The organism is Streptomyces antnestii, from assembly GCF_004005495.1.
Taxonomy (GTDB): domain Bacteria; phylum Actinomycetota; class Actinomycetes; order Streptomycetales; family Streptomycetaceae; genus Streptomyces; species Streptomyces antnestii.
This window is the reverse complement of the sequence record NZ_RZYA01000028.1, coordinates 1-57,671: the sequence shown is the minus strand read 5'-3', so window position 1 is coordinate 57,671 and position 57,671 is coordinate 1. Positions and strand designations below refer to the sequence as shown.

Annotated in this window: 48 protein-coding genes and 3 pseudogenes (1 of these 51 running past the window's edge); 25 read left to right on the top strand and 26 right to left on the bottom strand. The window is 67.8% G+C overall.

The window, feature by feature from the left end:
* Together EOT10_RS36975 and EOT10_RS36970 are read right to left on the bottom strand one after the other, a co-directional pair.
* Nucleotides 1–217, bottom strand: the 5' portion of a protein-coding gene (locus EOT10_RS36975) for an SAM-dependent methyltransferase (protein ID WP_127832781.1). It extends 521 nt beyond the left edge of the window; the window shows 217 of its 738 coding nt (coding positions 1–217); the start codon lies at nt 215–217; its stop codon lies off the left edge, out of view.
* Between the two features lie 535 nt (nt 218–752).
* Nucleotides 753–1,718 (bottom strand): protein NO VEIN domain-containing protein, encoded by a 966-nt coding sequence (locus EOT10_RS36970; RefSeq protein ID WP_223281420.1) that lies wholly within the window; start codon nt 1,716–1,718, stop codon nt 753–755.
* A 334-nt stretch (nt 1,719–2,052) separates the two neighbouring features.
* Between EOT10_RS36970 and EOT10_RS36965 the strand changes: the two genes are divergently transcribed.
* Nucleotides 2,053–3,939 carry a DNA/RNA helicase domain-containing protein gene (locus EOT10_RS36965; RefSeq protein ID WP_127832780.1) on the top strand — a complete coding sequence of 629 codons (1,887 nt, stop codon included), beginning with the start codon at nt 2,053–2,055 and terminating at the stop codon, nt 3,937–3,939.
* 69 nt (nt 3,940–4,008) lie between these two features.
* Here the strand turns inward: EOT10_RS36965 and EOT10_RS36960 are convergent, their stop codons facing one another.
* Both EOT10_RS36960 and EOT10_RS36955 read right to left on the bottom strand, forming a co-directional pair.
* A complete protein-coding gene (locus EOT10_RS36960; protein WP_127832779.1) occupies nt 4,009–5,046 on the bottom strand; it encodes a hypothetical protein in 1,038 nt (345 codons plus the stop codon).
* A 720-nt stretch (nt 5,047–5,766) separates the two neighbouring features.
* Nucleotides 5,767–6,141 (bottom strand): hypothetical protein, encoded by a 375-nt coding sequence (locus tag EOT10_RS36955; protein ID WP_127832778.1) that lies wholly within the window; start codon nt 6,139–6,141, stop codon nt 5,767–5,769.
* Between the two features lie 415 nt (nt 6,142–6,556).
* Here EOT10_RS36955 and EOT10_RS36950 point away from each other — a divergent pair, with 415 nt between their 5' ends.
* The 4 genes from EOT10_RS36950 (at nt 6,557) to EOT10_RS36935 (ending at nt 11,149) form a co-directional block, all read left to right on the top strand.
* Nucleotides 6,557–6,799, top strand: coding sequence for a hypothetical protein (locus EOT10_RS36950; RefSeq protein ID WP_127832777.1), 243 nt, complete (start codon nt 6,557–6,559; stop codon nt 6,797–6,799).
* 158 nt (nt 6,800–6,957) lie between these two features.
* Nucleotides 6,958–7,710, top strand: coding sequence for a DUF8608 domain-containing protein (locus EOT10_RS36945; protein ID WP_127832776.1), 753 nt, complete (start codon nt 6,958–6,960; stop codon nt 7,708–7,710).
* A gap of 174 nt (nt 7,711–7,884) precedes the next feature.
* Nucleotides 7,885–10,410 carry a DEAD/DEAH box helicase gene (locus EOT10_RS36940; protein ID WP_127832775.1) on the top strand — a complete coding sequence of 842 codons (2,526 nt, stop codon included), beginning with the start codon at nt 7,885–7,887 and terminating at the stop codon, nt 10,408–10,410.
* A gap of 130 nt (nt 10,411–10,540) precedes the next feature.
* A complete protein-coding gene (locus tag EOT10_RS36935) occupies nt 10,541–11,149 on the top strand; it encodes a hypothetical protein (RefSeq protein WP_127832774.1) in 609 nt (202 codons plus the stop codon).
* A 515-nt stretch (nt 11,150–11,664) separates the two neighbouring features.
* Here the strand turns inward: EOT10_RS36935 and EOT10_RS43290 are convergent.
* From EOT10_RS43290 to EOT10_RS36915, 4 genes and pseudogenes are all read right to left on the bottom strand, one after another.
* Nucleotides 11,665–11,845: pseudogene (locus EOT10_RS43290) on the bottom strand (transposase); the annotation flags it as partial.
* Nucleotides 11,846–12,117: 272 nt separating this feature from the next.
* A complete protein-coding gene (locus EOT10_RS36925) occupies nt 12,118–12,648 on the bottom strand; it encodes a M67 family metallopeptidase (RefSeq protein ID WP_223281419.1) in 531 nt (176 codons plus the stop codon).
* A complete protein-coding gene (locus tag EOT10_RS36920; RefSeq protein ID WP_127832773.1) occupies nt 12,645–14,111 on the bottom strand; it encodes a ThiF family adenylyltransferase in 1,467 nt (488 codons plus the stop codon). Before EOT10_RS36920 ends, EOT10_RS36925 begins: the two co-directional genes overlap by 4 nt.
* Nucleotides 14,108–15,112, bottom strand: coding sequence for a nucleotidyltransferase domain-containing protein (locus tag EOT10_RS36915; protein WP_127832772.1), 1,005 nt, complete (start codon nt 15,110–15,112; stop codon nt 14,108–14,110). Before EOT10_RS36915 ends, EOT10_RS36920 begins: the two co-directional genes overlap by 4 nt.
* A 521-nt stretch (nt 15,113–15,633) precedes the next feature.
* Between EOT10_RS36915 and EOT10_RS36910 the strand changes: the two genes are divergently transcribed.
* Nucleotides 15,634–16,743 (top strand): hypothetical protein, encoded by a 1,110-nt coding sequence (locus EOT10_RS36910; protein WP_127832771.1) that lies wholly within the window; start codon nt 15,634–15,636, stop codon nt 16,741–16,743.
* 64 nt (nt 16,744–16,807) lie between these two features.
* Here the strand turns inward: EOT10_RS36910 and EOT10_RS36905 are convergent, their stop codons facing one another.
* The 6 genes from EOT10_RS36905 to EOT10_RS36875 form a co-directional block, all read right to left on the bottom strand.
* Nucleotides 16,808–17,896, bottom strand: a complete 1,089-nt coding sequence (locus EOT10_RS36905; protein WP_223281418.1) for a hypothetical protein — start codon at nt 17,894–17,896, stop codon at nt 16,808–16,810.
* A gap of 354 nt (nt 17,897–18,250) precedes the next feature.
* Complete coding sequence (locus EOT10_RS36900) at nt 18,251–18,484, bottom strand: hypothetical protein (protein ID WP_127832770.1); 234 nt, start codon at nt 18,482–18,484, stop codon at nt 18,251–18,253.
* A 127-nt stretch (nt 18,485–18,611) separates the two neighbouring features.
* Nucleotides 18,612–20,294, bottom strand: coding sequence for a hypothetical protein (locus EOT10_RS36895; RefSeq protein ID WP_127832769.1), 1,683 nt, complete (start codon nt 20,292–20,294; stop codon nt 18,612–18,614).
* A 728-nt stretch (nt 20,295–21,022) separates the two neighbouring features.
* Nucleotides 21,023–24,001: a DUF499 family protein gene (locus EOT10_RS36885; RefSeq protein ID WP_127832767.1), complete on the bottom strand. Its 2,979-nt coding sequence runs from the start codon at nt 23,999–24,001 to the stop codon at nt 21,023–21,025.
* 2 nt (nt 24,002–24,003) lie between these two features.
* A complete protein-coding gene (locus tag EOT10_RS36880; protein ID WP_127832766.1) occupies nt 24,004–26,793 on the bottom strand; it encodes a DUF1156 domain-containing protein in 2,790 nt (929 codons plus the stop codon).
* On the bottom strand, nt 26,790–30,011 hold the full coding sequence (locus tag EOT10_RS36875; RefSeq protein WP_127832765.1) for a helicase-related protein: 3,222 nt from the start codon (nt 30,009–30,011) through the stop codon (nt 26,790–26,792). Before EOT10_RS36875 ends, EOT10_RS36880 begins: the two co-directional genes overlap by 4 nt.
* A gap of 1,182 nt (nt 30,012–31,193) precedes the next feature.
* On the opposite strand from EOT10_RS36875, the pseudogene EOT10_RS42330 reads away from it, so the two are divergent.
* Nucleotides 31,194–31,427, top strand: a pseudogene (locus EOT10_RS42330) (protein kinase domain-containing protein); the annotation flags it as partial.
* 73 nt (nt 31,428–31,500) lie between these two features.
* Nucleotides 31,501–31,833 carry a hypothetical protein gene (locus tag EOT10_RS42325; RefSeq protein WP_223281430.1) on the top strand — a complete coding sequence of 111 codons (333 nt, stop codon included), beginning with the start codon at nt 31,501–31,503 and terminating at the stop codon, nt 31,831–31,833.
* Nucleotides 31,834–32,377: 544 nt separating this feature from the next.
* On the opposite strand, the gene EOT10_RS36865 is transcribed toward EOT10_RS42325, so the two are convergent.
* From EOT10_RS36865 to EOT10_RS42720, 4 genes are all read right to left on the bottom strand, one after another.
* Nucleotides 32,378–33,220, bottom strand: coding sequence for a hypothetical protein (locus EOT10_RS36865; RefSeq protein WP_189492571.1), 843 nt, complete (start codon nt 33,218–33,220; stop codon nt 32,378–32,380).
* Nucleotides 33,217–34,029 carry a sigma-70 RNA polymerase sigma factor region 4 domain-containing protein gene (locus EOT10_RS36860; protein ID WP_223281417.1) on the bottom strand — a complete coding sequence of 271 codons (813 nt, stop codon included), beginning with the start codon at nt 34,027–34,029 and terminating at the stop codon, nt 33,217–33,219. The genes EOT10_RS36865 and EOT10_RS36860 overlap by 4 nt, the downstream gene beginning before the upstream one ends.
* Nucleotides 34,030–34,097: 68 nt before the next feature.
* The gene (locus EOT10_RS36855) at nt 34,098–34,316 is read right to left on the bottom strand and encodes a hypothetical protein (protein ID WP_127832763.1); all 219 of its coding nucleotides are present in this window, start codon (nt 34,314–34,316) and stop codon (nt 34,098–34,100) included.
* 676 nt (nt 34,317–34,992) lie between these two features.
* Entirely contained in the window at nt 34,993–35,127 is a 135-nt protein-coding gene (locus tag EOT10_RS42720) for a hypothetical protein (RefSeq protein WP_262985466.1), read from the bottom strand.
* 127 nt (nt 35,128–35,254) lie between these two features.
* Here EOT10_RS42720 and EOT10_RS36850 point away from each other — a divergent pair, with 127 nt between their 5' ends.
* From EOT10_RS36850 to EOT10_RS36840, 3 genes are all read left to right on the top strand, one after another.
* On the top strand, nt 35,255–35,497 hold the full coding sequence (locus tag EOT10_RS36850; RefSeq protein WP_127832762.1) for a hypothetical protein: 243 nt from the start codon (nt 35,255–35,257) through the stop codon (nt 35,495–35,497).
* 602 nt (nt 35,498–36,099) lie between these two features.
* Nucleotides 36,100–38,037: an SEL1-like repeat protein gene (locus tag EOT10_RS36845; RefSeq protein WP_127832761.1), complete on the top strand. Its 1,938-nt coding sequence runs from the start codon at nt 36,100–36,102 to the stop codon at nt 38,035–38,037.
* A gap of 338 nt (nt 38,038–38,375) precedes the next feature.
* The gene (locus EOT10_RS36840; RefSeq protein WP_127832760.1) at nt 38,376–38,909 is read left to right on the top strand and encodes an NUDIX hydrolase; all 534 of its coding nucleotides are present in this window, start codon (nt 38,376–38,378) and stop codon (nt 38,907–38,909) included.
* On the opposite strand, the gene EOT10_RS36835 is transcribed toward EOT10_RS36840, so the two are convergent.
* Nucleotides 38,887–40,227 (bottom strand): NsdA family TPR-like regulatory protein, encoded by a 1,341-nt coding sequence (locus EOT10_RS36835; protein WP_127832759.1) that lies wholly within the window; start codon nt 40,225–40,227, stop codon nt 38,887–38,889. The genes EOT10_RS36840 and EOT10_RS36835 overlap by 23 nt on opposite strands.
* Nucleotides 40,228–40,353: 126 nt before the next feature.
* Between EOT10_RS36835 and EOT10_RS36830 the strand changes: the two genes are divergently transcribed.
* The 9 genes and pseudogenes from EOT10_RS36830 to EOT10_RS42940 form a co-directional block, all read left to right on the top strand.
* Nucleotides 40,354–40,584 carry a hypothetical protein gene (locus EOT10_RS36830; protein WP_127832758.1) on the top strand — a complete coding sequence of 77 codons (231 nt, stop codon included), beginning with the start codon at nt 40,354–40,356 and terminating at the stop codon, nt 40,582–40,584.
* Nucleotides 40,585–40,971: 387 nt separating this feature from the next.
* A complete protein-coding gene (locus EOT10_RS36825; RefSeq protein ID WP_127832757.1) occupies nt 40,972–41,172 on the top strand; it encodes a DUF5999 family protein in 201 nt (66 codons plus the stop codon).
* Nucleotides 41,169–41,834 carry a hypothetical protein gene (locus tag EOT10_RS36820; RefSeq protein ID WP_223281416.1) on the top strand — a complete coding sequence of 222 codons (666 nt, stop codon included), beginning with the start codon at nt 41,169–41,171 and terminating at the stop codon, nt 41,832–41,834. Before EOT10_RS36825 ends, EOT10_RS36820 begins: the two co-directional genes overlap by 4 nt.
* 110 nt (nt 41,835–41,944) lie before the next feature.
* Nucleotides 41,945–42,967 carry a thymidylate synthase gene (locus EOT10_RS36815; protein WP_127832756.1) on the top strand — a complete coding sequence of 341 codons (1,023 nt, stop codon included), beginning with the start codon at nt 41,945–41,947 and terminating at the stop codon, nt 42,965–42,967.
* Nucleotides 42,964–43,518 carry a nucleoside-diphosphate kinase gene (locus EOT10_RS36810; protein WP_223281415.1) on the top strand — a complete coding sequence of 185 codons (555 nt, stop codon included), beginning with the start codon at nt 42,964–42,966 and terminating at the stop codon, nt 43,516–43,518. Before EOT10_RS36815 ends, EOT10_RS36810 begins: the two co-directional genes overlap by 4 nt.
* Nucleotides 43,519–43,540: 22 nt before the next feature.
* Nucleotides 43,541–44,719 (top strand): radical SAM protein, encoded by a 1,179-nt coding sequence (locus tag EOT10_RS36805; protein WP_127832754.1) that lies wholly within the window; start codon nt 43,541–43,543, stop codon nt 44,717–44,719.
* Nucleotides 44,716–45,321: a 3'-5' exonuclease gene (locus EOT10_RS36800; RefSeq protein WP_127832753.1), complete on the top strand. Its 606-nt coding sequence runs from the start codon at nt 44,716–44,718 to the stop codon at nt 45,319–45,321. The genes EOT10_RS36805 and EOT10_RS36800 overlap by 4 nt, the downstream gene beginning before the upstream one ends.
* Entirely contained in the window at nt 45,318–45,926 is a 609-nt protein-coding gene (locus EOT10_RS36795) for an AAA family ATPase (RefSeq protein ID WP_223281414.1), read from the top strand. The genes EOT10_RS36800 and EOT10_RS36795 overlap by 4 nt, the downstream gene beginning before the upstream one ends.
* A pseudogene (locus EOT10_RS42940) lies at nt 45,923–46,111 on the top strand (aldo/keto reductase); the annotation flags it as partial. The gene EOT10_RS36795 and the pseudogene EOT10_RS42940, both read left to right, overlap by 4 nt.
* Before the next feature lie 132 nt (nt 46,112–46,243).
* Here EOT10_RS42940 and EOT10_RS42315 read toward each other — a convergent pair.
* The 4 genes from EOT10_RS42315 to EOT10_RS36775 all read right to left on the bottom strand — a co-directional run bounded on the left by EOT10_RS42315 (nt 46,244) and on the right by EOT10_RS36775 (nt 48,835).
* Nucleotides 46,244–46,501, bottom strand: coding sequence for a hypothetical protein (locus EOT10_RS42315; protein ID WP_223281429.1), 258 nt, complete (start codon nt 46,499–46,501; stop codon nt 46,244–46,246).
* A 686-nt stretch (nt 46,502–47,187) separates the two neighbouring features.
* Nucleotides 47,188–48,054, bottom strand: a complete 867-nt coding sequence (locus tag EOT10_RS36785) for a helix-turn-helix domain-containing protein (protein ID WP_127832751.1) — start codon at nt 48,052–48,054, stop codon at nt 47,188–47,190.
* A 21-nt stretch (nt 48,055–48,075) separates the two neighbouring features.
* A complete protein-coding gene (locus EOT10_RS36780) occupies nt 48,076–48,603 on the bottom strand; it encodes a DUF6879 family protein (protein WP_127832750.1) in 528 nt (175 codons plus the stop codon).
* Nucleotides 48,575–48,835, bottom strand: coding sequence for a hypothetical protein (locus tag EOT10_RS36775; protein ID WP_127832749.1), 261 nt, complete (start codon nt 48,833–48,835; stop codon nt 48,575–48,577). The genes EOT10_RS36780 and EOT10_RS36775 overlap by 29 nt, the downstream gene beginning before the upstream one ends.
* Nucleotides 48,836–49,049: 214 nt before the next feature.
* Here EOT10_RS36775 and EOT10_RS36770 point away from each other — a divergent pair, with 214 nt between their 5' ends.
* Nucleotides 49,050–49,394, top strand: a complete 345-nt coding sequence (locus EOT10_RS36770) for a DUF6415 family natural product biosynthesis protein (protein ID WP_127832748.1) — start codon at nt 49,050–49,052, stop codon at nt 49,392–49,394.
* Nucleotides 49,395–50,063: 669 nt separating this feature from the next.
* On the opposite strand, the gene EOT10_RS36765 is transcribed toward EOT10_RS36770, so the two are convergent.
* Nucleotides 50,064–50,957, bottom strand: coding sequence for a LysR family transcriptional regulator (locus tag EOT10_RS36765; RefSeq protein ID WP_127832747.1), 894 nt, complete (start codon nt 50,955–50,957; stop codon nt 50,064–50,066).
* A 92-nt stretch (nt 50,958–51,049) separates the two neighbouring features.
* Here EOT10_RS36765 and EOT10_RS36760 point away from each other — a divergent pair, with 92 nt between their 5' ends.
* Complete coding sequence (locus EOT10_RS36760; RefSeq protein WP_189492568.1) at nt 51,050–52,138, top strand: alcohol dehydrogenase catalytic domain-containing protein; 1,089 nt, start codon at nt 51,050–51,052, stop codon at nt 52,136–52,138.
* A 128-nt stretch (nt 52,139–52,266) separates the two neighbouring features.
* Nucleotides 52,267–52,458 (top strand): hypothetical protein, encoded by a 192-nt coding sequence (locus EOT10_RS36755; RefSeq protein ID WP_223281413.1) that lies wholly within the window; start codon nt 52,267–52,269, stop codon nt 52,456–52,458.
* Here EOT10_RS36755 and EOT10_RS36750 read toward each other — a convergent pair.
* On the bottom strand, nt 52,448–52,696 hold the full coding sequence (locus EOT10_RS36750; protein ID WP_127832746.1) for a type II toxin-antitoxin system RelE family toxin: 249 nt from the start codon (nt 52,694–52,696) through the stop codon (nt 52,448–52,450). The two genes, EOT10_RS36755 and EOT10_RS36750, sit on opposite strands and share 11 nt — an antisense overlap.
* Entirely contained in the window at nt 52,693–52,962 is a 270-nt protein-coding gene (locus tag EOT10_RS36745; protein ID WP_127832745.1) for a type II toxin-antitoxin system Phd/YefM family antitoxin, read from the bottom strand. The genes EOT10_RS36750 and EOT10_RS36745 overlap by 4 nt, the downstream gene beginning before the upstream one ends.
* A 410-nt stretch (nt 52,963–53,372) precedes the next feature.
* On the opposite strand from EOT10_RS36745, the gene EOT10_RS36735 reads away from it, so the two are divergent.
* Together EOT10_RS36735 and EOT10_RS36730 are read left to right on the top strand one after the other, a co-directional pair.
* Nucleotides 53,373–55,631, top strand: a complete 2,259-nt coding sequence (locus tag EOT10_RS36735) for a type IV secretory system conjugative DNA transfer family protein (protein WP_127832744.1) — start codon at nt 53,373–53,375, stop codon at nt 55,629–55,631.
* 151 nt (nt 55,632–55,782) lie between these two features.
* Nucleotides 55,783–57,396 carry a DUF2637 domain-containing protein gene (locus EOT10_RS36730; protein ID WP_127832743.1) on the top strand — a complete coding sequence of 538 codons (1,614 nt, stop codon included), beginning with the start codon at nt 55,783–55,785 and terminating at the stop codon, nt 57,394–57,396.
* Nucleotides 57,397–57,671: the final 275 nt, after the last annotated feature.

Below are 57,671 nucleotides of genomic sequence, written 5' to 3'. Positions count from 1 at the left end.
AGGCGTCCTCGGAGATGTCGACGCCCTCGGCGTGCAGCTGCGGGCGCGTGGCCAGAGCGCGCAGGAGCCATTCCCCACCGCCGCAACCAAGGTCGAGCACACGCTCGTCGCCACGCGGGACGCCGCGTTCCAGAAGCCGGCGCACCGAGTCGTCGTCGAGCGGAGACTTTATCGGGTGATCAGCATGGGCGATCCTGGAGATCTGTTCACGATTCACCGGCGCAGCTTGTCAGCGCCAGAGGCCGCTCGCACCTCGTTTTCGGTCGCGGGCTGAAGTCCTCCGGGGCAACCGTCGATCCACAGGTCTTGACAATTACTCCGCGGCGGCCAGTGGGGGCGTGTCTGCCGTTAGCGGGGATCTTGGTCTGTGGAGGATTCGCGGATCAGCAAGACGGCGAGGCTGGCGAGTTGGTCGCCGGTGCCAGCCGCAGGACGTCGGCGGTCTTCTCGGGTTGGGAAAGGGAGATCAACGGGCGCCGCTCCGACTATGAGTTAGGAGCTGCGTCGCAAGGCGGCTCTCCGCCCGTGCTGATTGCGCAACGGGCCATGACGGGCAGCGAATCACCGCCCGTCATGGCCCGTTCCAGCCGCGCTGCGCGGCATCGCCCATCTCCCGTTGCATCCGCCGCAGGCACCTGTTGCCGCTGGGCACCCCGTCCGATCAGGCGTCTGGGGCAGCCTGGCGACGCGTGCAGGTGACCGGTCGTCAAGCCCGTTGGCTTCTCTTGCCGGGACCAGGTCCTGCGGGGGGGTCAGCTGGTGGTGTAGGGGAGCCGGTATTCGTACTTGCGGGGCCTGAGGTCCTCCTCGGCCGGCTCCCAGTCCGTGAAGAGCGTGACCTTGTTGCCGCTGGCGGTATAGGGGTCGGTGCGGGTGTCGACCTTGATGTCGCTGACGACGTAGAGGTCGACGGTGTTGTCCTTGTCCCTGGCATGCAAGACCTCATTGATCGTCAGCTCCACGCTCGTCGCGGCCCCCGTGGTGCCTTTGACCTCGACATGGAGTTCCTCCGTGCCGCGGGTGCAGCGCAGGTCGTAGGGCTTGCCCAGCCTCTCGACCGTCCAGCCGTCCTTCTCGTAGTGGGCAACCGCGTGGTTCTCTGCGTGCAGTTCGATGGCTTTGCGCTTCTTGGGGTCGGAGATGTAGCCGGCGCCGCGGCGGCGCCGCTGGGGCTTCTTCTTGCCCTCCACCTGTTCCGCCGTGAAGCCCGGTGACTTGTCCAGGGGCACGTCTTCGGGCTCGTCGGGGTCGAAGGGGATCCCGGCCAGCTCCAGCAGGCGCTGGGCGGGCATCTGGACGAGCTTGCCCATGCCCCGGTCGGTACCTGAGCGGCGGATGGCGTCGCTGCCGGCTTCGGTGAGCGGTCCCTTGGGGCCCAGGGGGATGTTCTCGAGCCGGGCGAGGGGCTCGATGCCGAAGCGCTGGGGGTACTTCAGGCGCCGCTCGGCCTCTTCGTCGGGCCAGTGCCAGGACCGGCCCTCGTAGAAGCCGCCGCGGACCTGGAAGAGGTAGAGCGTTGCGGTGTCCTGGAGCCAGTTCTCGAGCTGGACTCGCGGCGAGGCTCCGGTGGCCAGGAGCGCGAACTGCGGGTGGGCGTCCCTGTATTCGGGCTTCTCCTCGGGGAAGCCCCAGGACAGTGTCTCGATGCCGTGGACGAGGTTGCGCTGGGCCTCAGTGCTCTGACCGACATGGACCATGACGAACGTCGAACTCTTCATGCAGGGCATCATAAGCATGCGCTTATCGAGCTGTCGATAGGGATTTTGTTTAGTAGTCTGTGCGGGTCAGGTTCCAGCAGATGACGACAACTCACAGCCTAGAGACGGCCACTGACAATCCCGGCAGCTCCGCCGTCCGGAGCACGTCACGGCCAGGGACCAGTCCAGTCCGGCTGGGGGTGCGGGGTGGCTGTGGGGTGTCGTAGAACCCGGGGGAAAGCACGTGTCCGACCAGACTGCGACAGCATCCGAGCCCGACAACCTCACCGCCCCCTCCCCACGCCCCGTGCCAGGCGCAGCGGCCGCGGGGGTGGCGTGTGCGGCGGCTGGCCGGGTGGGTGAGATCGCAGCCCGTGTCGGTGATCCTTCGTTCCTTAAGGCGTGCGCGGCCCGGTATACGGCGGCCGGGTTCGGGGTGCCGGGTGAGGCCGAGGTGCGCAGCTGGCGCAACAGTTGGCCGCATCTCCTGGAGGCTTTGGGGCGGGCGGGGCTGTCGGACCTTCAGGTGTACTTGGAGTACGGGACGCCGGGTGGCAGCCGGCGGCTGGACGCTCTGCTGATCGGGGCCGGGCCGGACGGGGTGCTGGGCCTGGTGGTGATCGAGCTCAAACAGTGGCAGACCTGCCGTGTCCTGGACGCGGAGCGGGTCATGCGCAGCGACGGGGTAGTGACGGCCCACCCGGTGTTCCAGGTCGCCGCCTACCGGAGCTTCTTCACGCACTGGCGGCCCGCGGGGGCGCCGGAGCTGGATGTGCGGGCGGTGGTGGTGCTGCACAATGCGAGTGCTGAGGAGGCGGCTGTTCTGCGTCCTGATGCTCCCGTGGCCGCCGATATCCCGGTCCTGAGCGGTGCTGACCTGTCCGCCCCGGCAAAGGACCTGGTCGGCCTCTTGCGCAGCGACGGCCTGGCCGCGCCGGACGCCGCGGAGGTGGCCGCTTTCGAGGGCATCCGTTGGGAGCCCTCCAGCCGCCTGCTCGACCATGTCGGCTCGGACCTGGAGGGCACCAGCTCCTTCGCCCTGGTGGGTGACCAGCAGGACGCGTTCGTGCGGATCCGCGCCGCGGCGGTCCGCCACCTGCCGGCCCGCGGCGAAGTCATGGTGCGTAAGGGGGACGGTGCGGTCATCACAGTGAGCGGCGGCCCTGGTAGCGGCAAGACCGCGCTCGCCGTGCGGCTGCTCGGCCGCCTCATGCGTGACCACCCCGCGACGCGTCCCCGCTTCGTCACACCGTCCGGGACCCTGCGCACCCACCTCCTGGACGCCGTGCGCGGCCACAGCGCCGCCCGCGAACTGTTCCCCTCGATCGGCGCCCTGCGCAGCACCGCGCAGCAGACCGGCGCGCTCGTCATCGACGAGGCGCAGCGCATCAAACGCGGTGGCGCCGATGGACTGCCGTCGGAACTGGTCGCAGTGGTGAAACACGTTCCGCTGGCTGTCATCTTCCTCGACGAGCGCCAGGTCATCCGCCCCGACGAAGGCACCAGCGTCGACGAGATCCACGCGGCCGCCCGGCGTCTTGGACGGGCGCACCACCACCTGGAACTCACCGGATCGTTCCGCTGCGCCGGCTCGGCGGCCTACACCGCCTGGGTCGATGCCCTCCTATACGGCGAGCCGGTTCCCTGGACGGGGCGTGCCGGCTACGACCTCAGCCTGGACGATGACCCCTTCCAGATGCAGGAGTGGATAGACCAGGCCACCGCTGCCGGTCATACCGCCCGTACCACCGCCGGGTTCTGCTGGCCCTGGCCCCGCAACCGCCCCCGCACTCCCACGCTCCCCCTCGACATCCGAATCGACGTCCCCTCCCCCACCGGCAAAACCCGTGTCTGGGAAACGGCGTGGAACGCCCGCGAAACCCTCACCGACAGCGACGGCAACCCCCTCGCTCCACGCAGCCAGCTCTGGGCCACCCACACCGGCGGCCACCAGCAGATCGGCTGCATCTACACCGCCCAAGGCCTCGAATACCACCACTCCGGCGTCATCATCGGCCCCGACCTCACCTGGAACAACGACCACTGGGAAGCCCACCCCGACCACAGCCACGACAAGGACCTGCGCGACCTGCCCCCAGAGCAATACCTCCGCTACGCCCTCAACATCTACCGCGTCCTGCTCACCCGCGGCACCCACACCACCCGCATCCACACCACCGACCCCGCCACCCAGCACTTCCTCGACCAGCTCATCAATCCGGCACCCACGCCCAGCAACTGACCAGCGGTCGTGAAAAGCACCGGCCAAAAGTCCGGCGCTTCTTCGAGAACAGGGCCGCCCCGTCACCCGCTACCGCTTGTCAGAGCCGGCGGGTGACTGGGCGCGTGCGGCAGGCGGTGTTGTCCCGGTCAGCGCCTCGAGGTCGAGGATGCCCTGCCACAACCCGTCAGCCGTGGCAGGGAGCAGGGTCACCGTCTCGGTCCAGCCGTCGTAGCGCTGCCCACTGTCGAGAACCGGTCGCCAGCCCTGCGAGCGCCATTCGGCCAGGACTTGCTTCTCCAGCAGTTCAGCGTCGCGTCCCGTCCTGCAGGGGAGCACGTCATGCCGTGCCCAGCCTCGGCGTTCGTGTTTCTCGATCCGGCCGGTGTTGAGATTGCAGATACCGACTTTGGCGGCCTGCAGTCGCTCGTGCGTCATGAGATAGAGCAAGGCGGCCTTGCCGCGCTGGAAGCCGTACTCCGCGCACTCCGAGCAGCCGGTGCCGCGGCTGGTGACGCTGCCGAGGGTGGGGTAGACGGTGCTCTGGCAGTTCTGGCACCGGCACTTCCATGGCACGCGCACCCCCGGGTAGGCGGCCTGCGGGAGCAAGCCCGCCTGGCTGACCATGATGTCGTGCGCGGTCAGGGCGTCGATGACCACGCCGGCGCACCACTTGCACGCCTGCGCTCCGCGTCGTATCCATCCCAGCCGTGGGTAAATGATCCGGTCCGTTGGCCCTGGGCAGTCCGTGGCCAGACAGCGCGAGCGCCAGCGCTCATTCACGCCGGGGTAGCTCTCCAAAGGCTGCGCTCCAGCCGCAAACATCTCCGCTATGGCCTGCCGTTCGGGCACCTTGACCCGGCCGCCGCAGTGCTTGCACCCGCCTTGGCCGCCAAGTACCACATTCGCGTAGGCCGGTGTGATGTCGTCGGCTCCGCAAGCCAGGCACTCGCAACGCCACGGTTGCCAAGCGTCCGTATAACGCTCCAGCGGTTTCACCCCGCGCTCGGTCATCTGCTGGGCTGCGCGTTCCGGTCGGATAGCGCGACGCGCGCAGTACTTGCAGGCGGAGATGCGGCTGTTGCGTGCATCGCTCAGGCGCGGCTGGATGTCGGCGGGATCGCCCATCCATAGTCCTGGGCACAAAACGTTCAGGCAGCGGCAGCGCCAGGGCGCGTCAACTCCGGGGAAGAGCTCCAGGGGCTCGACGCCCGCGGCTCGCATCACCTTCACGGCCTCGTCGTGCAACGTCCGCCTGGTCGCCGCCGACTTCCGCCGGCCACACGGATTGCAGCCACCGGACCCGGGCCGCATGACGTTCCGGTAGATCGGCGTGACGAACGTCCCGCACTCCATGCAGACGCTCAGCCACCTCTCGCCCACACCAGGCCAGACAGAGACAGGCCACACTCCCTTCCCGATCATCGCTGCCTTGGCCTCGGCAGGGTCGAGATATCGCGGCACCAGCACTCCCCCATCAGGTCAGACACCCACTGCCCACGAGCATCGCCTACCCACGCCAACCAAACGGTCAGGACGACGGAACTGGCTCCTGACGGCGGCGCACTCCTGCAAGTCAGCCGAACCCGATGGCACGCTCCACAGCAAGAACACGATCACAGCAGGGGCTCGCAGCAGGGTCGGAACAAGGCGTAGCCGGGTGTAGAGGGAAGGTGAAGGACTGGTGCGCTCCAGCACGGACGACGGCGCTGAGGAATGAACGGCACCGCACGAGGGCACCCACCCGCCTCGTAGCACCCTCGACGCTCAACGGACGACCACCAGATGCGAAAAAGCGCCGGACCGAAGTCCGGCGCTGATTCAGAAGCAGGGTTACGCCACTACGGGCTACTGCTTGTCGTGGCGGTTGCCGAGAAGGACGTGGATCACGGGCAGGATCCCGATCCCCAGCGCCAGGGTCCAGATGCCCTGCCAGGGCATCGGCAGGTCCACAGACACCTTCATCAAGACGACGGGGCCGACCACCGAGCCGAGGATTCCCAGAACGCGGGTCGACGCGTTGATCATCTGTCCGGTGTTGCGGCCCGGGACACGCATCCCGGCCTTCAACTTCGCCTTGGTGACCTCGATGGTCACCTGGGCTTCGCTGCTGGGCACTTCTTTCTGGCCGACGGGAGTCGTCCAGATCTGCGCTTCGGCCTGCGGCGACGGCTGCTCGCCACCATTGTCGGGAAGGGGGGTCTGTGCGGTGCTGTCGATCATCAGGGCTGGGTCCTCCATGCGTTGTGCCGATCGAACCCCGCACCGTGGTCGGCGCGCGACTCAGCTCGATCAGTCACTCCCAGCCAGCTGCTCGCCCCTACGTGTCGTAGAGGACCGAGTAACGGGCTTTCCAAGAGCTCCCGTTGAACCGCTGGCATAGGGGACTTGGCATGTTGAACCCTTCTGATCGACTGCACTCACGGCGGTTGCCGCACCCCCAGACTACACGGCAGCAGACCTGATGGACACCAGACTCTCACCAGATTGGTGAACCATCCTCGCCCGCCGGGCCGGAGTGCACCCTTCCGGAGATACCTGAGCACCAATATGGTGGCTTTCAGGTGCAGAGATGTCATGATGGAGGGCAAGGGAGCCATGCAGGCACTCTTGCCCGAACCGAAGGAGGCTGAGAGACATGGCCCGAGAAGCGGACAAGCTTCACGCCGTACGTACGGAGAACGAACGCTTCACCGTCACGCTCATCCCCATGGCCGCCCAGGCGGTCACCACACTCATGAGGATCACCGGACTGTCCAAGACCGACACCATCAACCGGGCCGTACAGATCTACGCCTTCCTCGCCCAGCAGATGGCCGACGGAAAAGAGGTCCTCCTGCGCGACGAGAACGGCAACACCGAACGCGTCCACATCGTCTGAACCACCAGCCCACCGCTCCAGACCGGCCGGACCTGACGACGGCACCCTCCGACACCCCACAGTCCTGTCGTGCACCCGCAACTTGTTGAACCACCAGACCGCATCAGGAGCAGCTGTGGACACAGAAGCCTTGAAAGCCATCGCGCGAGGCTGGACCGATGGCGCCTGGCCCACGATCCCCTGTCCCTCCTGCGCTCGCGGAGAACTCGGCCTCCCCGACGACCAGCACGCCCTTCGCCCAGGCGGAGAGCTGGAAAAGCAGGGACTGGCGCAAGCACGACCACTGGGAACCCGACTGGATCCATGGCCAGTTCCATGGAGCGCTGGTCTGCGGCCGCACGCAGTGCCATGAGTACGTCGCGATCACAGGTGACTGGAGACTGGTCGAACAGCTAGATGACGAGAACCGCTGGGACGGTGGCAGCTACGAGCCGCTCTTCACCCCACGCTTCTTCCTCCCCGCCCTCAGGCTCCTCACTGCCGCACCCCGCCTTGAGATCCCTGCTCCGATCGAGGAACGACTGCTGGCAGCCTCCACCGTCCTGTGGGCGGAGCCGAGTTCGGCGGGCAACCGGGTACGAGCAGCAGCCGAAGCACTCCTGGACGACCAAAACGTCCCCCGGACCACGACGACGGCCAAAGGCAGAACACAGCGGCTCACGGCCCACAGCCGAATCGTGGAGTTCCGCGCCGCCGGCCACCCGGAGGAAGCCGACCTGCTCGAAGCGGTGAAGTGGATAGGCAACGACGCCAGCCACGAGGACTCCCTGTCCGTCGCTGATGTCCTCGACGGGGTCGAGCTCCTGGAGCACGCCCTGCGGATGCTGTACGACACACGGCCCGCTCTGCTGAAGGAACGCGCCACCCGCATCAACCAACAACGCGGAACCCGGCCCCCCGCAGCTCTCTGATCTCTGACGAGCTGGGCATCACCAGCGCCCGCATCCTCACCACGGGCCATCGGGAGTATCGCGTCAGCGTCGACCTCACCGACAAGACAAGCCTGGCCGACGCCCTGCAGCTCGCCGAACTCGCCTACAACGCCACCTGAACCAGACACCCCGAGACCGACAGGAAGAGCCCGCGTGGACCTACGACCCCACCAGCGAGAAGCCGTCGACGCGGTCCTCCGCGCCCTCGAGCTGCCCGCGCAATCGCTCGTGCCCGAGCGAGGGCTGCGGACCCAGGTCGTCATGGCGACCGGATCCGGGAAGACTCTGGTCGCGGTGCGCAGCGCGCAGGAGCTCCGTGCGGGTCGTGTGCTGGTGCTCGTTCCCTCGCTGGACCTGCTGGCCCAGACCGAGGCCGCGTGGCGCGAGGGAGGCCGCACGAGCCCGATGATCGGGGTGTCATCTCTGCGAGGTGAGGAGGTGTCCTTCCCTAACACCACGGACGTGGACCAGCTGGTGGAGTGGACCCGGCCCTTCGACAAGGTCACCGTGTTCGCCACGTACGCCTCCCTGGGCCTGGGCATACTGGAGCGCGCGCACGCCGCCGGCCTCCCCGGCTGGGACCTCATCGTCGTCGACGAAGCCCACCGCACCTCCGGGCGGATCGGGAAGCCGTGGGCAGTCGTCCACGACAACCAGAAAATCCCCTCCCTGCGCCGCCTCTACATGACAGCCACACCCCGGCTATGGCAACTCGCAGACGAGGGCGGAGGCCAGGACCAGGAGCAGGGCGCGCCGGGTGAGCTGGTGGCCTCGATGGACGACGATCCAAACGGTCCGTTCGGCAGCCGCTGCTACACACTGACGCTCTCGGCAGCGATCGACCGGGGCATCTGTTCCCCCTACCAGGTCGTATGCGTGGACGTCACCGACACACAACTCCAGGCCGCGCAGCTGCTCGGCGCCGAGGCCCGGTCCGAGCAGGTGCGCGGGGCCCGGCTCGCCGCGCTCCAGACGGCGCTGGTGAAGGCGTCGGCGGAGGAGGCCTTCCGGCGCACACTCGTCTTCCACCATGTCGTGAAGGAGGCCGAGGCATTCGCAGCCGGCCTCCCGGACGTCGCCGCGCGGCTCCAGGCCGCCGACCCGCAGCTGTATCCGCGCACGATCTGGGCCAACTGGCTGTGCGGCGAGCACAAGCCCGTGCACCGCCACCGTGTGCTGGACGAATTCGCCGACGGTATCGCCACCGACGGCACCGTCGTGGAGAAGAGCTACCTCGGGTCCGTGAAGGTCCTCGGCGAAGGCGTGGATACATCCCGGTGTGACTCCGTGTACTTCGCGGACGTGCGTGGCTCCATGCCCGACCTCGTCCAGGCCGTCGGCCGGGCACTGCGCCTGCAACCTGGCGAAGGCAAGGTGGCGTCGCTCGTCGTACCGGTCCTGCTCGGGCCCGGCGAGACGGCGGACAACATGCTGACCAGCCGGGCGTTCTGCGGGCTGGCCAAGCTTTTGGAAGCACTCCGAGCACACGATGCCCGCATCGTGGAAGCCCTCGCGGAGCAGCAGGCCCCCAGCCGCTACAAGCCCGCAGCCATGGACGAGAGCGGAAAGAGCACGACCGGGAGCGGTGACGGCCCCAAAGGCGTCAGCGGCCCCGCCAGGGCCCTGCTGAAGTTCTCCACGCCCCGCGACCCGGCCGCGCTTGCCGCGTTCATCAACCTGCGCGTCCTCAATCCCGAGCACGAGCACTGGCGGCGCGGCATCGAAGCAGCTGTCATCTACGCCCGCGAACACGGCGACCTGCGCGTGCCGTTCACGTACCGCGTCCCGGCCAGGCAGGACGCGGCGGCGGAAGGATGGCCGGCCTCACTCGCGAACTTCCCACTGGGCCAATGGACCGCCGACGCCCGCCGGTTCTACGCCCGCGGCAACCTGGACCAAGACCGCGCCATGCAGCTGGAGAACCTCGGCATGATCTGGTCACACTTCGACGTCGCTTGGGAAGAAGGCCTCACGGCCGCCCGTGGATGGGCTGCCGAGCACGGGCATCTCCTGGCCCCGCTCGACGCCACCCACCAGGGCTACAGGGTCGGGATCTGGCTGAAGAACCAGCGAGCCGCCGCCCGCAAGGCAGCGCAGAGCGAGCAACGACGGGCCCAGGGACTGCCAGTGGAGTCGTCGGCCGGCGCCCTGTCGCAAGAGCGACGCGAACAACTGGAAGAGATCGACCCATCGTGGTGCCCCACCTGGCCCGTGGAATGGCAGCGCGCCTTCCACCTCACCCGCCAGCACCTGGAGACCGGCGGCGAGCTGCCGACCCAGCCGGACACCGTCATGCACCAAGGCGAGGACCTCTGGCGGTGGGTTCGGGCACAGCGGCTCGGATGGGACCGGCTCACCACCGTGCAGCAGTGGATGTGCGAACAGGTCATCGGGATCACCCCGGCGTCCGAGGACGAGAAGCCGCCGCCGCGCCGCACGCAGGCCGACAAGTGGGCCATGCACTGCGAGGCCGCCCGCCGGTTCTACGAACGCGAAGGGCACCTTCGAGTGCCGCGCAAGCACGTCGAACGGATCGTCGTCGGCGATGGGAACGGCGAGGACCAGGAGGAGCGGGAACTCCGTCTCGGGGCATGGATCGCAAACCAACGTAGCAGGGCCGCGACGCTCTCGCCGGAGCGGCGAGACCAGCTGTCCGCAATCGGGATGCGATGGGCGTAACGCCCTGTCAACTCGGTGTGCATAAGTCTGTTTTTCAAGCCCAGAGGGTGAAATCCCTGTCCCTGTGGAACCGGAAGGTCGCCTGCCACGTTCCATCGTGAAACGGAGTGGTGACCGGAGGGAACCGATCTTGGAAACCTTGCTCACCGCACTGCCACCCGCAGCAATCGTGGCAGGTGTCGCGCTCTTCATCTCTGTGCGGCTGGCACGCAGCCAGCGCCGTGAACGGAGACTCGAGCGCGCGCACATGATCCTTAGCAGTCTGTCTACCAAGGCTGCCGTTGACGACCGGCATCTGCTTGGCACTTACCACTGGCGGAACCGGTCCTTCAAGAAGGGAAAGGTACGAGACGATGTGATGCGCGCCTACTTCTCGATGCTATGGCTCTTCAGCGACATCCAGAAGGAACGTACATCCCTGTTGGCCACAAACAAGAACAAACGCGATGAAGCAGTCGAGCACCTGGACAGGGGAATCATGACCGTAGTCCTGGAGTACGTCTGCACTTTCAATGTGATCAAGAAGAAGCTGCTCGAATCCGACCCAGACGAAAAACTGTTCGAAGGTTGCTACGGGGATCACTTCTCGGATCTTTGCGCCGCACTCGCCGAGGAGGTGAAAGACGACACGACCAAGCGGATGCTGCTGAAGGTGCATGTGAACGACACCGAGCAGTGCCTGTGCAGTTGTCACTCCGTAAGCCCGAAGAAGACCTCTCGGCTGACTACCGCGGCTTGAAGGCGTAACACCTTCCGTTGATAGATATCACACCTATATACCTATAAAGAAAATTTCCACTCCGTTTCCTCCTCTCCCCACACCGGGGAGAGGAGGTTTTAACGTGTCATGCCAGCGATCCGAGTCCGGCTCGATGGACGCAGTGAGGTCGAGATTGAGGGGCAACGGGCGCGGGGGCGACCGAAGCGGGACGCCGGGAAGGAAGCGACCCGAAGGACCATCCCCGCAGGCGCAGGGGCGACCACCCCCTGTTGCTGGTAGATCTTGTAGCCGTACGGACCATCCCCGCGGACACCGGGCCAACGACTCGCGCGGTGCCAACGCCCGTACAGACACAGGACCATCCTCGCAGGCACGGGCACCCGAACGTCGAAGTCGACGACAGCGCGTACGAGGGACCATCTCCGCAGGCGCGGGGACGACTGCCTGCGCGTGGCCATGAACAACCGGGAGAACGGACCACCCCCGCGGACGCGGGGGCGACTTGCCCGGTGACGGGGTGATCGTGGGGGCAGGCGGACCATCCCCGCGGGCGCGGGGCCGACCTCGGTCAGCACGGTCTTGGAGCGGGTTCCGTTGCGGAAGTTGCCGCCCGTTCTTTCCCGTTGGCTCATGCCGGTCATAGCCGAGGTGATCGGTGACCTCGCCCTCCAGAGCCGACTCCGGAAACCGTTTCGTAAGCTGCTGCAGCAGACCCTTACCAGGTTTCGCAGGTACGCGCCGGGGCGCAGCTGCCGATCTGGGCTCTTTGCGCGGGCTGTTCTGCCGAGGCTTCCCTCGGTCTGGCTGGGGCGGCTTGTCAGGGGTCTGTCTTCTCAGCCGCTGATCACGCTTGTGCCCGGACCGGCAACCGTGGCCCGCTGTTGGTCGGCACGGCGGGCGGTGACGTTGCTTTCCTTGAGGAGAAGAGGCGTTGGGACGCATACCTGACTGCTGTGCTTGCCCCTCATCAAGCCTGAGGCAGGGCGTCACACCGAGCCGTCACGGCGAACCGCGCCATCGGGTAGTGGTCCCAGCGCCTCGAGTCTCGATCGTGGCGGAAGGACTGTTGCCGCCTTGCTTGTGACCCGCCCCAATCGCTGGAGTCGTGTGATCAGCCCGAAGAATGGCTGCTGCGCGCCGGGAGCGTGCACGACGAGTGCGATCGGGCCGTCATGCTCCCGGGCAGTTGCCTGCATAGCGGCGACGTCTGTTGGGCTCGGTCCGGACGGTGCGGGATGGCTGTGCCACTCGCCGACGTAGCCGGTTGGATCATCATCTGCTCGCGGGGCCAGGAACTCTGCGAGGAGACGGTTCGCTCTGACGTCGTCGCGCACGTACCTGTGGGCGGACGCTCCGGGTCCGTCGACAACGAGGGCATGTGTGACAACAACGTCGGTGTCTTCCCTGTAGCCGAGGAGGATGCCACCCGTTTCCCGCGGCAGATGCTGGGCGGTCTCGGAGGCGATGACCTCATATGCCTCCTGGCGCAGCTCGATCCTTGTTGCCGACCGGGTCACTGCTGATTCCGTTCTGCTGAGGAGTGGAGGTGGCGCGTCTCCCCAGCGGGATGGAGGGAGCGGTTCACGAGGAGGCCGACGGCGTGGCGGACGGTTGCCGCCGCCGCCTCGACCACCGCGTGGGGCGGCGTTGGGGATATCGGACTTCCGCAGCCTGCTTCGAACAGTGGTGGTGCCGTGGTGTCGGCTCTGGTCGTCGAGGGCGGCAGTGGTGCGGCGTCGTTGAGCGGTGGCAGTACGTCGATGCGATAGGTCCTGCCGTCGTTTTGAAGCACTGCAGAAAGGACCTGTGTGCCCAGTGACTGGGCGCTTACGTGTAGGAGCGCGGTGGTGGCGAAGTCGGCGGTGGCGTTCACGACGAGGTCGTGGTTCCGCAGATGGTCAACGGCGTCGGAGCCCGTCGTAAGTGCGCGATTGATGGTGCCGATGCCGTCGGCCAGCGCCTCGTTGTTCCTGACGAGGTGCTGCTTGACCGCTTCGACTTTCGGTAGTCCGACCGCGTCGGGTCCCACGAGGTGGCGTACGAGGTTTCCTGGCACGACGACATCGTCGTCGATGAGAGTGAGGTGGCGGACACCTGAGCGCACAAGCATGTCGGCGATGAACGAGCCCAAAGCGCCGGCGCCGACGAGCGCGACCTTGGATCCACGCAGCTCGGGAGCGAGGACGCCTGCGCGAGCGGACCGGGCGGCTTCGGTGTCCGCCGCTGAGCGCAGGCGTGTGACAACCGTGCCGCCATCCTTCTTGGGCGCTACGTCCAGCACGATCGCGCCCCCGTGGGGGCCGCGTCGGTAGGTCAGCACGACGATCGCGACCGTCTGCTGTCGAATTCTGCGGCCCAGGTCCGCTTTCGAGTCGATCCGGGTGGAGATGTCCGCCCAGGTTCTCGGCGGCACGTCCACCTCGCCGAGGTCGGCTACGTATCCGAAGCGGTCCTTGCTGTGCTTGAGCGCTTTGCTGGGGCGGGTGCCGTGCTTGATCCGCATCGTTTTGTTGCTGGACGGGCTGAAGCGGACAGGGCGGTTGAGGTACTGGGCGAGGTCGTCGTAGAGGTAGAGGCGCCGGTCCGTGGACGGCTGGAAGTACCGGTCGAGGTCGAGGTCAGGCCGATCGTCCGTCCAGCCGGTGTCCGCGCGCTCGAACCATGCGGTGACGTGCTCGAGGAACGCCGGTGCCTCCGTCCACCACAACCCGTCGTGATCGTCCTCGGCGACCAGGCACAGAGCGCCGTCCGGGTCGCGGTGCCAGGACCAGGGCACCGCGTCGTGATCGACCGGCGTCACCGTCGGCGGCCGAAACGGGAAGCGGGTCGGCAGGTCGATCACGACGCGGGTCGTGCCCGCCGTGTGCGGGATCGACCCTTCCCATCCTGCTTCCCCCTCGCTGAACCCGGCGCGGATCAGGCCTTCCTCGAAGTGCTGCCGGAAGTAGGCGACATACTCGTGGAAGTCGTCAGAGGTCACCCGAAGGTCCTCTTGCCGGCTGGCACGACGCGGGTGCCGGGCGAGATCACGGATGCCTTCTTGCTGCCGTCCTCGTTGAAGCCGGGCGGCATCGGGAAGACCGTGTCTCCATCGCCGTTCTTTCCCAGCAGTTTCCGGAATGCCAGCGCGGCCTTGCCCGCGTCCTCCTCGTCGAGCGCAGCCTCTGCCGACACCGCGGCATCGGCGAACCGCGTACGCGCGGTGTCCAGCTCATCGTCGGTCGCACGGATGCGGATGGTGTGTCCGGGCAGCGTCGGATCGGTCACCGCGATGTTGTAGGCCACGAAGTCGCTTACGATCGCGCTGACTTCCCGGAGGGCGGAGACGTAGTACTCCGCCTGGTCGTCGCCCGAGACTGCGCCCGAGGCAAACGCCTGATGTGCGGCCATCTCGATGAAGAAGCCGCCGGGCTTCTTCTTGCCGAGCAGGGCACGACGGGTCTGACGCAGCAGCTTGACGGTCGGCACGTAGTACTCGTCGTGGTCCGCATTCATCGTGCTCGACAGTGCCGTCAGCCCGTCAGGGTTGGTGCGCACCCACTCGTTCCCGTCGCCCTTCTGCGGGATCTCCCACGTCCCGTCACTGTAGGGACGGGCGGGCACCGCGTCGACGTAGAGGTCGTACTCCGGGAAGGAGACCTGCAGGCTCCGGTCCTGGCGCTTGGTACGCCGGTGCCCATCGGCATCGGTGCCGAACTCCGCATGCAGGACCTTGAAGAATCTGTCGAGGATATCCTTCGACGTGACGTCCCTGGGGACCTCGGTGAGGCGCACGAACACGTCGACGTCCTTGATCCTGCGGATGGACACGTTGCGCTTGTAGGAGCCGATCAACACCGGGCTGACACCGTACTCGACGAGCTTCGAGTCGGCCTCGAGGGCATCGCGGACGAGGCGATGAGCCTCGGGCGCGTTGGTCTTGTCGTCGCCGGGCTCTATGGAGCTCAGCGCCTCCTTGAACTGCTGCTTCAGGTGAGCCATCGGGCCCTCCGATCCAAGAGATATGACTGCATTGGCAGCGCTGGGCCTGACTCACACCACCGACAGAGCCAGGCAGTCCGGGAGAGGATCGACAACCTCACTGGAGGCCGTCAAGAACAGGAACGCGTCGGACAGCTCGCCGTTCACCATGCGTTGTGCCTCCTCAGGCGCATCGTCCAGCCCGGGTGCACACCGCGGCCGCGGGCTCCTCGGCGGGAGACCGGCGGTCACAAACAGGCATTTCCGGCTGCTCAACCACAACAGTAGGGCGCACCACTGACAATTCCCCTGCACCGCCGGGGCAGTTGGTCATCATGGCGCGATCCGCGAGCAGCAGGGCAGCGCATTCGCGCAGGTGACGCACCGGTTCGGCGGGCGTACACGGGCCGAGGCGTCGGGCGCGCGGCCTGCCGCGGTGCCGGGGGTGGCGTGCCCCCGGTTTCTGGCGCAGGATCGTCGCGATCGGGGGCCTGGGCGAAGGGGCGGGGCGCATGCGGTGGCTGGGGCAGTTGAGACGGTTGGTGTTTTCTCGGGAGGGCGGCGGCACACTGCTGATGGCGGCCTGCACGGCCGTCGCGCTCGGTGTCGTGCCGAACATCCTGGAGCAATGGACGCGTCGGCCGTGGGTGTTCGACGTGGTCTTCGCCACGGCCCTGCTCCTGGTCCTGACGGGGTGGGTGCTGCAGCGTCCGCGCGGGCTCGGCGTGGTGGTCAGCCTGTATCCAGCAGACCGTACGCAGGCGTCCCGCGTACTGACGCTGAAGAACGCGTCGCGCCGTGCGCACGGCGCGACGCTGGTCGTCGACCGCGCGCTCCTGTGGCCCGGAGAGATCTCGGTACAGGGCCGCCCGGAGATCGTCGACTTCGTCGCCCGGCTCGTCGACGCGCAGATCGAGGAACTGCGGGCCGCCGGGGCCGCGGAGCCGGAGGTCGCGCTCTACGTCCTCGCTCACCTGCAGGACGCGTTTCTCCTCGGGCGGCGCCTGGCCGACGACGTCCAGACGTCGCTGATCGTGATGCATCTGTCGCAGCAGACCGGGCGAGCGGTGGTTCCCGGAGTTGTGCTCGGCAGCTCGCTGCGCGACCCGCTCGGCGCGCAGCAGCGCGCCCGGGTCCGCCAGCTTCTACCGGCCGACCGCGCGGAGGACCCCACGCTCGTGGAGATCCCCGAAGCGCCCGGGCAGCAGCGTCACCGGATAGCAGTGATCGTGCGGCTGGCATCGGCCGCCTCCATGGTCGACGACGCCCGCCACGTGGCGGCGACCGGACAGGTCTCCTACGGGCCGGAGTACCACACCGGCTACCGCGTTCCCGATCCGGGCCCCTCCGGTGGACAGGGCCCGTGCGGCGCCTACCTCGTCATCGACACCGGCGACGCCTACCTGCCCGACGACCCGGGCCTCAACGCCGCGGTGACCACTTACATCTGGGAGCACTGGCAGACCGCACGGCGGCAGTGGGCGCAGCACCTCGGCGGCACGACCGCGGTGGAGGGGCTGCTGTTCTTCCACGGCCCGCTGCCGGTCGCCCTCGCACTGGGCTGGCTGGCGGCCCGCGACCGCCTCACGCCGGTCCACCATGACCTGCGCCTGGCCCAGGGCGCGCCGCCCCCTGCAACGGCAGGATCCTGACGGCGTCCCGGGAGATCCCGGGCCACCCGCTCCCGCAGGATTCCACGGCGACTTCCGGTGCTGCTCACGCGTTGACGACGAAGGCCTCCGCACCGGACGACCACAACTGGGGCCCCTGGGCCACAGCAATGTCCGCGCCGGTCACCATCCGAAAGGCGGCGCCGACCAAAAACGTAGGGGCCAGGCGGAGACTGCCGGTGAGAGCCACTGCGGTGGCGCCCGGCTCCATCCGGGACGGTGCCGCTTCCAGGTCTGCCTGCAGTTGCTCCCAGGTCGCCGGGGCAAGCGGGCGGCGCTTGGTGTACTCCGAGTCGCTCTCGAAGCGGTCCACCCAGTCCACCGCGTAGTCCGCGTCCTTCGCCATCGGGTCGGGCTTCAAGGTGGCCACGGACAGCACCGCTCGTGACGAGCCCGCGGCGAGCCGCATCGCCCCGATCGCCTCGCGGATGTCCGCCAGGGACAACCGGCGCTGCCCGTCGGCGACCTGGCGGGCGACCCAGTCCGCTCCGGCGTGCATGGCCTCCTCGTCGAACCGCAGCCCCGCGGCAAACATCATCATTTGCAGGTGTTCGTGCAGGTGCCGCACGTCCCGCGCCAGGTCGAAGCACAGCACCTTCAGCAGCTCCAGCAGCCGCTCCTGGCTCAGCCCGGATCCTTCGGCCCAACGGGCCCGCGCCTGGCCCGTCTTGGAGCGCGGGCCCTGCCGGCCCGCCTTCGGGACGAGGAGCTGGGTGCGGGAATCGCGAAGGGAGATCAAGGGATCGCCCGCGTCCGGTGAACGGTTGCTGAGCAGCGCGAGGTCGACCGGGGTTTCGTCCTGGGTCAGCTGCTCCCACGCCTGCGCCAGTTTCCGCAGGATCGACGGCCCGCCCTGGTCGCTGAGCTTGAGCAGATACTCCTCGTTGACCGGCGTGCTGCTGTCCGCCGCGTACTTGACCTGTGTATAGGTGTGCGGAGGCTGTTTGCGGTACAAGACGACATCGTCGACGTTGCCCACGCCGTCGACCTCAACGCCGACCGCCACGACCGGGTTCGCCCCGTTCAGTGCCGCATCCCTTACCGCTGTGACGCAGCCCTGCCAGGCGATCAACCACTGGTAACGGTCACCCGCGATACGGACACCCGTCGAGCTCGGAGCAGGCAGGTCAGGCACCGGACTTGATCTCCTTCGGGATCGACCGCGGCACAGCGGAGCACGACTCCCCAGTAGACCACCGCACACGCTCTTCACCATCCCAGGGCCATCACGCCCCAACGCTCCTATGGGCAGGCAACGTTGATCACGATGGAGCCCGTTCCGCGCCGCAACCCAGGCGCCGACGCCGGCCGCAACCATGATGACGGTGACGACCGCCGGAGGGTGTCCCCAGATGCGGAGGGGCCGCCGCGGCGATCATCATCGCGATCAGCGCGCCCCACTGCAGGTGGCCGTACGGCACCTTGATGCCCCTGATGCGCACGGGAGTTGACCGTACCCCTCTTCCCGCCAGTATCGCCGCCGGTGTGGTCAGGAGGCGCCCTGGCCGCGTCCGCGGGGAGGACGTCGGCGACGATCGCGCCACCATGCGAGGCGGTGCGCGGACTCCTGGGGGAAGACCGACTGGATGACGATCACGACGAAGGCGAGCACGAGGCAGCCGAAGGCGACGGCGGCCAGGCCCCAGGGGGCGTCGGCCAGTGCGAGCACCAGGCCGGTGAGGCCGGGAAGCAGCACCGCGAGTAGCGGTCGTGCGGAGTGCATCGTGACGTCCTTCCGATGGGGATGCCGGGGCGGTGCACGAGAGTGCGGGGCCGGCTGAGGTCGCGAGCATGGCACGGAAGGGGGCTGCTTTCGCGAGAAGAGGGGGTGGCTGTGGTATCGGTGGGTGTCACACCTCCCAGAGGCGGAACCCGAAGCGGTCGACCGTGTTCCGCCACGTCCGCTCCATCGCCTGTTCCAGGGCAAGGCCGCGCTGCCGGTGGGACTCGGTGGCCAGCCACTGCACGACGTCGGGCAAACGACGGCCCGAGGCCAGTTCGGCGGCTACGGACCGGCCGGGCCATCGCCAGGTGGCGCGCGTGATGCTGAAGGGCTTGCCTTTGCCCTTCTTCGTGTGGGCGCGGGTCACACGCATGAAGGCCGTCGCGTCACCGTCACAGCGGGCCTGCTTCATCCTCTCCACCCAGCCGCTGTCCGCTCCCCCGAACACGGCCCATTCGATGTAGGCGTCCATGCTCCTGAGCGTCGACTCTCTGGCACAGGACATGAGGCGGTGCTCTTCCTGGGAGGTGAGAAGGCCGAAACGGCGGGCCTTCGCAACCGGCAGGCGCAGCCCGACGTCAGGGTCGTCGAACTCATCGGGGTCGTGTGCGGTCCTGTGGTTCCAGTCGATCAGGAGGGCCTCGATGAAGCCGGTGATCTGCTCAGGGCGCAGGGAGGCGGCCGCAGTCGCCGCCGCTTCGAAGCCTGGTACGGGACGGCCGACGGGCACGTCCGCGCACGAGAGGAGCGGCCAGAAGACCAGCCCCCTCCGGGCGCGGCACGGAAAGGCCAGGAGTCGTCCTTCGGCGGCCCATGCTTGGTAGGGCTCACCGGCCGCGCCAGCGGGGGTGAAGTGCGCCCGCCAATCGGTGGGGATGCGTAGCAGCCAGTTGGGGTCGCGCGCGGCCACCGCGTCGATCCGGCCCGATCCGGGGTCGGTTCGTTCGACCAGCCACTGCTCGAAGTAGTCCATCTGTAACTGGTGTTCGGCGCGCCAGACCGCGGAGCCTCCCCGGCCTGTCCAGTCATAGCCAGGCATCGCGTAGCGGCGTCGGGTGGGCGCTGTCAGCTCTCGACGCAGCCAGCCTTGATACTCACGACCCCACCGTGCGTCCTGGCTGGCCAGTACGTCTTCCCACTTCTTGGCCCGTCGGCCAGTCAGGTACCCGCGGGCGAGGGCTTCCGCCGTCCGGAAGCGCTCTTGCGAGTGCCAGGCGACGTCCGATTCGAGCAGAGCGGCCACCCGCAGGATGTGCGTCTCCTCGAAGTTGCGCCGGCGGGTGGCCTTGAGGATCTGCTCGGCCCTGGTCAGCACCTCCAGTTCGGGTCTTGTGCTCGACGCGGCGACCGCCAGGCGCCACAGACCCAGGGCAGCGCCGTGGCGCAGCACGGGCATCAGGCCGTTAAGGAAGTCGTCCGTGAAGGGCTGGGCCACCGCAATGGCGGTGGTCACCGCGTCGGTGAGCAGGCGGGCCTGGTAGTCGCGGTGGGCCCGCTGATACTGGCCCGGCAGACGCAGCGACATGGCCCGGGCCCGCTCCAGCAGCGCAGCAGGGGCCCGCACTCGCACGGGCACGTCCTCCCGTGGGGCGCCGCGCCACAGGGGCGGTGGCGGGTAGCGCAGCACGGTGGAGATGTGGGTGAGCCTGTCTTCCGGATAGCGCTGTTGCTCCTGCCGCTGGACGTGCTCGGCCAACAGTTGGCGGATAGTCGCATCACGCGATGTCTCCCTGCGGGACGTGAGCGTCTTCAAGGCGTCGACGGCACAGGGAGCAAGGCGGATGTTGGTCTCTGTGTTGTTGCCGGGCACGCCCGCCAGTCTGACCATGAGTACGGCTTGCCACAAGCAGCCAACACGGCCTGCACGCAATTCAGTTCGCCCTCATCCCGCCGATCCCCACTCCGTACGGACGCGGCGACGGGACTGACGTGACTCAGATTCCGCATACGGGCAACTGGGATAGGAAAGGCAGGGGTCGACCGCTTCCGAACATCAGAATCTGCAGATGTTCGTGCAGGTGCCGCACGTCCCGCGCCAGGTCGAAGCGCAGCACCTTCAGCAGCCGCTCCTCGCCCAGGGATTGGCCGGGCCTGCCGGCCGGCGGTACGGGTGGCTGTGGGGGCCTGGAACCCGGGGGAATGAACGTGTCCGACCAGACGGCGACAGCATCCGAGCCCGACAGCCTCACCGTCCCCACCCCCACGCCCCGCACCGGGCACATCGGAGGCCGGCCGGGTGGGTGAGATCGCAGCCCGTGTCAGTGACCCCTCGTTCCTCCAGGCCTGCGCGGCCCGGTACATGGCGGCCGGGTTCGGGGTGCCGAGTGAGAGCGAGGTGCGCAGCTGGCGCAACAGCTGGCCGCCTCTGCTTGCGGCTTCGCCGCGGGCGGGACTGCCGCCGCGGCCCTGCAGCGCCTGCCCTCCCCCGGCGAAGCCGCGGTGCGCAAGGGGGACGGGTTGCGTACGCGAAGCGAACCGGCGTGCCGTTCCGGGTGCTGTGGCCTGAGGGCGCCAGTCGCTGACCGACGGGACGTGTGGTTAGAAGTCGTCGTCCTCGACCCTGACGCGTGCTCCTGCCTGTTGTGCCTTCTGCTCAATGGCCCCTTGTGCGCCCTCCGCGGTGATGAGCGTGACGCTAAGGCTCATGAGTTGGTGGTTGGCGCTGGGGGCATCTAGGACCTTGCTCAGTTCCTTGAGGAGTTGCCAGACCTGCTCACGCGTTTCCGGTGCTGTGATGCTGCGATTGGTGAGTTCGATGATGTACCGCTTGAACGAGGCGGGCTCCAAGCTGATCGGGGCAGCGTCTTCGGTACTGGCCTCGCGGGCCCTTCCTGTGTTGGCGGCCCGGTATTCCTGGTCGTCGATGCCGAACAGCTCACTAGGTTCTCTGCCGTCGGCTGGCTCGCTTGACTGCTTTGGGATCGGGATCGTCGTGGTGCTTTTGGACGCGCCAGTGGCGGCGGACACGGCCTCAGCTGTCTTGACCGCGCGGCGAAGGTTCTGGCTGATGGAGCCGATCGAGATTTGTTCCGGAGAGGCGATGGCGAGCTTGTCACCGTCGGAGTCCGCCAGTTCCCAGCCGTTTCGGAGCAGAGCGTAGATTGCGTGGCGTATCTCGTCGGTCGCGGTGACCAGGGGGAACAAGGGGTTCTTGTAGAAGGATTGGACGACTTCGCGGGGGGTGAGGGTGCGCTCGAAGGTTTCTAGTAGGGCTGCGAGGTAGTCCGGCGAGAGGCCTGCTGTGTTCGTTGCGCGACCGGCCTCGACGAGCGCCGCCCACACCTGGTCCCCGCGCAGGGATGACTTGCTGTCGTCGTCGAAGCGCTTGAACTCGACGTGCAGCCCGTCCGAGGCGCGGACGAGGTAGGCGTAGTGCTGGAAGGCCTTCTCAATGTCCTTCTTGAGCTTGTTTTCAGCCTCGGCCACCTTGGTGGTGGCCTCGTGGAACTCGTCGGTGTCCTCGGGGTTGATCTGCTTGAGGACACTGCGCCAGGCGAGGACTTCTCTGGCGCGCTTGCGTGCCACGTCCCGCCGCTGTGTGTTTACACAGGCCACGATGCAGCTGGCTGCATTGTCTACGCGCAGCGGGTCGGGTCCGAGCCCGAGGAGAGCGGTGATCTCGGCGCGGCTGAGGGTGTCCTTGCCGTTGAGTAGGGTCCAGCGGCGCGGGTCGAGCACGACGAGGCGGGTAACGGCCGAGTCCACCCCGTCAAAGGTGCGCGCAAGGTCGATGTCCCCAGTAGCGGTCGGCGCGTCGATGAAGCGGATCTCGTCAAAGATTCCACGCCGAGCAAGACTCTGCGTCTGCTCCCAGACCAGCTTTTCGCACGAGGGCGGGTCCACCAGCGCGAGGGATGCGGTGAAGTACATCCGGAGTGTCTGCCTGATGGACAGGTAGTAGCGCCCGGGTGCGTTGGCCGGTTGGGTGATCTCAAGTGCGCCGAGGCCGTCCTCGCCGGTGAGGGCGTTGAATACCTCCTCAGCGTCGGTGTAGGGGGTACCGGTGGCCGGAGTCGGCTCGAGGATGGCCGCCAGCATCTCGGCCTTGGTCGCTCCCCGGCCACCGCGCGGGCGGGCGACCATCGAGTAGCAGAACAGGGCGGTGGCCATGCGCACGCCTGCGTGGTCCTGCAGGGCGGTGACGCCGGCAGTGTGCAGTCGCTGATCGATGGCGACGGCGCGTCCTGCGGAGCCGTCGGTGCTGGTGATGTCGGTGGTGGCCACGGAGCGATAGCCCTGGATAGCCCGGTCGTTGCCCATGAAGAGGCCGGAGGACAGCAACTGCTCGAGGGCGATGGTGAGGGGGATGTCGCCGACGCCGATGAGGGCCGGCGCCCACCGCCCGTCCTCGTGCTCGGTGACCCAGTGCAGCGCGGTCCGGGCGAAGATCGCAACCGTGGAGCGGACGCGCTGGAAGTTCTGGACCTGTGACCACTCCTCTCGCACCAGTCGCATGAGCTCGGGGTGGAAGGGGTAACTTGCCTCGACTCGCTCGGCGAATCCGGTCACTCCGCGGTTCGGGCCGAGCTTGTCGAGCACCTTGTCTCGCCAGCCGGTATCGCTCGCCGTGCCGTACTGCTTGGCCACACGGGACGCAGCAGCGCCCACCTCGGCCGGCTCGAACAGGCGGCGTTGGATGATCGAGGTGAAGTCGTGGGACTCAGTCACCGCGACTCTGCCGTCCGGTCCGTTACGCACGAGCCGGTCGGAGACGTAGCTGCGGAAGTCATCGGCAAGCGGCGGGTATCCGCGCTCGTCGAGCTCGCTGCGTATCATGACCACGACACATACGACGCGGGGAACGTCGTCGCAGGCGTCCATGAGGGCGTTGAGGAACGCCTTCTCGTTGGGCATGCGGTCGACGTTGGTCGCGTCGGCGAGCTGCAGTACGTAGTCCATGAGCTCGTCGAGCAGGATGAGTACCGGCCGTCCCGCGTCGCTGAGCGCCTGTTGCAGGGTCCCCTTGTTTGGCCCGCCCGCGACGTAGCGCTTGTAGCGGTCCATGTCGCCGCCGGTCAGCGACCAGAGGAACCGCTCGAACAGGTTCGTAGCCGGGCCGAATGTCTCGCTGGGCCTGCCCGGGCTGAAGTAGTCGGCCGTGAGGACGACGGCCTGGGCACCGGTGAGGTCTACGTCGCGGCCGCCCTGCTCTGCTTCGCTGCGGACCTTGCGGCCCAGCTCCGTGGCGAAGAACTCCTGCGGTGAGTTGGCCATGTGGTAGAGCCCGACGAGAGCGTGGCTCTTGCCTCCACCCATGCCTTGGTCCAGGTGGAACAGCGCCGTGGTCTCGGCGTCGGTGCCTAGCCGACGAGCGACGCGGCTGAAGAAGCCGACCAGATTGGGGGTGGGCTGGGTGATGTCGCCGTAGTAGTCGACCTTGCGGTAGGGCACGTCAATGGTCTGGTAGACGGCTTTGTGCAGGCTCATTTGCAGCTCGCCTACTGAGCCGTCGGATGCGGTGACCTCGGGCCGGAGCGTGAGGACGTCGGCCCAGTGTGAAGCGGTGCGGGTCGACATGCTCAGGACTCCTTGGTGGCGAAGGGCAGGGTGGGCTGGTTGTCGCGCTCGCTTTCGGCGAGTTCGGTGGCGACGCGGTGGGTGAGGTTGGTGATGGTGCCGGCGTTGCGCTGAACTGCGGTGAGAGCCTTGGCCACTGTGTCGCTGGGCGGCAGCTGCGAGAGGATCTCGCCGACGACGGCCCACAGGTGCGCGTCAGTGGGCTGCCGGTCGGACTGGGCGACGACAGCGGCGACTGATTCGGTGGCGCCTTGGTCCCAGGCGGCGGCCATGGCCCGGACCACTTCGAATGTCGAGGACTTGTCGCTGACTGTGCTTGGGGCGTCGATTCGCAGCTTGTAGCCGCTCTTGCTCTCGGTGAGGAGTGCGCCCCGCAGATCCTCCAGGCGCAGGTTGTCCGCCTGCGCGAGGAAGCGAGCCTCGCCCTTGGGAACGTCCGAGCGCGCAAAGAGCCGCTGCCAGAAGACGGCGAAGCGGGTCGGCGCGTCGAACGTCTCAAGCGGCAGCTCGTCCAGCTTGAGCGCCGTGGCATCGCGGACTGCGGTGCGCGCCAGGGTGAGGTAGCGGTCGAACTCGGCCTGGGTGCCGTCGGGCTTGAGGATCTTGGCGTAGCGGCCGTAGACCTCCATGGCCGGCCCGATGGCAGCCATGAGCTGATCAGTCAGGGCCAAGCCGTCTCGGTCCCACTCTCGCGCGGCCGTCTTGACCCGCTCGGCGACCTCACGGTCGACCTGAGTGGCGGTGGCGACCGGCCGGTTCGCTGTGGCGACGCGGCAGCCGATCGTGACTGTGACCTTGATGCTCGCCACACCGGTCGAGGCCGTCTCGGTCCTCGACGGCCAGGAGCTGGTGACGACGAAGCCGGCATCGTGCAGGGCACCGACCAGCCGTCGCCACGCGTCAGGGTCGGTGTGTCCGAACACGACGACGAGGTGGCCGTCCGCGCGCAGCACGCGCCGTGCCTCGCCGAAAGCGCGGCTGAGCATCTGCTCGTAGAAGTCGCGCGTGCGATGTTCGCCTGGGGCGTTGCCGCGCTTGACAATGATCTCGTCGGTCTTGTCCTGCAGGCCGTCGCGTCCGGTCTGGTCGAACAAGTCGGGCATCAGTTCGCGAAGCGTGCGGCGAAGCCAGACGTAGAAGAGGTCCGACGCGTCGGCGTAGTCGATCATGTTGTAGTAGGGCGGGTCAGTGATGACGGCGTCCACGGATCCGTCCCGGAAGGGCAGGGCGACCGCAGAGGCTCGCCGGAACCTCCCAGGGCGACCGGCGGGCGACTCACCAAGGACTTTCTTAAGAGCGTTGATGCCGCTCTCGCTAACGCTGGACCACGTGCCCGGGCCGTTCCCCGGCCCCGCCTCGACGTAATCGAAGTTGAACGAGACCTTGCTCTCGTCGGAGAAGACATCAGCGACCTGCACACGGTTCTGAGCTGTGCCGTTCGGGTTGCCGTGACTGAGGAGCTTGGCGCCACGGGTAGCCCGGCGCAGCTGGCGAGGTAGGTTCGCGGCTGCGTACCCGGCCAGCGCCGTGGCGTACCCGGTGCTGACACCGGCCGCGACACACTCAGCAGCAATCTCCTGAATGGCACGGGCAGTTGCGACGAACTTGGTCGTCTGCCGTGCGTTCATGAGGTCTCCGTAAGTGCGGTAGCCGTACCCACTCGCCCTCACGGTGTCCTGGTTCCCCGCAGGTATGAGCTCATCCGGTACGGCGCAAAGGCCAGCCAGCGACGGCAGTGAGGACAGGTCAACCGATGTCGCTACGTTGACCTCCTGCTCGGTCGGCACCCTGAAAACCTTGCGGGATCCCTGAAACTCCTCGCCTACGGCTAGCAAAGCGTCGCGGTACTGACCCGCGTGCCCCATGCTCTTCACGGACTCGAGTGTGTGCACGTGCCCGCATGTGGGGAACGGACACCGCGCGCTCTTCCCCTTCTTGCCAGAAGCAGCGGCGAAGGTCGGCTCCTGGGTCGGCGGCCCGTCGATGACCTCAGTCCGCCACGTGTCCTTGTCCGTGACCAGTCGCAGCGACTGCCCGTCATCCGCCGTGCGCGTATACGGGTGTCGGAGGACGAGAGAGCCAACCAGGGGGAAACGGCGCTTGCAGTGGTCGCACGGGATAGTGACCGCCCACACGAAAGCCCAAGGAAACGCGCCGGTGCTGCTACGCGGGTAAAGCGGAGATGTCGCCGCCGCGACGCGAGACCCGACCTCAGCCAGAACCAGGCGTACATCATTAAGCAGGCGAGGCTCGGCTTCGTCGAAGAGGCCCTCATCCGTTGAAGGACGCCCGAATGGAAGATCCGGCTCCGCAGACCAATCGCGCAGCGTGTAGTCGGCCAGCAAACGACCAGCCAGAGTGGCGACCGGGCTGAGGTCCGTGCCTACAGCGGTCACGCCAAGGCGGGCGGCTTCGAGTGGAATGATGCCGCGACCGCTAAACATGTCGAGAACGACGGGGCGACCCGCCGGATATTGAGCGGCGATCGCCTGACGGAGACGCTGCTGCGCGCCCAAGTCCCCGCGCTCGATCGCAAGACGCACATCATTGTGGTGTATCGCTTGGTTAGGCAGTAGCGCCGCCAACACAGCGGCGCGCGCTTGGGCGATAGGGCGAGAGGCGAACCAGGTGAAGAGTGCCTTTTCGCTGCGGCCGGATCCGGCCGGGGTGCCAACGGCGGCATCGACTGAGGAACACGGGAACCAGTGATCAATGAGGCGGCTGTGCACGTCACTGGCCGTGTCCGCAGTGGTTCTCGTGTCTATCGTCGGCGCCTGAGTGGTGGTGGTCACCGCTGCTCTCCCATCAGCCGACGCAGGTCGGCAACCTTGATCTGGAACCGCTCAATGCGCCGAGGCCCGGTAGCTAGGAGCTTGGCCGGGTCCTGGGCGCGAACGAGGACTGTCGGGGATGTGGCGCAGTTTGCGACGACGTAGAGCCAGTAGTCCTGGCCGCGCTGCTGCGCCTGAGCCCACTCGTGCTGCTCCAGCCACACCGGCTCCAAGCCCGCGTGGAAGCCCTTGACTTCAACGAGGCGTTGTTCTCGGGTCGTGCGGTGTCGGGCGAGCAGGTCATAGCCCACGCCGGCGGTCTGGCGGTCGTCCACGTCGAAACCGAGCCGGTCCAGCTCGGTCAGCACGGTGGCCACCGCGACCGCTTCACTGTCCGGGTCGTAGCCGAGTTGGTCTGCGCGAGCTTCGCCGACGACGTGTGCCCAACCGGCCAAGCGGGGAGCGCTCTGCCCGACCTTGCTGATGTCTTCGAGCTGGGCGAGACGGTGTTGCTTGAGCTCCTCGAAGCGGGACATCCGCTCACGCCGTTCGGTGGCGGGCAGGTCCTCAAGCTCGTCCATGTAGCGGTATTCGACCTGGTCAAGCTGCTGGCGTGCCTTGTCGACCCACGCCTCCCGCTCCGCGCGGGCGCGGGCGACTTCACGCGTGAGCGCCGCGCGGGCTTCCAGTGCGCTGTCGTGCCGCAGGGCCGGGGACAGGGGCGGGGCGCTATGGCTGGCACCGGTTGGCCTGAGCAGCATGAGGGACTCCCAGGCGCTCTCGAATGCTCCGGCGCCGGAGTAGCGGATGAGGACCGGGGACTTGCGTCGCTGGCGTCGGATGCCGTCGTGTACCTCGACTTCGGCGTCGTAGACCAGGACGGTGTAGTTCGTGAGCGACGCGGGGTCGCTGAGGACTGTGCCTCGGACGAGTTCGCTCTCGCCGTTACGCAGCGCGAGGTCGGTCAGTTCGGCGAACGGCTCCTCGGTAGGGCCAAGCACGATGACGTCGTCCAGCCCCTGGGAGCCGTCGTTGATCGCCTGCCGAACAAAGGCGCCGTCTGCAGCGAGCAGCGCCTCGTGCTCTCCGCCGAGTGTGGGCGGTAGCAGCCGATTCGAGGTGACACGGCGGATGCCCTTGGCCGGCCCCGGGCCCAGGCGCCACTGCTCGGCACGGGCGAGTTGGTCGACGAAGCCGTCAACGATGACGGGGTTGATCGCTTCGAGACGGTCGCTACGGAATCGGTCGAGCGCGGCCTCGGTGTTGGCGGGCGTGTGGAGCCGGTCCTCGTCGCTGACCAACTCCTGTGCCTTGGACATCAACTCGGCTGTATCGGGAACCGTGACGGCTTGACCGGCTTGGGCATCGATGAGCGCGCGGGTGTAGTCGAAGTCAGTACGGGCGGCGGTCGCGTCGAGCAGGTCGAAGATGCGTCCGTCGAGCGCCTCTCCGGCTGCCTCCAGGTTGCCGAGCATGACCTCTTGGACTCGGCCCTCGCGGGTATCGGGCGCAACGAGGTGGTAGATGTGCACCGGCTTGGTCTGGCCGATCCGGTGCAATCGGCCCATGCGCTGTTCGAGGCGGACCAGGGACCACGGAATGTCCCAGTTGATCATGACGTGGGCGGACTGCAGGTCGATGCCTTCGCCGCCGGCATCGGTGGAGACGAGGATCTGGAACTCGCCGGCGAGGAACCGTTGTTGGAGCTGGTCGCGATCACGGTGCTTTACTGCGCCTTCGAGGGTGTCGACGCTGTACCCGGCGTGGGCGAACTGGCCGGCGAGCCAGCGGGCGGTGTCGGCGAACTCGGTGAAGATGAGCAGCTGGCCCTGCCCCGGCGTGATGCCGTGCTGGGTGAGGAGCTTCTGGGTGCGTAGCCACTTCGTGGAAGGGCCGGCGGTCGTGGCCAGTTTTATGGTTGCGATGACTCCGTCGATCGCCGTGAGCTCTTCGCTCTTGCTGCGGCTGCGGGCGTTGACGACGATGCCCTCGGCGCGCTCCCATGCCTCGTCGTCCTCTACGGCAAGGTTGACTGACCCGTCGCCTTGAGTGAACTCGTCAGGTATGGGGCGGTCGACCCGGCTGGACGCTGGGCCCTTGAGGGCCTCGTGCCGTCGCGAGATCGTGGCGGCGGCGGCCAGCAGTGCAGAGGCGGCCCTCTTGCCGTAGATCGAGCGGGCCAGGGTTGCATTCTCGCCGTAGTACGTGTCGACGTAGTCCATCACTGCGGTGTAGGCGGCGAGTTCCGGGCCGCTGAGGTCGATGGACACCGTCTCGGCGTACCGAGGCGGGAAGAGATCATTTCCGTCGAAGTCTTTCAGCTCCTCCTTCATCCTCCGTAGGAAGGACAGAGTCGAGGGCCTCAGGGCGTTGTCGTACTCGGTCTGCCGCGGGTCCCAGGGGTACAGCGTGGGGTCGAGGAGACTGAGCAGGCCGCGGAAGTAGTGCTCCTTGCCCCGGTGAGGTGTGGCGGTGAGCAGCAGGAAGTGGTGGGTACGGTTCGCCACCTCCCGCGCAGCGCCGAGGTACTGGGACGTGGGCGTCAGTCGGTGCGCCTCATCGAAGACTGTGAGCGACCACGATGCCCGGGCCCCGGAGATCTTGCGCCGAACGTCCGGGTTGTAGGTGTACAGGTCCACGCTCACGACCCACACACTGACCCGCGGATCGAGGTCGCGAGGGTCTCTGGCGACGTCAGGAGTGACTGTGGCCGCCTCGATCGCGAAGTAACGGCGTAAGTCCCGCTTCCACTTTTCCACGAGGTGCGCGGGAACAATGATCACCGTTCTGCCAGGTATCAGACCCCGCCTCGTGCCCTCGGCGATGTACATACCCGTCATGATCGTCTTGCCAGTGCCTGGTTCGTCGGCGAGCAGGAACCGCAGGCGTGGCTGGGCCAGCATGTGGCTGAACACGGCCTCGTCCTGGTGCGCATACGGCCGCAGCGGGCGCGTGGCAAGGACAGCAGACCGGATGCGGGGGACGGCATACTGCATCCATCGGCCCCACAGTGCGCTGAGCGCCCGGGCAGGATCACCATCAGCGTCGTTGACGGGCACGACAGCCGCATGCAGTTCAGCAAGGCTCAGCGCAACGTCGGTGAGCGTGCCGTCGCTGCGGCGCACGACAAAGTCAACTCCATCGCCAGCACCGGTAGCTGCGACGACGGTGACCATCCCGCCGTCGATGAAGAGTTGACTACCAGGGGACGGTAAATCGTCCGAGTCCTGCGCACTCATACCCAACCCCGCCTGCAACTGACAGCGCCCACCGGACCACGCCCCTAAAAGTCCCTTGCGGCGCCCAGTACCCCCCGAACACCACAGCGAATCGTGCCGAACTGTACGTGTTTATACGAGAGTTGGTTACCAAATGACCTCTGGATCGCCACCCTCAGGCACGTCACTGAGGCACCCCCAGAGGTAGAGCTTCGCTGGTGAGCGGCCGTGTGAATCATCATTCACATAGCGAAGATAATGTGAAGGCTATGTGATCAAAATGTGATCCACTAGCCTCATGGTCAGACTGCACCGCGCGCCTGCGTCGGCACGGCGACGTCCCCAACTAAAGGCGGCTTCCAACCCTCGTGGCCGGCGATGATCCTGGTGTGGCCTCATCGGCATGTCTGGCATGCCGTTCCGGCAAGAGACGCAGGAGCGACGCTTCCTCGAGTTCTGCCCGCAGATTCGGCCCCTCGGCGGCACTGGCCATACCGCTCACCGGGTGCGGATACCGGGCGTCCTCACATGCCGTCCTGGCCCGGGCACTCGGGATTCGCCGCGATCACCTCCGCCTCGTGAGGATGCCGCCCGGCGGGTTCGCCAGCCAGCGCGGGCCTGGTCCGCGGTCGCTGCGAGGCGTCCGAGTTGGTCCAGGCGCGCGGCTACGAGAGCGGCCAGCGAGCGGGTGCGTTCGGCCGGAGGCGGATAGGGGCGGCCGACCAGGGTCTCCCTGATGTGCTCGGGGCGCGTCTGCCCCTGCCCGACCTGAGGGCTGCCTGCGACCAGGTCCTGACCGGCACGGCTGTGGCCAACACGGTCCGGGACTCCACACCCGTCGAACCTTGCCCACCACCACCGCGGGCCCCGCTCCCCCGGCCACGCCACCAACACCCCGTCCAGGACACCCTCTTCGACTGCCCCGACCACTCAAGCACGCAGGCAGACCGGCGCCGGTCCGGGCAGCACTGCTGACCAGCACACAGCTGGCCGCCAGCCGGCGCTTGCCACCCGCCCCCACATCACTACCGGCCCCGGTGCCGACTCCGTGGCTGTCTTCGACACCCATCGGATCCGATGTCGCATCAGCCCGCCCTACAAGAGAAAGGCCCCTCAGCCATGCTGATTTCCCCTGCAACAGCCCAGCAGATACTCGCCGACCTCACGCTGGCGCCATAGACGGTCGCCGATCTCGCGGAAGCCATGCTGAAGGCCCTGGATGCAGCGCACAAGGCCGGGGTCGTTCATCGGGATGTGAAGCCAGCGAACATCATGATGGCTGAGGACGGCCGGATCCTGCTGACCGACTTCGGGATCGCGGCCCACCAGGACGACACCCGCCTCACCACCGTGGGCAGCGTCATTGGAACTCCGGAGTACCTCGCACCCGAACGCATCAACAGCGAGGAGGCCAGGCCCGCGAGCGACCTGTTCGCGCTCGGCGTCACCCTCTATCAGGCCATCGAGGGCGTCCCCCCGTTCAAGAGAACCTCGCCGACGGCCTCGGACGGTGATCTCCGGCCTGCAGGTCCCCGACGAGCGGCTGGACGCCCTTGCCGCCCTGGAGAAACTATCAAGTTGGCGCATCGCCACGAAGGAGATGCCGAAGCCGGCGGCTGCCCCCGGCAACCTCCCGAACCGGGAAACTTCCGGCGTCGGCCGAGCAGATCCGAGACCGCATCCCACGAAGCCGCAGCCGAAGCGGCAGCGTCCCAGCCAGCGGTCGGACGTGGCCTCTGTGCGGACATTGCAGAACTGGGCAGGCGCCCTGGCTCTTTCCATCGAGGCCATGAGCCGCTCCAACCTGGAGTACGACCGACTCGTCCGCGCCGCCCGGACATAGCCCGACTCCAGAAGGCTCAGCCTGCGCCTGATGAGCCGATCTCCGCGGCGCTGGGCTCCCGCTGGAGCGAGGAGGTGCGTGTCGTGGCGGACAGGTGGACCGGGATTGGCCAAGCTGACAGGCAGCTGCTCGAGGTCCTTTCACCTAGGGCGTGTTTCGAAAGTAGCGTCGTCCGCCCGGAGGGCGGGCCCCGCGGCATCTGGTGCGTGCGATCGCAAGGCGCCGGAGCGTCCTAGTGGCGGAGCCACTCGGACGTTTCGGCAACGCCGCGAGCGTGCGTGCCAGACGCCGCGGGGCAGGCGGGACTTTCGAAACACGCCCTAGGCCAGCGTGGTGCGGCGCACCCCGTCCCCGCACCCCCGCTGAACGGGCCGGCAGCCTCGACGACCTGCCCCGGCTAACGAGGCTGCTGGTCCTGCTGGCCAGGGTTGGGCCCAGGGTGGGCGGGCTAACCGCGGCGCTTCGGCAGAACCTGGCCGCCGTTACTCAGGTCCGTCTCCAGATCGCTGAGAAAGCACGGGGCTGTGCGCCCCTTCAATGGCATTCACCGACTGGCGGATTCTCCCCGCTCGGGATGAAGGGACGGTCGGGGACTTCTGGAATCCGGGCGCGGCGAGACTTGCGTGTTGACGGCGTGTGCTCGTGCGTCGGGATCCGTGCGTGCTGGCAAGGTGCTGGGGGCGTCGGACGGCTTCGCGGCGGTATCGAGCAAGGCGCTGATGTCGTCGGCGAAGTGGGGGCCAGGCATGGGGAGGTCGAGGTCGGGCTCGCGTAGGTAGCCGACGGCGACGGCGGTGGGGATGTAGTCCATGAGTTCGTTGACTGCAGCGGAGTGAGTGCGTTCGCTGTCCCGGGCAAGGTGGCGCAGCAGGCGCAGGATTGTGGTGGTGGGCATCTGGGTGACTGGGTGGGTTGCCGGGTGCCATTCCGTCCCGGGTGTGGGGATCGGTTCTTCCTGCTCGGCGTCTTGTGGTGGGGGCTGGACGTCGTTGGTCTGGCTGTGCCACCAGTTGGCTGTTTCGCTCTCGCCCAGGGCGAGGTGGTGGAGGTAGAGGCAGTAGGCGGCGGCGGGTTGGCCGGCTCCTGCGGCGTACTCCCACCAGAAGCGGGCGCCTTCGCTGGTTTCGGTGAGCTGCAGGACGCAAGCCAGGACGAGGGCGCTGCGGGGTTGGGGGACCTGTTCGGTGACGAAGTCGGCGACGTCGGTGGCGGGGGTATGGGTGACGACGGTTTCGCACAGGGCGCGGAGGTCTTCGGCGGCCGCGTTCGGTGCGGTGCTGGTGTCGCCTGAGTGGGGGTCTGGGTGCCGGGGCGGGACGATGTCGCGGGGCACGGTGCGCTCGGGGACGAGCAGGGCCCTGGAGAGGATTTCGTCGATGCGGGTCATGCGGTGTTCCCTTCGGTTTTGGGTGGCGGGTAGATGAGGCTCTCCAGGAACCGGCGGGCGTGGCGTTCGTCGGAGCGCACCGACGCCATCGAGACGCCCAGGAGGGCGGACGCACCCCGTTGCGTGAACCCGCAAAGGGAGCGAAGCACTGTGACGTCGAGCTGGTGGTCGGGCAGGCGGCTGATGGCCTTGAACAGCTCCAGGCTTTCGGTGAACTGGTTCATGCGGTCGATCTGGGTGGTCATGGAGCTGAGGGCGACGGTGTCGAAGGCTGCCGAGCCGAGTTCGGGCCGGCCGTCCAGGTGGGGGGTGCGGGACATGACGGTGGCCCGCAGGACCTCCCAGGCGAACCGCCGATGGTCGGGGCTGGCGAGCGCGTCGTTCCAGCGAAGCCACAGAATGTCGAAGGAGTTCGACACGGCGATGTCGCGCGGAATGTCCTCGAGGAAGCACTGGGCGTAACGCCTGTAGCGGTCTTCGACCAGCTCGCTGAAGGCGCAGTGTTCCAGCGGCGGGGCGGCCGAGGTGGTGAGTGTCTTCTCGCTGCAGCCCTCGACCCACTCCCTGCTCTTGTGGGCCTCCAGGGCGGCTTGGCGCCACAAGGAGTGCAGCGGCCAGTCCGGGAGCTTGAGCTCGGTGCCCAGGCTCAGGACGATCTCCCAGCGCGGGTACAGGCCTGTGCCGCGCAGGAGTTCGGAGATTTTGGACTTGGCCACACGAGCTCGGCCGCTGAGGTCGTTCAAGGTCAGTCCGCTGCGCAGGTAGGTCTCACGTACGGGCTCGAGCCAGGCGCGGTGGGCGCTGCCCACGCTGTCTGCGATGGGCCCGAGCTTGCGTCCCGGGCGTGGTCTCCCAAAACCGGGCGAGTCCATGGAAGTCACGGGGCCTTGCCCTCCTTGTCCGGGAGGGGCGCGCTGCGGTGCCCCGGTCCGGAGGCGCTGTCTGTGCGGGAGGCATGCATGATCTGCTGCACCGTCAGGCCGAGGGCGGGGGCCAGGGTTGCGATCGCCGCAACCTCCCCGAGGGCCACCAAGGCGATGCTCCAGGTGAGAACCCCTGTGGTGGCCACGATGAGCCCCATCTGTTTACGTTCCATTCCGATCACTCCGTTGTGTCGGCTGCCTGTGGCCCCGCGGCCCGTCCGGACGCCGCGGGGACTCTCCGGAGGGCGGGTGCCGGCCGTCTCCCGGAGAGGGCAACCAGCATGGAACGATGGGGAGTTGTTACGCCACGTGATCATGGAATCACGGAACAATGAGTAGCGCGTCACTGCCGACAATCGATCGCCGATGACCGGATCCAGGGGCCAGTCGGCGCGCCCGAGTGGAAGTTCCCGATTTTCCTTGCAATCAGGCCGCGCACCCCCGTCAATGGAAGCGGACGCCATTGGTGTCGGCCTTCCGTCCGGAAGGGCCCGCTCCCGTGCCGAGAAGTTGGGAGCGAGCACGCCGCTCTCGCCTGGCCGCTGATGGAGGCCAGGCGAGAGCGGGGCTCCACGAAGCTAGCCCAGAGCACTGACATTGCCGGGCAGGCCGCAGAAGCACTCCCCCAAAACCCGCATCGTCCATGGACTCAGCACACTCAAGAGGTGTTGTGGCGAGCAGGCCCTGAGGAACGGCGGGCCTTATCCGTCACCGGCCCTCAGTGCACGCGAGTCATAGTGACTACCGCGTGCCGCGCGGTCCCAGCGGCGACCTCCACGACCCAGCGGTGATGCGCTGACCGCTTGAGCTCGCCATCTGTTCCAGTCCTCGCTCGTGCACCGACGCCGCTCACCTGCAGCGCATGCACCCCGGGCAGAACGTGCTGGTCGCCGGGGTGCGCGCCTCCAAGGCCAGGTCGACGAGCCCGGCTCCGTCCTCGAGGGTGACGAAGATGACGCGCCGGTTCAACGGCTGGACAGACACTTTCTGATGGCACTGCGGTCCGCGTGCTTCCACGGTTCCGCGCACGAGCATGAAGCTGTTGCCCAAAGTTCAGGGGCAGAACTTGAGTTGACCTTTCCTCGACGGGGGTACCCATAACGTGGTTCCTGTGATCGACAGCGGCGAGCACGGGGGCCGGTGGGCCATGGTCATGCCTCGTGCGGTCATGTCTCTGCGTCAGCACCTCAAGGCCTGCGGCGGCACGTTGCCCCTCGATGATGTGGTCTCGGTGCTGTTGGACATCGCCGTCGCGCTCAACAGTCTGGACGGCGACACCGTCCACCGCGACCTCAAGCCGGACAACATTCCCCTGGCAGGGAGCGCTCGGATGTACAGCGTTGTATCGGCGTAGCACTTCCGCCGGCCGACGGGCAGCAGCCGTGGCACGCTATGGCCAACTCCCGCTGACATAGGCGGTCTTGGATACAGGGTTTCCTCCACATCAATCTTCGATCAGAGGTTTGATGGTTGGATGCAGGAGTGGAGGAGATACACGCTTATTGCGTGTGCATCTGTGTGTGGCGCAGCGGCTGTGTGTCTGGTGGCAGTGGCCGTCTTCATGGATCTAGCGGCTGCGGACCGGCTGGGCAGCGTGCTGGGGGCTATAGCTGGGCTTGCGGGCCTGTCGCTATCGCTATGGGGACTCGCCGGTTCCGGCCGTCGGTCGATTTCGGTTGAGGCTCATGCCGGCGGTGTGGCGTCGGGCGGCCACGTGGGGCGCGTCGTCGTCGGCGATCGCAACGAGGTGGCTGCGTCCGCGTCGGCACCTCGCCGTGCAGCGCCCTCCGCCGACAGCGTGCGCGCCTCGGGGGCGGGCAGCATCGCTGCTGCTGGAGATGTCGATGAGGTCATCACCGGGGACGGGAATCAGGCGTGAGTCCACCGCCGGTGTGGTCCCGCCGGGACCGCCTCCCGGGCGACGACGGCAACCCTCCCCTGGCTCCTGGCAGTCAGGTGCAGGCGGGCAAGCACTCAGTGGCCGCGGGCGGGGATGTCGGCGCGGTCATCACCGGCGACAGCAACGCCATCACGCATGTCTATGTGGTTCCGTCCGCCGCTCAGCCCGGTAGCGACGAGCCGGTCACTCGCCCTATCAACGCCTGCCATCCACTCGACCTGGAAGTGCATCACGCGATCCATCTCGCTCCCACGGAAGCGATTCTGCCGGTCTATGTGCCGCGCGAGCACGACGCCCATCTGCAGCGCATCGTCGACGCCGCTCGTGGCGGCAGGAGCCAACTGTGTGTGCTGGTGGGGGAATCCTCCACCGGCAAGACCCGTGCGTGCTGGGAAGCGATTCAGGTCCTGGCCGCCGAGGAGTGGCGGTTATGGCATCCCTTCGACCCCACGCGTGCCGACGCCGCCCTGGCCGGCCTGGCCTCAGTGAGGCCGCGGACCGTGGTCTGGCTCAACGAGGCGCAGCACTACTTGGCCCATGCTCAGGTCGGCGAGCAGATCGCCGCCGCCCTGCGTACCCTGCTGGCCGACACTCGGCGTGCCCCCATCCTGGTACTGGGCACCTTATGGCCGGTGCATCGGGACCAGCTGACGTCCCTTCCCTCCTCCGGCGAAGACCCGCATGCGCAGATTCGGCCACTGCTCGCTGGTCGGCAGGTACACGTGCCGGACGCCTTCACCGACGGGGACCTCGTAGCCGTTCGCAGCGCCGCCCGCTTGGACGCGCGCCTCGCGCAGGCACTCGCCGGAGCAGCCGACCGCCGGATCACACAGTTCCTCGCCGGTGTTCCGGCGCTGCTGGAACGCTACGAGCATGCCGGCCCAGCCGCCCGGGCCGTTCTCAACGCCGCCATGGACGCCCGGCGTCTGGGGTGCGGAGTGGACCTCCCCGTGTCGTTCCTCGAGGAAGCAGCCACCGGCTATCTGCCAGGATCCGTCTTCGAGTCCTTGGACGACGACTGGCTCCAGCAAGCCCTCGTCTACGCCGAACGCCCGGTCCATGGTGACGCGAGACTCCTTCAGCGGGCACGCCGCACACCAGGGAGCACTCCCGTGGACAGTTACTTCCGGCTCGCCGACTACATGGAGCAGCACGGCCGTAGGACGCGCCGTGACCTGTGCCCACCGGCGTCCTTCTGGAACGCGGCCCTACACCACCTGCCAGGACCCGCCGACGTCTTCGCACTGGCAACAGCCGCCGAGGCCCGGTGGCGGTTGCGCTACTCCCGGCTGCTTGCCGAGCGTGCCAGAGCGCTCCCCCGGCAGGAGCCCGCTCTCCCTGTTGAGGGTCAGTCCTATGCATCCGACTGGCCGGACGAGTCTGACATCTGGCCGGCAGACCATCCCACCTGCCGTGCCCTGGCTGACCTCGCCTTCGCGGCCGCCGAGACAGACGACTACGAACAGGCTGCAACCCTTGCCCTTGAGGCCGCCTTCTGCTGCCAGCCGGACGCTCTCGCCGACATCGCCCTGCAGCACGAACGAGCCGGACTGACTGCCGAGGCATCCGATCTGGCTCACCGTGCCGCGGCCAACGGTGCCACCTACTGCCTGGGCCGCCTGGCCATGATGCGCGAAGAGGCTGATCTCTACGAACACGCTGAGCACTACGCGCGCGCCGCCGCCGAGTACGGGCTCACGGGCACACTCGCCGAACTCGCCGTACGCCGCGAAGCAGCCGGAAACAAAGAACGCGCCCTCGATCTGTGGGAAGTAGCTGCCGAGTTCGAACATCCGGAAGCCCTGGCAAACATCGCCCGCCTCCAACACGAGGCCTACGACACCGACGGGGCAGCACGCACCGCCCGCGAGGCACTCGACCGCGGCGACGCCCACCGCTTCCACAGCCATCGCATCGAGCCGCTGTGGGAAAAGCTGTGGCCGCACGGCATCGAACCAGACGGCAGCCCCTCCCCGTCCACACCCACAGCGTAGGTGGGTGCTTCGTCGTCAGACGTCCCATCGCTATCACGCTCGACTGGAAAGCGGGCCTGAACAGACACTCATCGTCTGACGGTGTGGTTGGAGGCCGAAGGGGCCTCCGGGCCACTGCAGATCAGCAATGTCGACGATGACGGCCCTGGGTCGGGCGCCGGGCCGGGGCTGGAGCACACGCAGGGGACCGCTTTTCTCGGCGCGGCCCCCTCGAAGGGCATGCACTGCATCCGGCGGTCTCCCCGCCATCTCGTCAAGCTGACGCGAAAAGCGGCGAACTTACGTCCGCCCCCCGACTGGTCTGAGATCCTGGAGACCGATCGAGAGGGGCCGAAGGTATGGAGTGGAAGACTCACGGTGAGCGACAGATCTACACCAACAAGTGGGTGAATCTGTGCCTGGTCGATGTCCAACAGCCTGACGGACGCAGATGGGAGTACCACGTCGTTCGCCTCCGGCACTTGGCCGTGGCCGCCGTCGTCAATGATCAACAAGAGGTCCTGATGATGTGGCGGCATCGCTTCATCACGGACTCATGGGCCTGGGAGTTGCCCATGGGCCTGGTTGAGGAGGGCGAGTCCCCAGAAAACGCTGCGGCCCGCGAAGTATTGGAGGAGACGGGCTGGCGCCCTGGGCCCATCAAGCCCCTGATCTACGCCGAGCCTGCCAACGGGATCACCGACTCGCAGCACCACGTCTTCCGGGCGGACGGCGCGACCTACGACGGGCCGCCCACGGAAGAGAACGAGTCTGACCGCATCGAATGGATTCCGCTCTCAGAGGTACGAGGGATGATCGACCGCCGGGAGATCCTGAGCAGTGGGTCGCTGGTCGGCCTGCTGTACCTGCTTATGGACGAATCGATCCGCTAACAGGTGGGAGGAACTCCCGTAGTCGCGCCTCAAAGGCCAGGGCTACGGGTTCCTGCCTGTGCGGAGCTAATTGGTCGTAGAACTCGCGGAGATGGCCTGACACTCGCTCGGAGGCTACGGCCGATGCCGGCTCCAGAGCGTGCGTGGCGGTGCGGCACGCCTGGTCAAGCTTTCCCTGGTCGAGCTGCGTACGTGCAAGCCAGAACGCGTGAAATGCCCGCCCACGCTGGTTGGTACGGTCCTCCCTGCGTAATGCGTCTGCGATCAAGGGTTCAGCAGTCTCTGCTTCACCCAGTCGGCCGTGAGCGATGCCCGTGTCCACTATGAGCTTCGGCTCGTTGAAGTAGGTCACCCAAGACGGATCCAGGTCACTCGTCTGGATCTGCCCGAACTGATGGTGGGCTTCCCCGATCGCCCGGTGAGTGGAATCGCGGTTGCCCAAGGTGGCATGGGCGAAGGCTTCGCGCATGGACAGCATGGACAAAACGCGTGGGGTACTGCCGAGAGATGACCGCGCTTGGTCCTGAGCGGCGGCGACGAGTGCCAGAGAGTCCGCGGGCTTGTCCTGATACGTGGCCTGCAGGCTCATGCAGGCAAGGACGTTAGCGATGAACTGGCGGTCGTCGACTTCCGTGGCCAGTTGCAGTGCTTCAGTGAAGTAGGCGCGGGCCTGGTTGTACTGGCGGGCATCGAAGTAGGTCCAGCCGACGAGGCACGCGAGCTCGGCTGCGATTTGGTACAGACCGTTCTGGATGGACGGTGGTCGGCTTTCCTTGAGTAGTCCGACTACGTATCGGAGTTGGCCGACGATTGCTGGCCTCAGCGCCTCGCCGCCGTGCTGGTCGTCACGTCGCCAGTAGTCTTCGATGGACGATCGGAACGCTTCAAGTGTGGCTGCACTGAGGCTTGTTCGGGTGGCCAATGCCAGGATGCTGTCCACATCGGGCCCTGGCAGAGAAGCGGGTGTCCGCTTGCTTGACTCTGGCTCTTGAGGCGCCTCGCACTCTGTGACCACGAGGGCCTGAGGCGTTTCCCACGTCCGCCGGGCAAGCCCAAGCATGTGCCCCGGGATTCGTAATCCGTCTGCGATGCGTTCGATGACGTCCATGTGCGACAACCGACGTTGCCCTGCGATGACTTCGCCAACTCGGCTGGGCGTTAGCTCGCAGCGTCTGGCGATCATCGACGGGTAGATGCCCGCCCTCGTCTTCACCAGCCGGAAGACTCTGGCGAAGTCTCGCGCCCGACATGCGCTGATCATCTCGGGGTCGGTGAGCAGCTTTGCAGGAAGTTCCTGGGGCCGGTCGGCGTCGGGCACTGGGCAAGCTCCCACACTGCGAGGGCTACGCAACGTCGCGGATTCTCTACTTGCCGCAATGTTACCCAAGTTGGGTAATCAGCTGGACCTTTTGGCGCCGGCACCCAAATCGCGATCCTCTTGTGCATGGAGAGCAACCAGCAGACCAGACCAGGCATCGGTGAGCTGGCCATGGACAACGCCAGGGACCGTATGGGCGTCGTCATGGGTGAGATCGGCGGCCGTGTGCAGATGAGGCCTATCCGTGGCGGCGTCGAGTGGGATGCCGTGCCGGCCAACGTGGTACCGCTCAGTGCGCGGAAGGAACTGAGCGCGCGTCTGGCAGTGAAGAACGGCAATAGGCGGGTTGGGTTGTGATGCGCGCCATCGGCCGGTACGCCGGGCTCCTATTCATCATCTGCATCAGCGGATCGTGCGGCCTGGTGATCGGCATGGTCCTCGCGATGGACCAATAGACCGGTCGCCCGGGCGTGAGCCAATCCCTCCAGCACCCCGTCAGCGTTCGGGGGTGCCACGCATACCCGCTTCCCCGTCGTCCAGCCCTGGCCCAGGTGCCCAGGGGGAGGCTGAACGTTCCAGTGCAGAGCGGCAGTGCAGTCCGGCCCGTGGGGCGGCGCGCAGCTCCGCGACGGGACCTGGGTCGGCCTACGGAGCGACGTCCCGTGTCTCCACCGACGACCGGCGCCTGCCGACGAGGGCAGCTTCCCCAGCCTCAACACACGATCGAGAGGAAGAGCAACCCACATGTGCCAGCACATGCCCGTCTGCCCCAAGGCCGACGAGTCCGACCGTGATGCGGCCAAGCGAATGGTACGTGACGACATCTCGGGCTGGACGCTGCTGTGCAACGGTGTCCTGCTCTTCGACGACACCGGCGAGCTGCTGCCCAACGGGACGGTCATCGCCCCGCACCGCCCTCTCGTCTGCGAGCGAGGTGCCGCATGAGCACCTCTGCCGACATCGTTATCCCGTACATCACCCTCCGCCGGAACGAGGAAGCCGAGAGCTTCCTGATGCTCTGCGCCGGCATGGAGGACGACCGACAAATGCGGCTTGCCTATATGGATGAGGGACGCGAGGACCGTGACCTGCACGGTGTGCTCTGGTCCCGTGTCTCGCAGTCTCTCGGCGCCGACCGACTGCCGACGGGAGTCCCCCACTGGAAGCTGGTCCACCCGTCCAGGCAGCGGGAGACCATGCTCCGCCTGCGCTGCCAAGTGTGCTTCGCGAGCACCAAAGCCGTGCGCCGCCAGGCACCCGAGCGATCCGGCGTCCTGTTCCTACAAACCGCCCAGAGCGACCTGGGCCAGCCTGTTCGTACCTGGCAGCCGCCCGTCTGCGTCGAGCACGCGCAGTTGGCCGCCGCCCGGTGCCCTCCCTTGGACCGCCAGGGGCACGTCGCGCTCCTGGCCCGCCGCTACCGCCTCTACGGAGTGATCGGAACCCCGCACGCGTTGGCCTGCGACGGGGTGCGCGTCCTGGCAGGCAACGACACCCCGATCCCCTACGGCGACCCGCGGCTGCGCTGGTTCCTCGCCTCCCAACTCGTCCGCGAGCTGTCCGACTTCGAAGTCGTGGACCTGGCGGATCTCACGCCCGCCACCTAGGCCCCGCTCGGCGTTCCTGTGCTGATGGCGGAACGCCGAGCGGCACCACCTCCCCTAGCACACCCCCTGTTCAACAGCCGCTTTCGGCTGCCCGCTGACCTGGAGAAATGATGCTCACCGCACCCACCTACCGCACCGTCGAGGGCGCCTACCTTGATCTGCTACGGGTGGCCTGCGACAGTCCCGAGTTCAACATCGCGGCCCGCGGCAACGACGCACGAGAGGTCATCGGCGTCAGCTTCCGACTGCCCAACCCGCGCCAGCGCCTGCCCTACCTCGCCGCGCGGAAGGCCAACCCGGTCTTCCAGTTCGCCGAGGCGCTCTGGTATCTGGCCGGCCGCCGAGATCTGGAGATGATCGGCTACTACGCGCCGTCGATGCGCTCCAGCTCCAAGGACGGCGTCACCCTGGGCGGCTCCGCCTACGGCCACACCCTGTTCAATCCGCCCGCTGTCGGAGACGCATGGTCCCCGTTCGAGCGGGTGCTGGAGCTGCTGCGCACCGAGGCCGACAGTAAACGCGGGTACCTGCCCGTGTTCTCGGCCGCTGAACTGACCGTCGCCGACAACCCGGACATGGCGTGCCTGGCCGGTCTTCACCTGTTCGTCCGCGATGGTCGCCTGCACATGGTGTGCCACATGCGGGCCAACGATCTGGACTGCGGCCTGCTGTCCGACGTGTTCTCGTTCACGATGATCCAGGAGTACGCGGCCATCCAACTCGGCCTGGAGCTGGGCCACTACACCCACACCATCGGCTCGGCGCACGTGAACGAGTGCAACGTGGACCGAGTCCGGCGTGTGCTGAACGAGGCGGAGCTGCGCCGGGCTCCGCACTCGTTTCCGTTCCCTGCAATGTCGGTGACGACCGGCCCCGACACGATCAGGCGGCTGCTGGAACACGAGGCGCTGCTGCGTACCAACACGGTGAAGTACAGCGCGGACGAGATCGCCCGTCTGAACCTCGATGCCTATTGGCAGCAAGCGGTGCTGTTGTTCGAGGTGTACCGGCAGATCAGGCACGACGAGAGCGACGCCGTCGGCCGTGACGTCCTCGACTGTCTGCACCCGGGCCTGCGCTGGCTGTGCGAGAACAAGTGGGAGGCCTGCGCGGGAGCGGAGGGGGCGAAGTGAGCGGCAGGCCGCCGGCGGGTGGTGTGGTCAGGGGCATCGACTTCGGCCGGTGGGCCGTCGTGCTGTGTAAGCCGGACGCTGTGGAACGCGACCTGGTCGACGCTGTCCTGGACCGGGTCGAGGGCGCGGGCGTGTCCATTGTCGGGCGCATGGAGCTGGTCGCAAAGGCGTGGCAGGCCCACGTGCACTACTGGGACCTGCTGGTGGACCGCGATTGGTTTTTGGACCGGGACATCGCCGCGTGCCTGGACGAGGCGTACGTGGGGCAGCGCGTCACCGTTGCGCTCGCCCACGGAGAGCCGGGCATGCACGCACGGCTGCGCGACCTGTTGGGCCATTTCGATCCCACGCACGCCGCCGCAGGGACGATCCGCGCGGACCTCGGCCAGGACAGCCTGGAGGCGGCGCTCGCCGAGAAGCGGCTCGTGCGCAACCTCGTGCACACCTCCGACGACGCGGACGCGGCGCGCCGCGATTTCGGAACCTGGTTCGGTGCCGGCCGCCGCGACCTTCTCACCCCACCCCTCTCGGCGCAGAAGCAGATCCGCTGACGCCTGGCCTCAGGAGACCGTGATGAGCACTCCCTCCATCGGCAATCGCCGCCCCCTGCCCATCCTTCCTGTCGAGCAGATCACCAGCCTGAAGCCAGAACTGGCGGACGTGATCGAGTACCGCAAGTCCGGACTGTCGTTGAACTGGATCATCGGCTGCCCGCTCAACTGCGGCTACTGCGTGCGGCACTTGTTCGAGAACTACGGGATGAAGGTCCCGCGGCGGCTGATGAGCGACGAGGACGCCGTGAACCGCCTCGTCAGCCACCCGTACTTCCGGCCGCACCAGACGCCGATCCAGCTCCTCAACCGCGCCACCGACCCCATGCTGCTGATCGTCAAACCGCACCTGTTCAACGTGCTGCGGCAGCTCGACGAGCGCGGCCTGACCAACCACGTCCTGGTCATCACCCGGTGGCGGGTGACGCCCGAGGACTGCGCCGTCCTCAACAGCTTCACGCACCTGCGCCTGACGGTCCTGGTCACGCACTCCAACATCCAGGACCCCAAGATCGAGCCGGTGGCCAGCACCATCGCGGCGAAAAGTCTGCGGACCCTGTACGAGCGCGCCGAGCGGTACCGCACCGTCCTGTACTGGCGGCCGGTCGTGCCCGGCCTGAACGACTCCGATGCCGACATCGCCCGCGCCCGCGAGCTGTCCGAATCCGCGCATGCGACGGTCTTCACCGGCTTGTTCTTCCGCAAGGAGATCGCCGCGTACTACGAGGCCCACGACATGCCCATGCCGTACGAGGAGACCGCTCGCCGCAAGATCATGCCGGAGGTCGCCGAGCAGCGGATTCTCGCCGCTTTCGAGCGCGACAGCGGATGGGGCGCTCTGTTCCGCAAGACCTCATGCGGCGTGGCCTACGCCCACGGGGAGGCCGACTACAACGGGCACTTCGGCATTCGTGAACTGTGCGAGATCTGCCCGCCCGAGCAACTCGCCAGGTGCGAGGCCGCATGGGTCAAGCCGGAGCTGACGGCCGTCACTCGACAGGCCCGGAAGCTCGGCGCGAGCGGCCCGATCGACATCACGGATCGTGCCATCGTCGTGGAGGGACTGGACGAACCTCCGCGCTACTACCTCCAGCACGGCTTCGGCTACCAGTGCCACGACCGCGCCAAGCCTCACCACCACCGCCAGCACGGCCGCGCAGGCATCGGCTGGGCGGCAAAGAACGGACCCACCGCCCCATGAACTTCCCCTCCTGGCCCGAGCTGCTGGTCGTCGATGTCGAAGGCAACGGGCACCACCCGCCCGATCTGGTGGAGGTCGCCGCTCTGCCCGTACGGGACGGACAGCCCGACAAGAGCACCGCCGGCGCCTGGCTGACCCGACCGCGCAGGCCCGTCACGTCGTTCGTTGCCGCTCAGGTGCACGGCCTGACGAACCAGATGCTCGAACAGCAGCCGCGCTGGGAGGAGATCAGCGAAGAGGTACATGCGCGCCTGGGCACCGCATGGATTGCCGCGCACAGCGCGCACGTGGAATACCGCGTGCTGTCCGCGCACCTGCCGCAGTGGCGGCCGGCCGGAGTCATCGACACGCTCCGGCTGGCCAAGGCCACCTACCCCGACCTGCCCAAGTACGGCCTTGACGCCCTGATCAAGCACGTGAAGCCCGACCTGAGCCAGGCCCCCGCGCAGCGTCACCGCGCCACGTTCGACGCATACGCGACCGCGCAGCTCCTCATTGCCGTGGCCAAGCACTACGACCGCTGGGACCAGATCGTCGCGGCCGCCGTCCCGCCCGGCCTGCCCGGCACCCCCGAACCAGAACAGGAGCCCACCCTGTGGTGAACGACCCGACTCCCCTGCGCATCGGCGTCATGGGAGCCCATTCGACCGGCAAGACCCTGCTGCTGCGCCGCATCGAGATGGAGCTGCGCGCGAACGGGGTACAAGTGACCCGCACCGGCAACGTCGGCCGCCGCGCGGCTCTGGTCCCCCTGCCCAAGATGCAGCACCACACGGCGGAATCAACCGCCTGGGTCGCCGCGACGGGCATCGCCGACGAGATCGCCGCAGGCGCCCGCCTGGAAGACGAACCGGTGAAGGTCATCCTGGCGGACCGGGCGACCTGGGACGCGCTCGCCTACTTCCGCGCCGCCCAAGAGTGGCGCCGGCAGCCCATCTCGCGAGCGGACCGCGAATCGCTGTACCGGCTCGCCTCCGCCCGCGGGCACTACGACCTGCTCCTGGCGACCGTCCTGGACCCCGAGGCCCCCGTGATGAAGCGCAGCCGCGACTACGACGCCCGCTACCGCACGCTGGTCGACCGCCACACCCACGACCTGCTGCGCGAGGAGAACCTGCCGCATGTGCGCGTTACCAACACCGAGGCCAGCTACGACCTCGCCATCGAGCACGCGCTCACGCTCTGCCTGACGGAGGCACCGGTATGACCAGCTCCCTGCCCGGTGGAACCATCCGGATCGCCGGGAAGACCGTCTCCCGTCTCGGCCTGGGCACCATGCGCCTGACCGGAGCAGGAACCTGGGGCGACCCCGACGACCGCGGCCAGGGACTCGGCGTGCTCCGCCAGGCCGTCCACACCTACGGCATCACCCACATCGACACCGCGGACGCCTACGGCCCGCACACCGTTGAAGAGCTGATCGCGGAAGCACTGCACCCCTACCCGGACGAAACTCCTCGTCGCGACCAAGGTCGGCCTCCTGCGGCCGGCGCCCAACGTGTGGGCCCCACACGGGCATCCGGCCTACCTGCGGGCGTGTGTCGAGGCGAGCCTGCGCCGTCTGAAGGCCGAACGGCTGGAGCTGTGCCCTGCAAAGCCGCTCACCGGCTTCGGGGCGTCTTGTTCAGCCTGGCGGATCCACTCGGTCAGTAGGAATCCGCGCCGGTGGCGGAGGAGCTCGGCGAAGTCGCGGGCGATGTCCGGGCAGGCGATCCGCACGTCGAGCAGGCGGCGTTCGAGTTCGGGTGGAAGGGTGCCTTGCGCGCGACCGAGTGCGCTCACCGTGAGAGACGCGGCAAGTGGACTCAGGCCCATGCTCGTCCTCTCCGGCGAGATCGTCCTGGTGTGGCTGCGCATCGACGCAGAGGCCCGCCGCGCGGACGAGCTCGGGGCGGAGGTCGGGCTGCGGGGCGATGCGGTGACGACCCTCGCGGAGGACATACGGATACTGCGGAAGCAGGTCAAAGCGGAAGGCGGGACGCCGGCGGCGCCGGATCCGTCCCGGGCGGTCGACGATCTACCGGACCGCGTAGGGGATCCCGTGCTCGTGCCGGGCCCTCGAGGCCCGCAAGGCGCATCGGGGAAACCAGCGCCGACGATCACCCCTTCCCCGGGCCCGCAGGGTTGCACCTGGCGCAGACTCGACGGTGCCCGGACCGCCTGGCGCCGACTCGACCGTGCCCGGCCCTTCCGGTCCACCTGGGCCCGCGGGGCAGGACGGAAAGGACGGCACGAACGGGACCGACGGGACGACGCAGTGCCCTGACGGCTACACGTGGCAGACCCCTGCCGACGACCCCGATGCACTGATATGCCGCCGGGCTGGGGCTCCGCCGCTGCAGCAACCAGACCCAGAGGACAGTACGCGCCGACCGCGGCCGGCCTGGATCCGCAGCGCCGCCAGTACGTCTGACCCCGAACGACACAGCCCCCTGCGTGGTCGCGAGGACCACGCAGGGGGCGTTACGTCATGCCTCGGCTCGGTCCAGTGCGTCAATAGCTTTCACGATCAGGGCACGGGCGTCGGCCCCGTACACGGCCATGCTGCGCAGCTCGGAGAACGCGCTCAGGTACTGGTCGATCTCCGACTGCTGCTTGATCCGCACCTGAGCCGTCACCAGCTCCACGGACACGAGCTTGTCGTCGTACACGTGGAACGTTTCCCGCGGCCACTGGCGCCGCTCGACGGTGTCCGAGGGAATGATGCCGAGCGAGACCCCGGGCAGGGCCCCGGCCGTCAACAGATGGCCAAGCTGCGCGGCCATCGCCGCGGCGTCGCCGAGCTGGTAGTAGAGGCTCGCTTCCTCGACGACGAACAGGAAGCGGCGGCCCTGCTCGTGCAGAATCTTCGACCGGTCGATCCGGGCCTGTGCCGCCGCCGGGCTGTCGTCGACTTCCAGGGCGTGTGACCGCGCGGAGATGTGCAGGATGCCGGCCGCGTAGCCGACGGTCTGCAGGAGCCCGGGAACGAGCGTCGCGGAGTACACACGGAAGAGGTGCGAGTTGGTGAACAGGCGGCCGGTCGTGATCTGGAGCTGCTTGAGCCCGTGGCGGACGTGCTGTCGCCACTCGGTGTACATGGCCTCCGCGTCGATGGACTGCTCGACGAGGGCTGCGGCCTCGCTGTCTGCCCCGCATGCAGCGCACCAGCGGCGGATGTCGTCGGGCGACGGCGGTGTCTGCGCCTTCTCCAGACGGTAGGTCTTCGGGTGCGACCAGCCGCACCGCTTGGCCAGTTCAGGCCCCGTCAGCCCAGCGTCGGCGCGCAGTGCACGCAGCCTTGCGGCGACGCGCTCGCGGGCTCTCTGCGCGGACGACGAGGGGGATGTGGGCATGAACTGGCCTTACAACTTCCGCTAGTTGATCTCATACTGGTCGTGCGGGATCGCGAGATCCCACACTGTCTCGAACGCCTCGGTGCACAGTTTCGCTTCGGCCGGGTCCTCGGACACTTCCGCGCCTGCGAACAGTCCGGCGCCGGTGAAGTGGTTCCACCGGATCAGCCGGCCGTCGAACAGCCAGAAGTCGTTCCCCGGCAGCGCGATCCCCGAGGCGCGTCGGCGAGGCAGCCAGCGCACCTGTTCACCCGCGGCCACGTTGACGACGGTGCCACCGTGCTCGTAGCGGATGTAGTCGCTCACGGGCTCGGACACGATGCGCGCCCGGCGCACGGTCACGCCTCGGGCGACCGTCGCCTTGATGAGGTCCGTCCACGGGCCCCACGCCTCCGACTGCGGGTCGACGTCCCGCACCCCGGTCGCACACCAGCGCGCGAAGTCATCTGCCTCGTTCGTCACCCCGTAGGCGTCCCGCATCTCTAGGTGCACGGCGGAGTGCTGAGCGATGCCGATGAGCTCAGGAAACGGCGGCGCGCTCAAGGGCATCGCATGCCTCCCTCAGGACCGTCACCATCCGCGCGGGCACGCGCACGACGGCTTCATGGTCGGGGATCCCCACGGCATGCCCGGGGGCCGTGAACGCGGCCGCTGCCGCCTCCAGTTCGGGCGACGGCTTCCAACCCTGGATGACCAGCTCTTGCTCCTTCTCGTCGACCCACACGGTGGGGCTCTCGCTCGTACCGGTGTTGGGGTCGATCCCGATGAAACGTAGTTCCACGTCAGCCTCCGAGCTCGGAATGTGCATGGATGAACACCAACATCAGCCCTGCGGGTTACCGGGTCAAGGGCCCGAACTGGCCACTGGCCTGCACAGTGTGAATCCGTGTACATCGGTGAACATTCCTAGAGGTGGCGCACGCGACGGTCCTAGCTTCGAGAGCACGCGGCAACGACCAGCGCTCGATGACGAGCGGGATACCTGCGGAGGCTCCATGCCAACCACTCAACCCCGAGCTCTCGACGCGCCGGACAGAATCCCCGCCCTCCTCGCGGACGCCTTCTCGGCGAACCAGGACCGCCCGGACCCCCAGTCCAGACAACGGCTCAGCCTGGAACTGCGGTCCGAGATCCGACGGCTGCTGCCCAAGGTCCAAGCCCAGATGGACAGCATCACCCCACGCACCCGCGCCTGGTACGCACGGGACACGGCCATCGACGCGGCACGTGAGGAGCTCGCCAAGGGACTCAGCCCCAGCAGCCTCGCCGCGTGCCTCACCATCACCGAACTCGGGCGCAGGCTCCGCGTCCTGGACGAGTTCGCCGGAGGCGAACGGTGAGTCACGAGGGCATGCGGATCTGCTGGACGTGTCAGAAGCCGATCCGGCCCGGTGAGAAGACCCGGAAGACCGACGTGTTCAGCGCGTCCGGGCCCGGCGCCACTGTGGAGTACCACGCCCCGCTATGCCCGGTCACCCCGCCTCCGTACCAGCGGGGTCCCGTCCCGCGCAGTCACTAGACCCCCGCCGCCGGGTGCCGAAGCGTGATCGGCGGTGGGACAGGGCGGGCCGCTCGTCGGCAAATGAACCGCCTACTCCGTAGTCCCCGCCCCGTCCGGTGGACCTCCTCCCCATCCCATCTGCCCGCACCGCCCTCCGCGGAAGGAACGCTCGTGCACCAACTGATCGCCAGTCCGTTCCTCAGTGACTACCTCCTCTTGCACCCTGGTCATCCCTCGGGCGTCCGGATCCCTGAGGCCCGCTACAACGAGCTGCGCGCCCTCACGGGGCTGGCTTTATTCACGAGTATTGAAGTCAGTTGTTCACGGGTCTGGGAGGCACCCAGATCTACGGCCTGGTTATGTTCACGAGTTTCGACGTCACTGGGGTACGTGCACGGGCAGCAGCGGGATGCTCCTGCTGAAAGGGCCCTGGCTATTGCCGAGGTACACGTGATGGTGCGCGCCCTCGGCGGGCTACGGCACCGAATCTGACGGCCGGCGACGCGTATCAGGTGGTCGAGGCGATTGCTCGGGTGACGGCCGTGATCGCCGGGGTGGGGCGGCCGGGGAGCCGCGCCACGAGAACCCGGCGGATCTCGGGAGGTGCTCCTTCGACGTGCAGCAGGCTCACCCCGGGCGGCAGCACCGGCGAGAGCCGCGAGGGCACCGTTGTCACCCCGAAGCCACCGGCGACCAGCTGAAGCTTCGTCAGCCAGTCGCGCGCGCAGTGGACGATGTCTGGCCGTCCGGGCAGGCCAGGCCAGACACCGAGCAGTGGCTCGGCGTTCGACGCTGGGGCGGCAATCCACGGGGCGTCGATCAGTTCGTCGACGTGCACCGCGGTGCGGCCGGCGAACTCTCCGGTCGAAGGCACCGCCACGACCAGTTCGGTGTCCGTAACGGTCTCGGTGTGCAGGCGCGGCGACTCGCCGTCCAAAGGCCGGTGGGGCGGGCGGGAGGTCAGTACGGCGAGGTCGATCGAGCCCGCGCGCAGTGCCCGGATCAGGGAGGGCGTGGTGCCCTCGGTAGTCGTGACCGTGATCTGCGGGTCGGTCGCCGCGAGGCGGGTGAGTGAGCGAGGCAGGATGGCCGCGCCCGCGCTCAGGAACAGTCCGAGCCGCACGAGTTCGGTCCGCGGGACGGTGCCGGTGAGGTCGCGCTCGGCTGCCGTCAGGCAGTCCAGGATCGTGCGAGCGTGGCGCAGCAGGGTCAGACCCGCGGGGGTGAGCCGCACTCCATCGGGACGGCGTTCGAACAGGGCGGTGCCCGCGCTTCGTTCGAGGGCGGCGGCCTGGCGTGAGACCGCCGACTGTGTGTAGCCGAGCCGGGTGGCTGCTGCGGTGAAGCTGCCGGACTCGGCGATCTGCCGCAGCACCCGTAGGCCTGTGCTGGAGATGTCCATGCGGCATACGCATACCACGGATGCTTGATCGTCGCTTCCCGCATGCCCGGCAGGCTCCTAGGGTCGATCCCGACGAACACGGAGGTCATCACGTGCGAGCAGCAGTTCTGACGCAGTTCGGCGCCCCGCTCACGGTGCGGGAGGTTCCCGACCCCCAGGCCGGCGGCGGCGAGGTGGTGGTCGAGGTCCTCGCCGCCAGCGTGGCGCCCTACGCGGCTGAGGTCTTCAGCGGCGAGCGGAACTATCCCCTGGTCCCTCCCGTCGTGCCCGGCATCGGAGGGGTGGGACGGGTCGTCCACGTGGGCCCGGACGCCACCCGGCTGCGCCCCGGCGACCTGGTGTGGTGCGACTCGACGGTGCGCTCGCGGGATGACGCCCTGACGCCCGACATCACGCTCCAGGGCTGGAGTTCCCGCGGCGAGGGCGGCGCGCGCCTCGCCCGGTACCTGCACGACGGATCGTTCGCCGAGCTCATGCGGGTCCCGACGGAGAACGTCTTCCCGCTCCCCGCAGCGGCGGGGGACGACCCGGCCCGCTGGGCCGCGCTCGGCGTGCACGTCATCCCTTACGGCGGGCTGCTGGCCGGCGGGCTCGCAGCCGGTGAGACGCTGCTCGTCAACGGGGCCACCGGCAACCTCGGCAGCAGTGCGGTTGCGGTCGCGCTCGCGATGGGGGCGGGCCGCGTGGTCGCCCCAGGCCGCAACCAGGCCGCGCTCGACCTCCTCGCCGACCGATTCGGTCCGCTCGTGCGCCGGGTCCCGCTCACCGGGGACGACGCCGGCGACCGCGCGGCGATGTCCGCGGCGGCCGACGGCCCGATCGATATGGTGATCGACCTGCTACCGCCGAGCGCACCCAGCTCGGCAGCGCGCACGGCAGCCATGACCGTGCGCGAATACGGCCGCGTCGTCCTCATGGGCGGCGTCGGCATGCTCGGTGGCGACGACCTCGCCCTCCCGTACCCATGGATCATGCGCAACTCGATCACCGTACGCGGCCAGTGGATGTACCCGCGTACAGCGAACGTCGGCATCATCAGGCTCCTCGCCTCCGGCCGCCTTGACCTCGCCGCCGAACGGGTCCGGTCGTTCGGCCTCAACGCCGTCAACGACGCCGTCACCTACGCCGCCTCACATGGCGGCCCGTTCGACCGCACCACCCTCACCCCACCGGCTCACTGACAAGACCGACTGATCCCCATACGTAAGCGCCACGCCCCCGCCCTCACGAGCGCAGGCCGCCATACTGCTGCTGCTATTTCTCGTTCGAGGGCCTCGACTGGGAGGGCAAACAGCAGCTGCTCCGCACGATGCGCGACGCCGGCGTCCTGTGGCTGCAGATCACGGGCGGCGAGGCACTCATCGACCGAGAGTTCGACGCGGCCTACGAGTACGCCCACCAGCTGGGCATGATGGTGCAAGTCTCCTCGAACGGCTCGTCCCTGCGGAAGGCTCCGATCCGTGAGCTGTTCGCCCGGTCCGCGTTGGCGCTTATGCCGTGAATCCGACGTGCTCTATGTGAAGGGTGCGGTTTGCATCGTCGATGCGGTAGAGGAGGCGCCAGCGGCCGACGCGCAGGCGGCGGTGGCTGGTTCCCCACGGGGTGCTGCCCGCCGGTTTCGGGTCCTCGGCGAGCATGTCGCTTGCCGCGAACACCTCATCCAGCGTGTCGGGGCTTTCCTCCAGGAAACGCACCGTGGCGTTGACTGCGGACGGCTCCCAGGTGACGGTCCAGCTCACCGGGCGGCACCGCGCTCAGCGGCCTGCCGGAACAGAGCGCGGGCATCGGTGTCGGCGACAGGTGCAATCTGCGCGCCGAGCGCGCGGTCGCGTTCGAGGCGGGCCACGGCCAGGGCGTCCTCCATGTCTTCCAGCTCGGCGGGAGAAATGAGGACGGCGGTGGGCTGGCCGCGGTCAGTGAGGACCACGCGCTCGTGCTGGGCGGCACGGCGGGCTAGCTCTCCGAGCTGGCCGCGCGCCTCAGTGATCGGATATGAAGCTGCCATGTATCTACATTACACCTAGTGCACACTTTGTGGGATGGCTCCGCACCGCCGGCCGCGCCAGGATCATGCACAGGCACCTTCCCTCGGTGGCGCAAGCCCGGCGCCGCCGAACGCCTCCACCCCACACGCGTCGCGGACCGGCCGGAAGCGCTGGCCGTGCTCCTGGTCGACCCCGGCCAACCCGCACACTGCGCTTCCAGTTCGGGGCTCGGCTTCCGTCCCTGAACGACGAACCGCCGAACACATCGGCTGGCGTTCGCAGGGCACACCTCGGCCTGTTTACCACCAGGACCGTCATTCCACCGATACCTCGGTGAGGGCTGCACGGTGAGTGTCGCGGTGAGGGCCAGCGGCCATCATCCGCCTCGGTGGCTGCCGTCCGGCGGTTCCCTCCACCGGTGTGAGGAGACATGACCTTGGTTCAGTACCTGATGGGAGGCGGCTTGCGCTGGGCCGCGGCGGCAGCTGATGACGGGCAGAGCGGGTGGATCGCCTCCCGGCTGGTTTCCCTGCTGCCCGACACCATGGCCGAACTGCAGATCTGGGTGGTCTGCGTCGTGGTTGCAGCCGGGGTCCTGGGTGGGCTTGGATCGCGCCGGCTGACGGTGCAGGCGAAGAAGCAACGGTCAGGGTTCGACGGCACAGCCGACGCGCTTACCGAGGGGTTGGCCGTCGCGTTCAGCGGGCTGTGGCGTTTTGCCGCCGGACAGCCGCTGTGGGGCGAGCCCCGCAGCGATGCGACCTTCTTGCACCGGGGCGTCCTCCTGGACCGAAGGCCGCTCAATGCAGCGGGCACCTTGGCGCAGGGAGCCGACGCCACCAGCGCAACGTCCGCCGTCGAACAGACCGAAGCAGGTGCAAAAGCCCCGGGCGGGGCCGCTCGATTGGACGTATGGCATCAATGGCCGGGGGCGGCGCGCTCCGTCGTGCGTCTGGGCGCGATGGCCGCAGGATTCGGCCTATGGCGTGCACCGATGGGAACGCTCGCCGCGCTCGCAGTTGCGGTGCCCCTGTCTCTCGTGTTGATGAAGGTGATGGGCAACAAGGGCGCCGACCGAACCGATGCGCAGATCTACGGGCCCGGGCTGTGGGCTGCGCTGATCCAGGTGCTGCGTCTGTCTGGCGAGGATCAGGAGCGTGGCGATGGCTACTGGATGGGCCTCTGTGATGACCTGGACAGTGATGGCGCGCGCATCGTGATCCGGTTGCCTCTGCAGTGGCTCGGGCACGAGAAGGAACGCGCGGCGCTGGCTCTAGCCGTCGCTACCCGCGTTCCCGGTGAATGGCGGGGCGCCTACTTCCAGCGCGGTCGGCGCCACTATGCCGAGTTCACGCCGAAGCCGGCGCCGAAGCCGCGGCCGCAGCTGGCGCCCTCGGTTCCCTGGAGGTCGACCGGCAACCCGTTCAAGGTGTACGTCGGCCAGGCCATCGAGGGAGAGCGCGTCGTCGATGTGGTGGTGTCCACCGAATCGGACACCCCGCACTGGGGCGTTGCCGGGGACACCGGATCTGGCAAGTCCACGGTCTTGTACATCCCCGTGGTGCACGGGCGTCTGAACGGCTGGGTCGTGGACATCCTCGACAACAAGGAAAACTCGATGATCGAGGCCGAGGGACACAGCGGCGTGCGGGTCCACAAGACGACCCGTGCCTGCATGGGCGCCATCGCCGAGTTCATGACGTCGATGATCGCGGCGGAGAAGGCCAATGGTCTGGACGGCGACCCGAGGCTTCGGCAGATGCTGGTGCCCCGGCTCCTCGTCATCGACGAACTGCCGACCCTCATCCGGTTCGCCTACACGTGGTGGAAGTTCGGGATCCGGCAGAAGGGCACGCCGCCGTTCATCGACTGGTTCACCATCATCTTGATGATGGGGCGCTCTTCGGGGCACCGCGTCGTCGTCGGTGCCCAGCAGTTCGACAACGCGCTGTTCGGCGGCACGATCGGCCGGAAGCAGATCGGCACGAAGATCACCATTGGTAAGCAGGACATGGTGAGTTGGGGTGTCGCCTTCGGGCAGAACGCGCCGCGTTTCGGATACGACACAGACGTCAAGGGCCGCGGGGCGTACGCCGACAAGAAGACCGACCCAGACGGCGGTGACTTCGCCTGGGTGCGGGAGTTTCAGGCCGCCTACATCACCCCGCACGTCAAGGAACTGCTGGCTGAGGCACCCGAGGCGCCGCAGTGGTTCGACCGTGGAGAGATGGCCCCGTGGATCACCCCCGAGGCGCTCATGCAGGCCCAGGAGGAAGCGGCCGCTGACAACTTCCTTCCGGGTGGGGAATTCGCACCGCTGTCCCGGCCGGTTGTCCCGATGCGTCGAAACAGGGGGCACCAGGGGGGTCCTGCCTGGTCAGGCACCGGGACTGCCCTTCTCGGGACGGTGAGCGGGACAACGGCCGGGACAGTCGAGCAGGCCGTGGCGCTGGCGAGTGAGCGGGCCGAGGACGAGGCACTGCCCGAGACGTACAGCATCGCCGAGGCGTGTAAGCGGGGCATCCTGCCGTGGTCCTACGACACGGCGCGCAAGTACCTTCTGCAGCGCTCCAAGGCCAAGGGTGTCCCCGTTCCGGACGGCGTAACGGACGGAAAGGTCACCTACTACACCGAGCCGGAACTCCAGTCGTGGCTCAAGGCTTGGAGCGCGGCCGGGGCCGCCGCCTAGCGCATCGGTGTGGTCCCGGCCGTTGCCGGCCGTGACCACCCGGGCGAAACAGCACGCTCGGCGCGGCTCGGACACTGCTCTGACGACTGATCAGAGCAGCGAACGACTGCGCGAGGCGCGTGCATGACAGGGTGAAGATTGCTGACTGTTGATGACGGAGGGGCGGCAGTACGTGACTGCGGCGAAGGAACCGAGGGAACCGACCAAGCTGACCCGGACCCATCGCATCCTGATCGGGGTCGTCGTCGCCGGTGCGGTGGTCATCGCCGGCATCGGCTTTGCGGGCTCGTACGCGGCCGTTCGCGAGCTCGCCTTCAAGAAAGGCTTCGGGGCGTTCAGTTACGCACTGCCGGTCGGGATCGACGCGGGTATCTGCGTACTGCTCGCCCTGGACCTGCTGCTGACCTGGATCCGCATCCCGTTCCCCCTGCTGCGGCAGACGGCGTGGCTGCTGACGGCGGCGACGATCGCGTTCAACGGCGCGGCCGCCTGGCCGGACCCGCTGGGCGTGGGCATGCACGCCGTCATCCCGATCCTGTTCGTCGTCGCGGTCGAGGCGGCCCGGCACGCGATCGGCCGCATCGCGGACATCACCGTCGACAAGCACATGGAGGGCGTGCGCCTCACGCGCTGGCTGCTCTCCCCGCTGCCCACGTTCCTGCTGTGGCGACGCATGAAGCTGTGGGAGCTGCGCAGCTATGAGGCGGTCATCAAGCTGGAGCAGGAGCGCCTGGTCTACCAGGCGCGCCTGCACTCCCGCTTCGGCCGCGCCTGGCGCCGCAAGGCCCCCGTCGAGTCCCTGATGCCGCTGCGCCTGGCGCGCTTCGGCGTCCCGCTCGCCCAGACCGCCCCCTCGGGCCTGGCCGCCGCCGGCATCGAACCCGCGCTGCTGCCCCCGGCGCCGGCCGTGCCCGTACCCGAGCTGGAGCGCCCCGCCCCCGTGGCCACCGGACCGCAGCCGGCTCCCGCCGCGCCGACGGCTGAGGCTGCAGGAGTGGAAGCGTTGAGCCCCTGGTTCGCGACACCGTCGCCCTCGGCCTCGTACGAGGGAGGCTACGACCGCGCGTACGCCGAGCACGGGCAAGCTGTGGCATTCCTTGCCGGTGCAGCTGCGCAGAGCAATCCGTTCAACAACACCGCGGCCCACGCCGACGCGTGGGAGTTTGAGGTCTCCCCAGCAGACGCACACGGACCCACCGTGACTAACGCCGACGGGCTGGGCCCGGACGTGGAGGCCGAGGACGCCGGCCTGCCGGTGACCGATCCGTCAGTCTCGGGCAGCGCCAGCATCGGCGCGGTGACCGACCAGGCCGTCACCGACACGCTTCCGGTCTTGGGCACTGCGCGAGCCGAGTCGGTCCCCATGCCGGCGGCATCCGCGGCCGCTGCCCCGGTAGCGGGGGAAAGCGGGACGGGATGGACCGCCTCCGGTGGAGGGACCAGTGAATCGGTCACGGTCAGCTCCGGCGAGGAAGCCAGCGCTTGGGAAGCGACCGTGACCGACACGAGCGAGGCCACTGCACGGCTGCCCGAGCAGCAGACCCAGGAGTCGGTTCCCGACCCCGTGCAGCAGGAAATCCTCACGGTGGTCACGTGGCTGGACGAGGCGGACGCCGAGGGCAAGGCGCTCTCAGGCGCGGCGGTGGCCCGCCGCCTGGGCGTCTCTCCCAAGACCGGGCAGCGCCGTGTCATCGCAGCCAAGGAACACCGCGAAGAGCAGCGGCGGCAGCAGGGGCGTGCTCACCTCAGGTCCGTCAACAGCTGACTGAAGCGTGGCGCAGGTGTGACCGGTGACCGATGCGGTCGCCGGTCACTGGCGTATCCGCCTCTTTGCGGTGACCGATCTGCGGCTGTGTCCTGTGACCGATGGAGCGTGACCGATGGCCGATTCCCTGGGATCGGCCATCGGTCACGACCGATTCAAGGGGCTCGGTCGCCGGCCACGGGAAGCCCGGTCACTGCTTGCTCGGCTCGAGGGTGCGTGATCTTCGAGCCCTCGGACTCTCGCCGGACCGGCCGCTGGCACTGACGCCTATGGCG

Bases quoted from the DNA above. Each gene is read 5' to 3' on its own strand.
- EOT10_RS36825 (WP_127832757.1), top strand. From the start codon at position 40,972: ATGTGCCAGCACATGCCCGTCTGCCCCAAGGCCGACGAGTCCGACCGT.
- EOT10_RS36755 (WP_223281413.1), top strand. From the start codon at position 52,267: ATGCGCGACGCCGGCGTCCTGTGGCTGCAGATCACGGGCGGCGAGGCA.
- EOT10_RS36950 (WP_127832777.1), top strand. From the start codon at position 6,557: ATGGCCCGAGAAGCGGACAAGCTTCACGCCGTACGTACGGAGAACGAA.
- EOT10_RS36780 (WP_127832750.1), bottom strand. From the start codon at position 48,603: ATGCCCTTGAGCGCGCCGCCGTTTCCTGAGCTCATCGGCATCGCTCAG.
- EOT10_RS36735 (WP_127832744.1), top strand. From the start codon at position 53,373: ATGACCTTGGTTCAGTACCTGATGGGAGGCGGCTTGCGCTGGGCCGCG.
- EOT10_RS36855 (WP_127832763.1), bottom strand. From the start codon at position 34,316: ATGGAACGTAAACAGATGGGGCTCATCGTGGCCACCACAGGGGTTCTC.
- EOT10_RS36770 (WP_127832748.1), top strand. From the start codon at position 49,050: ATGCCAACCACTCAACCCCGAGCTCTCGACGCGCCGGACAGAATCCCC.
- EOT10_RS36765 (WP_127832747.1), bottom strand. From the start codon at position 50,957: ATGGACATCTCCAGCACAGGCCTACGGGTGCTGCGGCAGATCGCCGAG.
- EOT10_RS36865 (WP_189492571.1), bottom strand. From the start codon at position 33,220: ATGACCCGCATCGACGAAATCCTCTCCAGGGCCCTGCTCGTCCCCGAG.
- EOT10_RS36840 (WP_127832760.1), top strand. From the start codon at position 38,376: ATGGAGTGGAAGACTCACGGTGAGCGACAGATCTACACCAACAAGTGG.
- EOT10_RS36970 (WP_223281420.1), bottom strand. From the start codon at position 1,718: ATGAAGAGTTCGACGTTCGTCATGGTCCATGTCGGTCAGAGCACTGAG.
- EOT10_RS36960 (WP_127832779.1), bottom strand. From the start codon at position 5,046: ATGGGCGATCCCGCCGACATCCAGCCGCGCCTGAGCGATGCACGCAAC.
- EOT10_RS36785 (WP_127832751.1), bottom strand. From the start codon at position 48,054: ATGCCCACATCCCCCTCGTCGTCCGCGCAGAGAGCCCGCGAGCGCGTC.
- EOT10_RS36900 (WP_127832770.1), bottom strand. From the start codon at position 18,484: ATGCACTCCGCACGACCGCTACTCGCGGTGCTGCTTCCCGGCCTCACC.
- EOT10_RS36875 (WP_127832765.1), bottom strand. From the start codon at position 30,011: ATGAGTGCGCAGGACTCGGACGATTTACCGTCCCCTGGTAGTCAACTC.
- EOT10_RS36945 (WP_127832776.1), top strand. From the start codon at position 6,958: ATGGCGCCTGGCCCACGATCCCCTGTCCCTCCTGCGCTCGCGGAGAAC.
- EOT10_RS36955 (WP_127832778.1), bottom strand. From the start codon at position 6,141: ATGATCGACAGCACCGCACAGACCCCCCTTCCCGACAATGGTGGCGAG.
- EOT10_RS36800 (WP_127832753.1), top strand. From the start codon at position 44,716: ATGAACTTCCCCTCCTGGCCCGAGCTGCTGGTCGTCGATGTCGAAGGC.
- EOT10_RS36730 (WP_127832743.1), top strand. From the start codon at position 55,783: ATGACGGAGGGGCGGCAGTACGTGACTGCGGCGAAGGAACCGAGGGAA.
- EOT10_RS36915 (WP_127832772.1), bottom strand. From the start codon at position 15,112: ATGGCTCACCTGAAGCAGCAGTTCAAGGAGGCGCTGAGCTCCATAGAG.
- EOT10_RS36745 (WP_127832745.1), bottom strand. From the start codon at position 52,962: ATGGCAGCTTCATATCCGATCACTGAGGCGCGCGGCCAGCTCGGAGAG.
- EOT10_RS36815 (WP_127832756.1), top strand. From the start codon at position 41,945: ATGCTCACCGCACCCACCTACCGCACCGTCGAGGGCGCCTACCTTGAT.
- EOT10_RS36885 (WP_127832767.1), bottom strand. From the start codon at position 24,001: ATGTCGACCCGCACCGCTTCACACTGGGCCGACGTCCTCACGCTCCGG.
- EOT10_RS36820 (WP_223281416.1), top strand. From the start codon at position 41,169: ATGAGCACCTCTGCCGACATCGTTATCCCGTACATCACCCTCCGCCGG.
- EOT10_RS36805 (WP_127832754.1), top strand. From the start codon at position 43,541: ATGAGCACTCCCTCCATCGGCAATCGCCGCCCCCTGCCCATCCTTCCT.
- EOT10_RS36830 (WP_127832758.1), top strand. From the start codon at position 40,354: ATGGAGAGCAACCAGCAGACCAGACCAGGCATCGGTGAGCTGGCCATG.